The sequence below is a fragment of the Bacillus sp. AY18-3 genome (genome assembly GCF_008042305.1).
In the GTDB taxonomy this organism is placed as follows: domain Bacteria; phylum Bacillota; class Bacilli; order Bacillales; family Bacillaceae_G; genus Bacillus_A; species Bacillus_A wiedmannii.
Genome location: NZ_QKQR01000013.1, coordinates 230,134 through 287,804 on the forward strand (window position 1 = coordinate 230,134; position 57,671 = coordinate 287,804).

Below are 57,671 nucleotides of genomic sequence, written 5' to 3' on the forward strand. Positions count from 1 at the left end.
ATTAAAAGATTTCATCTAAAGCAGAGCCTATTCCAGATTTAATTCGGTCTTTTATAGAGTCTTTTTCACCATCATTATTCCAGTCCCCTTTATCGAACTTAATTCCATCCGTTATTATGCTAGATACTACAGAAGCGGTAAAACCTACACCAGCCCCAATCACAGTTCCAATAGGTCCTCCAATTGCTGTACCGACTGCAGCACCCGCCCAAGTACTAGCAGCAGTAGAACCTACTCCAACCGCTACATCACCAACAATGTCTCCTACAATTTTACTACTGCTTGCATTACTTTCCAAATTTTCTTTCATATCTTTAAAGACATCTAAACCGGTACTTATATATCCTAATGCGTTATTTTTTAACGATATAAAAATTTTTTTATCCTTGGTCACGATACCAGCTAAACATTCTCATTAGCAATAGATTGAAAAAATATAAAGTAAAAAAGACAAACATAATTGTTTGCCTTTTTCTATACTTCTATCTATTATATCAACCTTTTGAAAAATTCGTTTGCACCTCTTGAATTGGCCAATATCGTAAATCAACTTTACCGACAACTGTATCAGCTTTTACAAATCCAAAGTGTCTACTATCCCAGCTCCCGAGGCGGTTATCACCCACTACAAAAATATAGCCAGGTGGCACCGACTTTTCTTTCGTTAACTCTTCTAGTTTAAAATCACCTGTTAGTTGTCGTCCATTTATCTCTTTCTTATACGTTTCTAAATAAGGTTCATCCACGAATTGTCCGTTTATATACAGTTTATCATGCTTATATTCAATTTGATCTCCAGGTAAACCGATAATTCGTTTTACGTAGTCCTCTTTTTTATTCGCATGAAACACAACAACATCAAACCTGTTCAAGTCCCCCACTTGATAACTCACCTTATTTACAACGAGCATATTACCATCTTGCAATGTTGGCATCATTGACTTCCCCTCTACAACGTACGTCGAAAAGAAAAACGTTCGAAAAAATACAGCTAATAATACACCAATTAAAATTGTTCGTATCCACTCTATGCCTTCTTTTTTCAAAGTTTTCTTCATCCGCTTCTCCCCTTATCCTTTAATAATGAAGCTTTCCTTTACAAAGAAGACTATTCTTAATGTAGTTCTAACTTTACTTCGATTTTCTTACCGACATACCATAAAATAAAAATACCAATTGCTACAATGACTGATTTCACCGGATTATGAATAAATGACATTAAATCATGACCGATATACGTTAAAATAAAAATCATCACAAGCTTTCCGAACGCAAGCGCAAGCCCGAACTGTTTTACACTAATGCGAGATAAACCAGCGACAACGTTTATAAGCGCAGACGGTGTAAACGGAAAACAAAATATGACGAAAATCGGCGCAAATCCTTTCCTTTCAATCCATCCCATTGCCTTCCTTACTTTCTCATGTTTATTTACAAAAGAAAAGAAACGACTTCGTCCAAAATGGCGGATAATGAAAAAGACAAGTAAGGCACCCATTACTGATCCAAGCCAAGAATAAAGAAAACCGAGCCAAAATCCAAATGCAACAGCATTTGCCAGTACAAATACGATGAGTGGCAATGCCGGAATCAACGCTTCTATCATCGGTAAACCAATACCAAGAAGTGGTCCGAACGCTTTATAGCTTTCAACAATATGATCCATATTTTCTGGTGAAAAATACTCTTTGATTGTCTGAAAATCCATTCTACACTTTACCCCTTTACTCTAAGTACTACCTCTACTGTATCATTGCTTATATGAAAGAGGAAATGGTAGATACGACATATGGAGATGTAATTATTAAGTTTCCATATCTTTCATTAGAATTCCTTCATTATTACGCTATGATAATCTATCAATATTCGACAGGACGTTTCGCGGTTTTAGAAGTGACACTTTTGTTTTGTTGACAAATTCCTCAGTAGGTGAAATTATATCAGGGATTTCTCAAATATATCGACTTACCGATAAAAACTGACAAATAAAAAAGATGGGGATTTTTCCCCATCCTCTTAAACTTCCTCTTCTTTCACAAAATATACTTTCTCGTATGCTGGTTTTAATCGAGATTCTTGAGTTTTATCAATCTCTTTAAAACAAGGATTCCCTTGTTTTTTTCTACGATCTTCATATTCAGTACGCAATTTCGCTGTACGATTTAGTTGATTTTCAAAACTGCTTTTTGATATTTCTAATTTCACAGCAAATCCATTTATAAATCTAACAATAACATTTCCATCTTTTAACTCTTTATTACTTTCAATATAAAAATGAGACAACCAAGCGCACTCTTTTCTAGAGTAAGAATAAGTAGGGAAAAAATAAAATTGATCCGCTGGACTAATCGCAATCGGTGCTTTATGTGTAATATGAGTTAACTCTTTCGTTCCTTCTTTTCTGCCTAAGAAACTAGAGCCATGCTTGCGGCAACTTCTTTCTATAATATCTAGGGGCTTTTGAAATACGAAAAAAGAATCTTCCATCTCAACAACTCGTGTAACGATTTTCTTTTCACTTAGAATAACAGGAAGTAAGGCCATTGTATTTTTATTTACCACATAGTTTTCGACATAGCGTTCTACTTTACTTTCCATATTCTACTGTCTCCTTTTTTCTATTTATATTAGCAGCTGCATATATAATTTTAGCACCTATGAAAAGGAAATGCTTTACAGATTACGCTTTTTTACAATACTTTATCATTTATCAAACATCTTTTAAATTTAAAATTAACAATATAGTGATTTTATAATAAAAAGCCTATATAAAATGTATTTATACTACCTATAAATATTTACAACCGCTTCCTCATTTCGCATCATTACGACAATTAACTTTGCTATAATTAAAAGGAAAATCCAATAAATGGAGGTCCACTATGGAAGAAAAAGAAATGCAACCAACGATTCAAATGAAAAATAGCAGCATTGTAATCGTGAAAAACTCATCCAGCATTATATTCGGCTTATTTTTCATTCTACTATTCTTTGCAAAACCTTTTTGTAAATCGAAATGCTCTGAATGTAAGAAACGCGAAAAGAAAAAGATTGGAAAAGAAGAGTAAAAGGCCTTCCATTTTGGAAAGCCTTTTACTCTTCTTCGTCCTCAAAAAAACGACTATTTTTTCTTATTCATCTAAAGCGAGCGAATGAGATTTCTTCAATCGTATTGTGTAGATCTTCTTTATTCCCGCTACGAACATCGAGTATGACTTCATTTGTATACTTTTCCCCAAAATATAATCATTATGCTCGTATATTACAACAAAAAAAGGATGGCAGCAGCCATCCTTTTCCATAATGAACTATAAAATTATAGTTTGATTACGTTTTTAGCTTGAGGTCCACGGTTACCATCTTCGATTTCGAAGCTAACTTTTTGACCTTCTTCTAGAGATTTGAAACCTTCAGTTTCGATTGCAGAGAAATGTACGAATACATCGTTTTCGCCTGGAACTTCGATGAAACCGAATCCTTTTTCGTTGTTAAACCATTTTACTTGTCCTGTTACTGCCATAATTATTTCCTCCTAAAGAAAACACAATTTATTTTAGTCTTCCTGTATAAAAAAAGAATCCACACATTATCAAACACGAAACATAAACTAGTTCTCACATACTTTTTCTCGTTCGTTTTTCGGCACTTGATAATATATGGATTGCTTAATTTAACTATTCAACTGACTTCATCATAGCATACTTAAAATAAAATGTACAATCTTTTTTGAAAATAACTGACAAATTAAATTGATTATACATTCGTAAATAATTGATTTTAGTATGTGCTAATTTCACTATGAAGTGAGCACAAACATCATTTGAATACGATTACATCCCTTGTTCTGAAGTGTTACAATATAATCGTACAGTCGTTATATTGGAGGGGGATTATATGTCAAACTACGCCAACGAAGAAAAACTTACAGGGGGAAATGTATCAAATGTATATCGTTCTGAAAATACTGTTCGGCGAGAATTAAAGCCAGGTAGTACAAAAATTCATACATTATTACAACACTTAGAAAACAAAGGATTTCATCACGCTCCAAAGTTTTTAGGTGTAGATGAAAAAGATAGAGAGATTTTATCCTTTATTGAAGGAGAAGCTGGGAATTATCCGTTAAAAGAATATATGCGGTCTAATGCTGTTTTGAAAGAAATAGCAAAGATACTCCGCCTTTATCATGATGCGGTAAGTGACTTTCCCTTATCAGATGAATGGCAACCGATGGATCTTACTCCAAATAACATTGAGGTTATTTGCCATAACGATTTTGCTATATATAACATTATTTTTCATGACAAGAAACCAGTAGGTATTATTGATTTCGATGTTGCTGCTCCTGGTCCGAGAATTTGGGATATCGCTTATACGCTTTATACTTGTGTACCTTTAAGTAGAGTGTATTATACAGAATCGGGTGAGGCAGTTCATTATGAATCGGCACAACATGCTAGCCGTATGAAAGAAAGAGTGAAATTGTTTGTCCAGTCCTACGGTAAACATATGGACGAAGATTACTTAGGAATAGTGTTACTACGATTAGAAGCATTATGTACATATATGAAAAGAAAAGCACAAGAAGGCGATTTGAATTTCCAAAAAATGATTGATGAAGGACATTTAGAGCATTATGAGAAAGATATGAAGTTTATTCGCGATCATAGAGCTGAGTGGATTTGATAATATCGTCTTTTTTGTCGGTAAATCGATATATGTGAAAAATCGTTCCGAAAATAATAAGGAGCACCCTTCAAAAAGGTGCCCCTTCCTTTTATTTCGTAAACTGTGCTTCTTCTGTAGATCCTTTTAGCGCTGTCGTTGATGAAGTACCGCCTGTAATAACTTGAGCTACTTCATCAAAGTAACCTGTTCCTACTTCGCGTTGGTGACGAGTTGCAGAGTAGCCGTGTTTTTCTGCTGCGAATTCTGCTTGTTGTAGTTCAGAGTATGCTGCCATGCCGCGCTCTTTATAGCCACGTGCTAATTCAAACATGCCGTAGTTTAATGAGTGGAATCCCGCTAGTGTTACGAACTGGAACTTATAACCGTAAGATGCGATTTCTTTTTGAAAGCTTGCAATTGTTTTTTCATCTAATTTTTGTTTCCAGTTAAATGAAGGTGAACAGTTATATGCAAGCAATTTCCCTGGATGCTCTTTATGAATTGCATCCGCAAATCGTTTTGCATCTTCTAAATTTGGTTCAGATGTTTCGCACCAAACGAGATCTGCATAAGGAGCGTATGCTAAACCACGTGCAATCGCTTGATCAAGACCTGCTTTTGTACGGTAAAATCCTTCTGGTGTTCTTTCTCCTGTAATAAACGCTTGATCAACAGGATCAATATCACTCGTAATTAAATCTGCTGCATCCGCATCTGTTCTTGCAACAATAATTGTCGGCACTCCCATTACGTCTGCTGCAAGGCGTGCCGAGATTAAATTACGCACCGCTGTTTGCGTTGGTAGTAATACTTTTCCGCCTAAATGGCCACATTTTTTCTCTGAAGATAATTGATCTTCAAAGTGCACACCTGATGCACCTGCTTCAATCATACCTTTCATCAGTTCAAATACGTTTAATTGTCCGCCAAATCCAGCTTCTGCATCTGCTACAATCGGTACGAAATAATCTGTATCACCGCTTCCTTCCATATGCTGAATTTGATCCGCACGTTGAAGTGTTTGATTAATTCGTTTCACTACAGCAGGTACGCTGTTCGCTGGATATAAACTTTGGTCTGGATACATATGTCCAGAAAGGTTCGCATCCGCAGCGACTTGCCATCCACTTAAATAAATTGCTTTTAGCCCAGCTTTCACTTGTTGCATCGCTTGGTTTCCTGTTAATGCGCCAAGTGCGTTAATATAATCTTCCGTATGAAGCGACGCCCAAAGCTTTTCAGCACCGCGGCGCGCTAATGTATGTTCAATATCAATTGACCCGCGCAAGCGAATTACATCTTCTGCCGAATATGGACGTGTGATTCCTTTCCAACGCGTATCTAGTTCCCAACTCTCTTGTAATTTCTCGATTCTTTCATTTTTCATTTGTTCCATCCCCTTTTCACTTTTTATAAAATTTCATAACCTGGCAATGTTAAAAATGGTACAAATTCATCATTCCGAACGAGATTTGTAAATAACGTTGTCGCCTCTTGGAATCTCCCTTTCTTAAAGGCTTCTTTACCAATCTCTCTTTCTATTTTTGCTAGTTCTTCTTCTTTTAGCTCTTCCATCAATTCAAGCGTAATATTACGACCGTCATTTAGCTTTCCACCTTCATGGCGAATCCATTGCCATACTTGTGCCCTAGAAATTTCCGCTGTTGCCGCATCTTCCATTAAGTTATAAATTGGTGCCGCTCCCCGTCCACTTAACCAAGATGCGATATATTGAATACCTACGCTAATATTTAGGCGAAGTCCCTCTTCTGTAATCGTTCCCACTGGTACTTCTAATAAATCCTTTTCTGTAACATGTATTTCTTCGCGTTTTCTAAAAATTTGATTCGGTGTTTTCATAATGTGATTAAATACTTCCATCGCGACTGGTACAAGTCCCGGGTGGGCAACCCAAGTCCCGTCATGCCCGTCTAAAGCCTCGCGCTCTTTATCTGCACGCACTTTTTCAAAAGCTGCTTCATTCGCTTCTGGATTGTTTTTAATTGGAATTTGTGCCGCCATTCCTCCAATAGCTGGTGCATTACGACGGTGACACGTTTGAATGACTTTCAAAGAATACGCGCGCATAAATGGCGCCGTCATCGTGACTTGCGCTCTATCTGGAAGTAAAAATTTATTATGTTTACGAAAGCTCTTTAGAAAGCTGAAAATATAATCCCATCTTCCGCAATTTAACCCAGCAGAATGATCTTTAAGCTCATACAAAATTTCATCCATTTCAAACGAAGCGTGAATCGTTTCCAGTAACACCGTCGCTTTGATCGTTCCGTTTGGAATACCAATATATTTTTGAGCAAATACGAAAACATCATTCCATAACCTTGCTTCTAAATGGCTTTCCATTTTCGGTAAGTAAAAGTATGGACCGCTTCCTTTTGCTAAAAGAGCCTTTGCATTATGGAAAAAATAAAGTCCGAAATCTACTAAGCTACCAGACATATTCTTCCCATCAACTTGCATATGTTTTTCTTCTAAATGCCATCCTCTTGGACGCACAATTAATACTGCTGTTTTACTATTTAAACGATATTCTTTTCCGTTTTCATTTTTATGTGAAATCGTTCCCTGCACTGCATCTCGTAAATTTATTTGACCTTCAATTGCATTTTCCCAAGTTGGTGAATTCGAATCTTCGAAATCTGCCATAAAAAGATGCGCTCCTGAATTTAAAGCGTTAATAACCATCTTTCTATCCACTGGTCCAGTAATCTCTACGCGGCGATCCTCTAAATCTTTTGGCAATTGAGCAATTGTCCAATCCGCTTCACGTATGCGCTTTGTTTCTTCTAAAAACTTCGGAAACTCTCCTGCATCAATTCTCTTTTGTTTCTCCGCACGCTTTTGTAAAAGTTCTATGCGGCGCTTATTAAAATTTTCATGTAGTTCCTTTAAAAAACTAAGCGCCTCAGGTGTCAATATTTCGTTGTACGCTGGTAACATTTCTCCGGGCAATGTAACCCGTGAAGTTTGCGTCGACATATTAGCATCCCCTTCTTAAACTGTTTTATAACAGATTTGATTTTATGTTTTATATTATATAACAAATCTTCAGAAAAGGAAGTTTTTTTCGAAAATTTAATTTCTTTTTTTTACAAAACTGTATTCTTCCACCGGCATTACATATAAAAAAGAAGCCAGTGTTATACAACACCGGCTCCTTCTTTATTATTTATTTAAACATTGAATTAAATAAGAACTGAGCATATTGTTCACGTGTTACTTTCATGTTCGGAGCGAAGTTACCCTTTCCATCTCCTACTGAAATACCATTTGAACCTACTGCATTAATCGCATTTTCTGCCCAATGTCCCTTTGGTACATCTTTAAATTTTGCTGTTCCTTGTACTTGTAATCCAAATGCCCTTGTAAGAACTTGCGCCATTTCTGCACGTGTTAACGTAGCTTTTGGTCTGAAGTTCCCATTCTCGTCACCTGTAAAGATACCTAATTCTGTTACTGCTAAAACTTCAAAAGGAAACATCGTTGAGTTATCATCAACAATATCATTATATGGGCTTTCTAATACCTCATCTTCACCAAATTCTTCATCAAGATCTAGTGCGCGATAAATTAAAGCGGCTACTTGTTCACGATTTACGTTATGTCCAAAACCGAACACACCATTTCCGTAACCAAGCATAATTTCATGTTCTGCTAAAGTTTGAATTGCTTTATAAGACCAATGTCCTGCTGGTACATCTGTAAAGATTGCCTGACTTGCTTGTTGTGGCTTTGCAGCTAATTCAGCTTTTGCTGTAGTCCCCTCAGCACTAAATGCTACTCCACCCATAATTGTTAAAGCTGTTGCTACTTTTAAAATTTTTTTCTTCAAAGTATTCTCTCCCTAAAAACATATTTTTTTCTAATATAAAGAATTAACGAAAGCGTAACAATACAATTCCCATGTGATTTTTGTCTAATTTATGAACTATATTTCATATACTTTTATTTACACTCTATTAATAATAAAGTTACTAAATCTCATATTTAAACAAGAAAAAGTTACTTTATTCAATCTCTTCTTATCCACTAAATTCCAACAGCTAAATTATGAATAGAAAATTTATATACTTATAAATAATATAAAACAATAAAAAAGCGTGGAATTCCCACGCTTTTTTATTACTTTATATTATATCGATATAATATAAATGTCCTTATATTTTAACTTTCATTCATAATCCTCATCTTTTACAGGAAAATAAAAAACAGCTTTATTTAAAAACGTTGCATATTGCTCACGTGTTACAACTTTATTCGGTTCAAATTCCCCATTTCCTGTTCCTACTATGACATGATTAGACTGCAGTGCACTGATCGCATTTTTTGCCCAGTGATTATTTGGTACATCTTTAAATGTATGGTTCTTCTTCACCTCAAATGTAAATGCTTTCGTAAGAATTTGCGCCATTTCTGCACGTGTTACAGGTGCGGCTGGTCTAAAGTTTCCTTTTTCATCACCTTCAAAAATACCATGCTTTGTTAATACTAAAATTTCATCTAAAAACATTGTTGCCCTCTCAGAAATATCTTTGTATGGATTTTTTAAAGGTCCTTCTTTTTTCAAATTCAATGTACGATAAAGTACTGCTGCTACTTGTTCTCGTGTTACATTATCTCCTACACCAAACTTACCATTTCCATAGCCTAACATTACTTTATTGTATACTACGTCCATTATATCGTCATATGCCCAGTGGTTTACTGGAACATCATCAAAAACAATCATTTCTGGATATTCTTCTGCTTTTACGTTTGTAACATTTGTACTTACAAACAAGCCGCCCATAATAGTTACCGTTGCCATTATACGTAACATGTTCTTCTTCATTGCCCTCTCCCCTTTATCTCCATTTAAAAAACGGAAAATAATAGACTGAAATCCTTTCCAATATTACATATGTTGCCTTCGCACCCGTTATGCAATATATTACATTTAAAAAATCTATTATTGTGAAAATCACTACTAAAGGAGAGCCAATTCGCTCTCGATTTCAACTTTTATACCGAATTGTACGCAAATCAATTTTCTTCCCTGTATTCATGTAAAGGTGTTTCTATAATATAAATATTCTACTTTTTTTAAAAGAAATCCTTCACATTTTAAGAGTTCATTTTCTAGACAAAAAATGCAATTATATCGACTTAACTACAACATACGACAATATTAACCTATCTATTAATAAAAGCCCATAATGAGCGGAGGATGTCTCCTCTACAAATTATGAGCTTTCTCTTTATCTATTCCATTTTCCCTGGCGAATTATCAATTGATCGTTGTAAAAACTTCGCAAATTGCCCACGTGTAACGAGCATTTCAGGTTCGAACTTGCCATCTCCCGTTCCTACCGCTACATTATTAGACTGTAATGCGCTAATTGCATCTCTTGCCCAATGGTTTTCTCGTATATCTGTAAATGTATGCGGACGCTTTGTTTTCAACTCATATGCTTTCGTTAAAATTTGTGCTAATTCTGCACGAGTCAGTGTATCTTTCGGACGGAAATTTCCATTTTCGTCTCCTTTAAAAATACCAATATTCGTTAAATGTAAAATTTCGTAAGGAAACATTGTTGATTTCCCACTAATATCTCCATATGGATTTTCATTAAACACACTTCTTTTTAAATGAAGTGCACGATGTAATACTGCCGCCGCCTGTTCACGTGTTATATTATCTTCTACACCAAACTTACCATTTCCATATCCATACATAATTCGATGATATACTAAATTCGTAATTTCATCATATGCCCAATGACCTGTTGTTACATCATCAAACTCTATCATAATATTAGGACCAGATTTTTGGGGAACATCAGTATTTGCAGACACACCATTTGCACTTACAAATATTCCTCCCATTAAAGTTAACGATGTCGCTATCTTTACTAGCTTTTTCATCTCTCTCATCTACCTTTTCCTTTATTTTCCTACCTTTTATATTGTACAAAAAATCAGGGAATTTTCAATAGAATACACCTAATTATTTACAATTAAGAATATAAACTTTCTTTTACCGCTATTTTTTCGTCCTTTGTTTTTCGAAAAGTAAATGCCATTCCTACAAATATAAGAACAATCCCTACTACTTGCATACTAGTTGGTCTAAATCCGGTAAAGACTGTATCTAATAGGATTGCAACAGCAGGATCTAAAAACACTAATACAGAAATTAATCTCGTCGATAAACCTCTTAAACTGTCAAAAAATAAGTAATATACAAATCCCGTATGTATAAGACCTGTCGCTGTGATCATCATCCAGTTCATCTCTGTTAACCCTTGAAACTTGCCAAAGTCTACGAATGGTAGCAATAAAAATATACCTAAAAATGTTTGTAAAAATGTCATCGCATATGCGCTCGTATGCTGAATTCCTTTTCCTAATAAAGTGGTAAAAGCATAAAATAATGCTGCAAGAAGTGCCCATACCATTCCAGATGACATCAGTTTTTGAAGCGATAGACTTCCATCTACTCCAGCTACTAAAACTGTACCGATAAAACAAATGACAATGGACATAACCGCAAACACTGTAAGTCTCTCTTTAAATACAATACTACCAATCATTAATACGATAATGGGTGCAAGATGATAAACTGAAATCGCAATTGTAATCGACATAACTTCAAACGCTTTAAATAAAAATACCCAGTTAAAAACGAGAAATACACCGCATGCTAATATTTGCATTACTTCTTTTTTATTCCATTTCTCACTTTTATACTGTCCTGTTACGAGCCAACATAATGCTAAAAATATAGTCGCACAAATGCAACGAACGAATACTAATTCAAAAGACGGTAAACCTGTTTGAGTAGAAAAAAATCCAATTGATCCGAAAATAGACATCGAAAGGATCATTTTTATAGCCGGCATTGATTTTTTATTGAACACCCTTTCTCTCCTCCTATAAACTATCTTTTACAAATGAAAAATCTCCAAAACATTACGTATTATTATATATTACAATCGGAAAATTGTAAAAAATTAGAATATATTAAGTGATAACTGCACAAAATTCCCATAAAAAAATCATCCTTTGTTATATAGGATGATTTTTTTTATTTATTGAATGGAATTTTTCTATATTAAAACTTAAATATACTACTACTTTTGAAGAGTAAATTGGGCAACTATTTGTTTTAATCCTCCTGCTGCATTATGCATATGTTCAATTGAAACCGAGATCTCTTGAACAGATTTTTCTTGCTGTTGAATAGACTCTTTTACCCTATCAGTGCGGTCAGATGATCTTTGGGATATTTGAGCCATGTCTTCTGCAGAAGCCGAAATCTCTTCACTACTCGCTGCAATTTCATCTGTAGACATAGATACCGTTTGAATTTGCTCAGATACTTGCTGTACTTTTTCTGTAATTTTTCCAAATACTTTTTCTGTATGCATTACTACTTGTGTACCTGCCTGTACCTCATTATCTACTTTCCCCATCATATGTACCGTATGGTTCGTTGTTCCCATAACTTGAGTAATAAGCTTCTCAATTTGTTTTGCAGAATCACTAGATTGTTCTGCTAATTTTCTTACTTCATCTGCCACAATTGCAAATCCTCTACCACTTTCCCCAGCACGGGCAGCCTCAATTGCGGCGTTTAATGCTAATAAGTTAATTTGAGAGGTAATACCTTGCATAACATCAATGATTTTAACAATTTCTTCTGATTGTTCTTTCATAGTCTCTACTTGTTTCACACCGTTATGTACTGAATTTTGGATTGTATCCATCTGTTGAATCATTTGTTTCATTAATTTGTTACCACTCTCTGCATCTAATGCTGATTGAGCAGACAATTCATTTACAGAGGATGATGTATTCACTATACTCTGCATTCCTTGTGTCAACTCTTCCATCGCACCCGCAGTTTGCTCCATTGCCTGCATTTGGCCCTCTGCGCCATTTGCAACTTCTTCAATATCTATAGTGATTTTCTTCGCTGCACCACTAGATACTTCCGATGCAGATACTACTCCGTCTGCATGTTGGAATAAAAGCTGAATATTATTCTCTACTTCTTGCATATTTGTTCTTAGCCCTGCAATCATTTCGTTAAAATCACTTACTAATACACCTAATTCATCCTTAGCATTATACTCACCATGTACAGTTAAATCTCCTTCTTTTGCTCTTTCCATCATACGACTAACCGTTTGTAAAGGTGCAACTATAAGCTTGCTAATAATATAACTTACTATACATATAATGACTGTAGTAACTACTACAAGAATGATAAAAGTAATAACGGAACGATCTATCATTTTTTGAGAATCTTTAAATACTTGGTCAGCTAAATTTGAAACATACGCTTCTAGATCTACAGCATAACTAGCTAACTCTACTCCCTTCGGTTTTAATTCCTTATGAAATTCGTTTACCATTTGAGATTCATTTGTTACCTTCACTTTATCAAACAACTTCTTATATGTCTCCATATAACTTGGCAAAGATTCCTTCATCTTCTGAAACAGCTCATCCTCTTGCTTACTTAAATTGAAGCCATCATCATATTCTTTTAATAAAGAATCATATTTTTCAAGATCCTTTTCAATATTGCCAATAATCCCCTCTTTATTTGTCCCCTCATTTGGTGACGCTGTAATTAATTCTAGTAAGTTATACTCTAGTGAATTTTGTGTACGAAGCATTCCTTCTAATAAAACTACAGAATGTTGATAATCATCTACTACAACCTCTGTATCATGCTTAATCTTATTAATAGAATTAATTGCTACGTAGCTCATAATTACCATGCTCAATACTGCTAATGAAATAAGCGATAATAATTTATATTTCACTTTTAAATTTTTTAAAAAATACATTTTTTCACCTTTATTCCTTTATATATAGATTTTTAGAATTTTATAGCTTATTATTCACAAAATCGCAATAAAAAGCAATGATAAATATTCCCAATATAAAACTTATATCTCTAAAAAAGAAGTAGCATAATCGCTACTTCTTTTTGCTTTGTTTCTCATATTGTTCAAACGTATGAATTCTTTCGAAAATTGGTGGATGTGTGTATAAGAAAAACTTCACTAACGCAGGCGGATTCACTTGGCTTAAACTCGTCTTTGATAAATATTGAAACGTTTTTACACCAGATTTCCCGTCTTTCGTCATATCTAAAGCGTATTGATCTGCTGCTCGTTCTTCTATACGAGAAACATAGTTTGTTGCTGGCTGTGATGCAAAAGAGAGTACAGAAGAAATTAAGAAAAATAAAGGTAAAATTGAAAAACATGCTACTTTTGAAATTTGCAGTGTATCTCCCCATTTTCGAATACACATATTGATAATACGACTAATGAGATACATCCCTATAAACGATAGCAACACATAACTCGCAACGCCCCAATATATATGTTTCATAACATAATGCCCTATTTCATGGGCCATTATAAATAAAATCTCTTTATCTTTTAATTGCTTAAGTGTTGTATCCCACATTACAATACGAGCGTTAGGGCCAATTCCTGTTACATATGCATTTAATGCATTCGTTTTTTCCGACATATTTACTTCATATACATGTTTAGCTGGAATATCAGCTTTTTCTGCTATCGCTAAAATTTTCGTTTCTAATTCTTTATTTTTCAGCGTCGAGAAGTCATTATAAAGCGGATCAATAACGACCGGCTGTATAAATGTTAAAAAGATTGTAAATGGAACAGAGAGTGCCCATCCCGCTAGCCACCATCTCTTCGGGAATTTACGGATAAGCCATAACAGAACAGTAACTACGATTAACATAGTCGCATAACTTTCCCAAAAACCGATAACATGATCTTTTATCCAGCTTTGTGTACTTTGCGTTGAAATGCCGTAATCAACGGACACTTTTCGGCTAATCCATTGCATCGGCAGGGCAAGAACTGTTGTGAGTAGTGATAAATAAAAGAAATAAATCGCAACTTGCAGGACACTTATTTTCGTCGTTTCCTTCGACCATTTCTCAAACTTTCTTGAAACACCGAGCACAAGTACAAATAATAAAATAATCCATTCAAGAGGCGTCGCTAAAAAATACAGTAAATTTTTCACGCGCGAATAATCTTGGCTTAGCGTAAGCTCTCTCGCATTCATAAACGTTTCTGGATCTGCACTCGTTCCTTTATACATGTCCGGAATCAGTTCATGATTCCATCCAAATAAATACCAATATATAAGCAACGCAAACCCAACGTACAAAAAAAGCGACCACCCAATAACCTTCCTCACGCTATTCCCTCCTCTATGCTGCCTGTCTATTATTATTGTAAGTTCGTACATGCTAAATTAGAACAAGCTTATTATGCGAATTGCTCGCGAGCCTTTTATTTACATAAAAAAACTCTTCTACAAATAGAAGAGTTTTACCTACCTTTAGACACTTTCTTCGGTTCATACTCTGGGATAAGAAATATACTTACAACCCAACATATGAAACCAGCCCCTTTTATATAGCGTATATATTCATAGTCTTGAAAAAATAACGTCGTTACAATAAGCGTAAAAAAACCTACTAAAATTAGTACGTATCCTATTTGCTTCTTAGATAACATAACGCGCCCCCTTAAGGAAGTATATCCATTAATAAACTAAAATCTTGTAAAGAAAAAGAACTATATTTCATAATACCTTGCACAGCTAATAGTAAAATAAGACCGGTCACACACATATAATTAATGCTTTCTTCACTCTTTTTTTCAGCAACTATTCCACCGCTTATACATAATATTCCTAGCAAATGGAGTGCTAAATACATAAAGAAATAAGCTTCCTCCCAGCGAAGAATAACATTGACTGTCGTGATCAGCACTATACTAAGCAAAATCAAATAAAAAAACTTATTTGATGATATTGTTTCATTCATATAATTTTATACATCCCTTTCAAATTTAGAATTAATGATGTTTCAAAGCTATAAAGTAAATGATAGTTTTCATACTATAAAACAAAAGGAAAGCCCCCATTACTTTCTCGAATACTTTATAAACCCACATATACTTCTCTTCATTTTTTTTGAAGATGCGCTTCATCATTTCTTCTACAATTAAACCAAATATTAGTAAAACCCCTAACACAATAAGAAGAGAAATAATATTTTCTTTTAAATGAGTAATAGAAAATAAGTAATACTCTAGAAACACGATCGTATCTACTACAGGTTGCACCTAATGACAAACGCTTTTATCACACATATCTGTAAGAAACGTCGATTCTATCATGTCTTTCAATATTTTTTCAACCGTTTTCTTTATCTTACTTATCCCCCACTACGTTTGAAAAACTCTTTTCCTGCTCTACATATATAGCTGGCATTTCTTTATTCCAATATTTGCGGTTAACAAATAAAAAGATGAGTACTAAGTTTAATCCCATTATAAAAATAAGAAGCCCTGGAAAGAACGTCGTATAATTTGAGAAATCTGCAAGACTTATTATCTCTTCTTTATTTATTAAAAAAGAAGCACCGATTACAAATGCATTGTTTAACATGTGAATAGCAATTGGCATGAGTAAGCTATTTGTACGAATATATACGATTGATAGTACAACGCTAAATACTACTGCACCTAGGAAATCAACATGTAGCAACGCAAACAACATCGCTACTACAATGATCGCTATACTCGTTCCCCATTTTGCTGCAAAGCGTTGCAGTAAAAATCCCCGAAAAACAAATTCACCAATAATTGGTGCGATGAACACGACCATAATAATTTGATATACATATCCCCCTGTGCTATCAATAACCGGTTCACGTAATGCGTTCATAATAAATTCCGGTGTAATCCATGCAAAACTATACATGTACAAAATAAGATATCCATAACTAAACACGGCTAACATAAGTGCAATGTATAAAACTTGCACCAGGTTAAATGTTTCATTTTTATTAATAAATAATGAAAAGGAAACACGGTGTTTTCTATACTCAAAAAAAATCCATGTAATCGGAAAGATATAGAATATAAGAATATTTATAAAAGTAGAATTTTGCATATGAAATGTATTTTCTATCAATTCATTACTGACTCTTGCAACTAAAGTTAATAGTGCAAATACAATTAAAAAATACCTAACTCGCATCGTTTGAAACGGATTCACACTCATCTCCTCCCCTATGTTACTTTTATCATATCATTTGATTCTTAATTTTTTGAGAAAGAAAACCTTAAAATTTCCTTAAAAATTCCATAAGTTACCGAAAGATGATATGATATTCGAGGAAATTAGGAGGGATTTTTATGTATGAAGCAAATATTTTGCTCGTTGATGATGAAACAGCAATTTTACAATTACTAACTACCATTCTTGAAAAAGAAGGTTTTTCTCATATTACAACTGCAACATCGGCTGAAGTAGCTTTATCTCTCACGCAGCAAAATGAATACGATTTAATTATTTTAGATGTCATGCTTCCTGGACAATCTGGTTTTGATATTTGTCCAATCATTCGCCAGAAAACAGATTGCCCGATCTTCTTCCTCACAGCTAAAACATCTGATTTAGATAAAATATCTGGATTTTCACACGGTGCAGATGATTATATTACGAAGCCATTTAATCCACTTGAAGTAGTAGCTCGTATGAAAGCACAACTCCGAAGACATATGAAACAAGCAGTACCACACGAACAAAAAGCACAATCCAGTTCCTTTGGTAGATTTGAAATTGATCGATATTCCGCAGAGCTTACAGTAAATGGACATGTTGTCGAATGTTCCGCCCAGCTATTTCAGCTATTACTCTTCTTTTGCGAGAATCCGAATTACGTATTTTCGAAAGAAGAAATATACGAGAAAGTTTGGGGAGCACCTGCCTATAATGGCGATGATAATACCGTTATGGTCCACATTCGAAAACTACGTGAAAAAATTGAACAAGACCCAAGTAAACCAGAATATATAAAAACCGTTCGCGGACTTGGCTATAAGTTCCTTACAAAGTAGGGTGACGATATGAACTTTAATAAACGACTTATTATTCAGTTTATCATGCAACACGTATTTGTTTTAGTTACATTACTGATTGCTGTAGTAGCGGCTTTCACGTATTTAATTTTTCTTGTTACGAGTACTTCATACGAACCGAATATTCCAGATGCTGATAATTTTATGATTTCAAGATATATCTCTTCAGAAGATGGCGATATTTCGTTAAAAGCTGAAGTAAAAGACTTAATTAAAGAAAAAAATGATTGGATTCAAGTTGTAGAGGAAAATGGAAAAGTTCTCTATCACTTTAATACGCCGAGTGACGTACCGACATCTTATACGAAAACATTTTTATTCTCGTATATACAGAATCATATAGAAAGCCCTTATACATTTACATATTGGGAAATTGAACTAGAAGAAAAGAACGTACTTGTTATATACGGCGGTATGTTAAAAAGCAATGTATTACTGAAAACAATCCAGAAAGAGCACCCGTCTGTATCTACGGATTCGTTCACATTAACAGAAGAAGAAAAACAGTTACTTTCTAAAGAAAAAGCAGCACTTCAAATCTTTAATAGTGATGGCGAAGAAGTATTCTCCTATCCAGATGGAAAGAAAAAAACGTTTTCTGTCATACAAGCTGCTCTTAGCGAAAAGGAACCGTGGAATCATAAAGAAAACACGTCTAGCTTTTACGACACAAATAGCAATCATCTTCTTGTTGTAACTGCCAAAAATGAGTACTACTATCCAGATGATGAAATAGACGATGTATTTACTAAAAAGTTTCTAATCGGATGCGGATTAATCCTTCTTATCGTATTTGTTTATTTAGTCATTCTTTCTATTTGGTACGGTAATAAATTTGGAAAACCGTTACTCCATGCGATGCGCTGGCTTAAAAACATCGCTGGTGGAAAGTACGAAGAACCTGTTAGTAAAAAAGGGAAACCTGTCAGGTTCCGGCAATCTGGTAAAGAAAAATGGTCATTCCGCTTATTTAGTGATGTGACAAATTCACTAGAGCACCTTTCTATTACACTCAAAAAAAATGATGCGATGAGGCAAGTACTGCAGCAAACACGTGAAGAATGGATTACCGGTCTAACGCACGATTTAAAAACGCCACTTAGCTCTATTTATGGCTACGCATTATTACTAGAATCAAAGCAGTACAACTGGACTGATCGTGACATTCAACAATTCGGCAGCGTTATGAAAGAGAAATCGCAATATATGACGACATTAATTGATGACTTAAGCTTAACGTATCAATTAAAAAATAACAGTCTTCCTGCGCAGCACGTAAACATTGAAATGAATCAATTCGTTCAAAAAGTATTATTACAATTTATTAATAACCCAACACTTCAAAATCAAAATATTGAATTCGTACCAAGCTCAAACAAAATTCAATATTTCATTGAAGAAAAATGGTTCCAGCGTATTATCGAAAACTTACTCGTAAACGCTGTAAAACATAATAATGAAACGACAAACGTCATCGTAAAACTTTCGCAAAACGCTACTTCATTTACACTATCTATTTCAGATAATGGAAAAGGAATGGATGATAAAACGAAAGAGCTTCTATTTGAGCGATATTACAGAGGAACAAATACAGAAGAAAGCAACATCGGAACTGGACTTGGCCTCGCTATTACAAAACAGCTCGTTCATGCTCATAACGGAACAATTTCTATTGACAGCGAACTCGGAAAAGGAACGACAATTATACTTGTGTTTCCGTTTCATTCGTAGGAAAGGCGCTATGTGGCGTCTTTTCTTTTTTCTTTTCTAGGAGAATTCATCGGTAAATGAAATTATGTTACTCGCCTTTTATTCTTGCTTATTGCGATAGTTCAGCGGTACACGAAATTATATCAGCGATTTTTTGAATATATCGGCGTAACTCAAAATATATCAGCGATTTTTTGAATATATCAGCGCAACTCGAATTATATCAGCGATTTTCAAGATATATCGATTTGTCGACAAAAACCAACAATACCAGTCTACTTCTCCTACTATACAAAGTAAAAATAAAACTATTAACAAATACATTTCTAAACTGTTATACTATAAATAGAAGTATAAACTAACTAAGTTTTGCATAAAATGAAGTAGACGAGGTGCTTCCAACACCCCGTCACTGCAACTAATTACCGCAAGGTGGAAGGTTGCAACTAAAGCTTATTTGCGCTTAGAAGACTTCCCACGCTTCGCAGGCAGACGGGTGGTCTTCTTTTTGCGCCTTTTTGTCGTTAATTTCTTAAATCCCATAACTATACCTTCTCTAGCTATAGTTTTTGTGATTTCCAACAAAATTTGCAAAAGAAATTCCATACGATTACACCTCCTTTCTCCACAAAATGAAGAAAGGGCATAACCTTCCACCCGCAATATTTAATTGCTACTTTATTTTATCATTTTTAAATGTATTACAGATGAGGCAATACAAATTTAACAATCCACTCGTAAAAATAACCTTTCACAACTCACTATGAAAGGTCATCTCCATATTTTAGTTATTTCCCTACCAACACAAACACATTCTAATTTTTGAACCTCTTTCCTTTTCCCTATTTATAAAAAAGCGAACCATCTCCCAATGATTCGCTCTTATCCTATTATTTCTTCTTCACTGGTATCCAAAGTTCAATTTGAGCGAACTCACTTTTATCCGCATGGGAACGCTCATCGTATAGTTCAAATTCATTAACGCCACAATGTTCGTATCCTGAATGCGGGAACCATTCTGAGAATACTGCATTCCACGTTTGGTGAATAGACGATACCATTTCTTCATGAGGAACTTTCGGCGTTGTAAATACAGCATATGTCGCTGCTGGGAAAGTACGCTTCGCAACTTCATTTGGCACATTTTCAAACCCTGTAACTTCCATTCCGATAATATAAGTGAAGTCGCCTGTTTCTAAATTAAAATCAGTACATAATCCAAGCTCTACCCATTGGCTCGTATCTTTACGATTCGGAATCGTTGTTCCAAGATCTTTCTGTAAATATTCTTGCCAAAATGCTGGGATGTCTTGATGGTTTTTCCCTTCTTTACTTGTCGTCTTCAGTTCATAGCCCGCCATTAAAAATTCTGGTTTATTTACAATACGATATTCCATTTGTATGCCTCCTAAATACGGATTTAATTTTCTTTGTTTTACATTCACGCTGCAATACATTGGTGTTTCAATTTCTTGTTTTCGATATTCACTCGGTGTCATTTGAAATATTTTTTTAAAGGCTCTCGTGAACGTTTCGTGAGATTGAAAGCCATGCTCAAATGCGATATCAATAACTTTTTCATCCGTATGAGAAAGTTGATAAGCTGCCCGGGCTAACCTCCTCTTTCGAACATACTCCATTACTGTATCACCTACTAACGCCTGAAATACACGATGAAAATGCGACTCAGAAAAACCTGCAATGCGTGCTAAATTACGCAGCGTCTGTTTTTCCATTACATCTTCCTCAATATAATCAATTGACCTTTGAATTTGTGTTTCATAGCTTTCCATCTCTGTTCACCCGCCTTATATGTATTATGATAAAAGAGAATCCTATCCAATTCTTGACGTTTTTTACTATATTTTTAAAAACAAATGTAACTTTTTTATATGTATTTCGTTGTTATGTATGAAGGGAGGGAAATGTAGTGAAACGCAAACAATCATTAGAAGACATTTACTCCAAGCATATGCAAGATTCACTTTATTTCGCTATCTTCTCTCCCTAACCGGAGATTCCCACTATGCGGAAGATCTCATGCAAGAAACCTTTTACCGAATGCTCGTCCATATTGACTATTATAAAGGAGAAGAAATTAGGCCGTGGTTATTTACAATTGCCTACAACGCCTTTATTGATTGGTATCGAAAAGAAAAAAGATATAAAACAACGACAGTTGAAGAATTCCATTTACCGAACATACCAAGTACAGAGCACTCTTATTTCGTAAAACATGAAATTGCTAGTTGGTTAGACAGTTTATCTTCTCTTCCCCTTGAAAGACGAAATGTGCTACTACTACTACGAGATTACTACGGATTCTCGTATAAGGAAATAGCAGAAATGACCGGTCTCTCACTAGCGAAAGTAAAAATCGAATTATACAGGGGACGAAAAGAAACGAAAAGCATAAAGGAGTGATCAGGATGGGTTGTACAGAGTTTAAAAAACTATGGGGGAAGTACGAAAACGGAACGCTCACGCATGATGAACAAGTGCAATTAGAAAGTCATATTGAAACATGTGAAAAGTGTGAAGCTTACTTAGATGAGTTACTTTCGAAGAGTGAACCGATAAAGAAAAGACTACCACCACAAAATTTTAAAATCCCGTTTTGGAAAATAAAATGGAAACAGCGTTGGCAAACCGTTAGTTTTGTCCTCGCTGTTTGTATAGCAATCTATTTTGTTGGTCATTTTGCATCTTCCTTTTACTTCTATTCGAATAATATGAAAAACTTTTCTGAAGTAAATGAGATTCCAGCACTCGCACTAGAAGCGACAATGCCAAATAGTCGTTCCACTGGAGGAAGTACGAAGGTTAAACCCTTTTTCCGTACAGAAAATGAAATGAATTTAGTTAAAACTGTCGGCAAAGAAGAATTTCCAATTGGTACAGTAACAATGAGTAGTTTCTTATCATCTGTAACTGCCACAAATCAATCTTGGGCAAACAGAGCCTATTCAAAAAAAGTTTCCTTTGTTCATCCCAAAATCAAGGAAGAAGCTTCTTTGAAAGAATCATCTAAAAAAGTTTGGGATACACTTGGAAAGATACATGAGGGGACTGTTGCAGAAGTAGCGATATCCTTCGATAAAGTTTACACTTTACAAGAAGTAGAATCCATTCTATATAGCGCATTTGAAGCACAAGAAATGCCGCCAATTCCTGTATGGTACGCTTTAGACACAGGACAAGAAAGAATAAATGAAGAAAATTTTCTCTTGCATAGCGGAGAAATTATCGGATTTCGAGAACATATAAATCTTCCTGAAGATGAAACAAAAAAACTACACACAAAAGAAGATGAAGTAATCGAAATGATGCGTATTCTTTCGATAAATAAAGAAACTGTAAGTAAAACGACTTGGATTCCTGAAAAAGTGCTGAATTTAGATAAGCGCTATCAGTATGTAAAAGATAACGGCGTCAAAGTATACGGCATGGTCATTACTGGCCCGTCGAAAGAGTTATTAAAATTACAAAACTCGCCGCACGTTCGTTATGCGACTCTTGGAGATATTGAGATTTGGAATTGGTTTGATTATTAATGAGAAAAAGGAGCGCATCTAGGAGTGATGCTCTCCTTTTTAATCCGAAATCACTTTCACATACATCCCTCTCACCGCTTTTTCATAAGCAATTTCGCTCATCTGTCTTATTTTTTCCGACACAGCAGACGATGGAACAACTTCACCTTCACGAAATAATGGAGGATCAATGAGACGGACTTTATTTTTCTGATACAAATCATAATCGTTTCTATCTTCTTTTACGTTTACATTCGGATGAACTTTGCTTAATAAAGCATGTACTTCTGGATCATTACATTGCTGCAATTTCGAAATAAGCTCATCATCTTCAAGAAGAAAGTCATCTGCATGAATAATCCTTTTATGAAGAGCTAACTTTAACGTTTTCGCTAACATGTCGTTTCCGTAAATATTCATTGGCTTCATAAAGAAATCAATTACTTCTTTGTAATACGTTTCTGTAAACCATTCTGCCATTTCGACACTTTGAAGAACCATTTTCCCATCTACAGCAATGACATCCTCTAAAAAACTGTGAACTTCTTCTAAAGAAACATACCCATATGTATACATATCTCGTAACGTATAATCCACTCTGTCTGCACATAATTCTGGTGCTGACCTTTCGAGTAACGTCCATTTCGAATCATCTAATAAAATATCTTCATAGTTATAACCATACTTCGAAAGAATCGCTGGAATTTCTGAGTTTTTCACGACGGAACTAAATATCTCTTCATGATAACTTTCACCCTCATTATGAAAAACGTAATCAATCACGTGTGAAAAAGCAGTATGTGATACGTCATGCAGTAAACCTGCAATTTGTTCTTCTACTGAACCACCAAGTTTCTTAATTAACAACATAACGCCAACTGAATGATCAAAGCGCGTTACATTTCATTTCTCATTTATTAAGTAGCTTGCACCATTTTGATGAATACCTTTTAGTCTTTGTACAGACTTACTTACAATTAATTCTTCTAACACTTGATCCACTTCAAATTCTCCGTATAGTACATCTGATATAATCACTTGTGATCCCCCTTCATTTCAGCTGCTTCTTATAATCGTAACTCTTTTATGAAATCGACGCCAACTTAAATTATAAATCTAAATATATTTATATAAAATTATAAATGTTTTATATTATACATGTCTGTTATTTCTTTTAACTCATTTATTTTTATTGAGCGCTCCTTATGTGGAGCCTTTTTTATTGAAAAAATAGAGAGCAATTCGCTCTCTATTTTATACACCTATTCAAACGTAACTTCCACCTGTACAATCTCTGATCTACTTCCAAGTCTAAGCGGTGGTCCCCAGAATCCGAAACCAGAAGAAACAATCGCGTGGAATGCACCTTTTTGTGCGTATCCCCAGTCTAGTTCGTACATTCTTCTCGTTACAATATGATTCGGCGCCATTTGTCCGCGGTGCGTGTGGCCGGATAGTAGTAAATCGACGCCAGCCTCCGCTGCTTGTTTCAACTCGAATGGTTGGTGATCCATTGCAATTACTGGCATAGATTTATTTACCGTACTCATTAAATTTTCAAAGCTTTGGCGATCTCGCTCTGTTTTATCTCTTCTTCCAACGAGATAAAAATGATCTTCAATTGTAATTACTTCATCTAACAGAATACGAATATCAATCTTATCCATCTCTTGTAAAAATTCAGGAACCGCTCGTCCGTAATATTCGTGGTTTCCTAACACACCATATACGCCTAGTGGAGCTTTCATTTGTTTCATAATTGGTCCCATATTTTTTTGAATGAACACACCTGGATGATCATCGATAATATCACCTGGCAGTAAAATAATATCAGGCTCCATCTCATTTACATGACGGACAAGTCTTTTTAAATGCGAAACACCGGATAATTTACCGAAATGCATATCAGAAGCCATCGCAATGCGTAAGCTTTTACGTCCCTCTACTTTTTTCGGTATGTGCACCTCGTACTTTCTAACTACTGGGCTATATGCGTTGAATACCCCATATGCAAAAATAAAGATAAACGCAAGTAACACGGCCGTTCCTGTCCAAATAATTGCCGCTTCTTTCTCCACTGAAAACTGTAAAAGAAAGACCGTAATATTTGCTAACGGCAACAGCATAAGCGCATATTGTATGACCGCAAACCAAATCGAACCTATCGTTCGTAGAAATGGCAGAAACTTAAACACTTGCACGAGAATGTACGCATATGAAATAAATCCGACTACGAAAGCGTAATATCCCCAAGATTCCCAGCCAAATACCGCATGAAGCCACACCCAACCGTTCCAGCCGATGTAAAACATGAGTAGTGTGTATACAATTAACATAGTAAATATATTGAAATAACGAAGATTTTTCACAGTCAGCCTCCTTCTTGATTTCTTCTATTATATCTTGTTATGCACGTTTAACGTAAATATTAAGCGCAGCAATCTTCACAATAAAAACCTCTAACTGCTAGATGCAAATCTAACAATTAGAGGTGCAATTCAAAACAAAATTACTTTTACAGATTTTCTTTATAGAAACTTGTAATCCTCTTGCATAAAAACGGACATTTCTCTTCGTAACTGATATATATAAAACCACCCTTACTTTATTATAAATTTACACTTGTGAGAGTTAATACTCACGTGTATATTTACAATAAAACGAGCAACCACTTGTTTCAATGACCATATTTACGCATTCGGGTGATAATACACACATAACGAAATATATGTATCAATAACGGAGGAACATCATATGGAGAAAATCGATAGAAGAATTATAAAATCACAAAACGCCATTCAATCCGCATTTATTGAAATGTTAATTGAAGATGGCTTTGACGAAATTACAGTAAAAAACATTACAGAAAAAGCGAACATCGGAAGAAAAACTTTTTACTTACACTATCTAGATAAGTACAATTTATTAGATAAAATTGTCGACGACCATTTAAATCAATTAAGAGAAATATGCGATATAAAACAAACAAAAGGCTATATAGAAGGAACTGTCATATGGTTTGAATACTTCAAAGAACACAAACCATTTTTCGCATCGTTATTTAGAAGCAACAGCACATTATCATTTCAGAAAAAGTTCCTAACGTTCATCATGGGTGAACTAGAAAAAAAATTAAACACAAATACGTCAGTAAATAAAAACATTGATACACACATCGTTTTAAAATTTTTAGGAACAGCTGTAATGGGCATTTTGGAATCTTACGTGTTGGATGAAATTGATAATGATGTTGAGTACGTTGCGACGCAAGTTGGTGAGTTGATGAAGAGGAATATATAACAATGCAAAAAGGAAAATTTGAAGTTCAAATTTCCCTTTTTTATTTATGCTAAATCTAGTATACGTTTTAATTTATTTCTTCAACTTATCCGTCTTCGCAATAAATTGCGCTGCTTCCGCACGACTTACCGCTTTATCTGGCGCCCAGCCCTTATCTGTTCCAATTGAAATGTTTTCTTGGATTAAAATATTGGCATACTTCGCACCCCAATGATTGTTTAAGTCAGCAAATTCTTTCGGTAGTTTTATATTTTCATTTCTTTCTAATTTATATGCATTTACTAGCATAGAAGCCATTGATGCACGGTTAATTAACCCGCTCGGATTAAAGTTACCCCTCTCATCACCTTTTACAATACCTGCTTTTTCCACAGCAGCAATGTATGGAGTTGCCCAGTGATTTTGTGCATCAGGGAATGATGGCTTTGCATCTTTCTTAATTTCTAACCGTAAAACAGTTGCTAATATTTTTGCAGCTGAACTACGATCGATATTTTCAGCCGGAGCAAATGTACCGTCTGGCTTACCGTGCACTGCTTCTTTATCTACTAAATATTGAACTGACTCTTGTGCCCAAGTCGGGACATCTGAGAATTTAGGTTTCTGTTCAATTGCACTTGCATCGATTTCAAACTGCAGTTGATATTTATGATCATATTTAATTGCTGGAATTAATATATGCATTTGCATATTATATTTTTTCGAGAACTCACCCATTTCAAATTGAACAACTTTCGTACCGTTATTCGCTTTATCTTCGGAGATTACTTTTACATCATGGAATGTCCCTATTTTATTTGGATCTTCTACTCTAAGATACTGAAAATAGCTACTATCTTGAACTGTTAATGTAACAATTTTTTTATCACCTTGAATCGTTACTTTTGGATTTTTTAAATATGTAGACGCAACTGATGTATCATTCGTTTGATCTTTATAAGTCTTTAAAATAACGTCATACGTGCCTTCCGCTAGTTTGCTATTTGCTTTCATTTCTACTGCCGCTTCTGCTTTCGCAATCGGTGCCATAATACCACTGAATGGAACTGCTAAAGTTGCTGCTATAACGAACGCATTAACATATTTTTTCTTAATCATTATCAATACGACATCTCCTTTTATATGAATATACCCAACATAACTATCATATTGATAATGATTATCAATATCGAATAAAATTAATAATACTATTTCCTACATAAGTACGCCTTCCGCTCGTTTTTAAAAAGTAAATAATGCGCCGTGTGAACTTTTCTTTCCAAATAATCAATAGAATACGAGCTTGATGGATCCACTAAATCACCTATCGCACCTGAAAGATGATCGATTACTTGCTGCAAAATTTCTAAGTTTTTCTTTTCACTTTCAGCGTTCATTTCATCCATAATGTCACAAATAAGGTATTGAACTCTCCGTAAACGTAATTCCTTTTGCTCCACATATATCTCCTCCTTATTAGTCATATTACGGTTTAAATATATGGGGCTATAGCTTAACCAATTCTAAAAAATACAAAGGCAACCACCTTCATAAAGATGGTTGCCCCCCATTTTTAAACTTGCATCGCTTTCTCTTTTAACGCTCTTCTTAACAATTTACCTGTCGTATTCTTTGGTAATTCTGTTAAAAACTCGATACTCTTTGGTACTTTATATTTTGCTAAATGTAATGTGCAATAATGCATAAGTTCCTCTTCTGTTACGTTAGCTTGTTTCAAAACGACGTATGCTCGTACTGCTTCTCCTAAGTTTTCATCAGGAACGCCAATTACGACAACTTCTGCTACAGATTCGTGTGTATACAATACTTCCTCTACTTCACGAGGGTATACGTTATAACCGCCAACTAAGACGATATCTTTTTTACGATCAACGATATAGAAGTAACCTTCTTCATCCATTTTCGCTAAGTCACCTGTATACAGCCAACCATCTTTCAATGTCGCTGCTGTATCTTCTGGCGCGTTATAGTATCCTTTCATAACGTTAGGCCCGCGAACAATTAATTCACCGACTGCGCCAACAGGTACTTCTTCCCCAAGTTCGTTCACAATTTTATTTTCTACATGCCAAATATTTGTACCGATCGACCCAGGTTTACGCGGACGATCTAGTGGGTTAAAACAAGTAACCGGTGATGCTTCTGATAAACCGTACCCTTCTGAAACGATTACGTCAAAACGTTTTTCAAAGTTTTGCAGAAGAGCAACAGGCATTGATGCACCACCTGAAATACAAAGGCGAAGCGTCTTCACATCTTCTGCGCTTGCTTCTTCAAATAAATATAAATAATTGTACATTGTCGGTACACCAGCAAAAATTGTTGGTCCGTACGTGCGACAAATACGGAATACTTCTTTCGGACTAAATTTCGGTAACATTAAAATAGTTGCTCCGTTCACAATCGGTGCATTTACCGCCACTGTTAAGCAAAATACATGGAACATTGGCAAAGCCGCAACGACGCGATCATCAGCAGTATATTGTAAATACGACGCCACATCGCTCGCATTACTATATAAGTTTTTATGTGTTAACATCGCACCTTTCGGTTTTCCAGTTGTACCTGAAGTGTATAGAATAACCGCTACATCTTCTTCATCTAATTCTGGGCCTTCAAAAGTTAAATCTCCAGCCCCTATCATTCTCGTAAACGTTTTCATTTTTTCGGTTTCTGTATAGTTAAAATCTGATGAGGTTTCGCATATGATGATGTTTTCAAGTGAAGGAAGTCTTGTTGTAAGAGATTGTATAACAGGTAGAAGGACGTCGAGTACGATGATTGTTTTTACATCTCCATTTTGTAAAATATAATGCATTTCGTCTGCTGTATAAATTGGATTAACTGGAATAACAGTTGCTCCAGCTTTCATTGTTCCGTATAAACCGACCAAAAAATGTGGTGAATTTCCAACAACTAATGCGACATTGTCCCCTTTTCCAATGCCCATTTCTGCTAAATTGCTAGAAAACCTTGTGACCATTTTGTTTAATTGGTCATATGAGACCGACTGATCCATAAATATATAAGCCGGTTTATCCCCCTTCTTTTTCGCCGTTTCAGCCAAAGATTGAACGAGATTCACACAAACCCCACCTTTATAAAATTTAGAATATTTAAAAATTCTAAATTAATTATATTAAAAGAAAATTAAAGTAGCAAGTGATATTCCATTAACTGCATATACAAGGATCACCTCCTGTTGATTCACTTTAGAAAAATAAGGGAATTCTATTCGCCTACACATTATGAAACTAAGGCTAAAATCATTTCAGGATAATATGCACTCATCTTTTCACTAAGTTTTTCTAGTTCCTTTTTATTCAAGCTCGTATGCTCCCCATACAAGTTGATTGCATCCGCTCCGTGTTCATGAAAAAACAATGTTACATATAATGTCGGTAACCCGGTATTGGCCTCATCTATTGACAAGACAAGATCTGGCGTTTTATTCATCGTACTAAAAGCTTCATTTCTTTTCCATTTTTTATTTTGAAACATAGTTTGTATATCAGCTATCTTTCGTTTATTATCCGTATGCGTAAAGTATATAACATTATCCTTCCCTGGCTTTCCAATCGATAAAAGTGTGCGACTTGAGGAAGTTTCATCGTTACAAGCTGTCATTCCGATGACGAAGCTGAGCAGTAATGCAACGTACATTAGCCTTCTCATTTCAATCCGCCTCCTTTTGAATATATATATTCCTTTATGAGAGGCAAATGTCCTGTGATTTTATGATGAGTGAAATTATATCGGCGATTTTTAAAATATATCGACTTACCGATAAAACGTGACAATCTACGCAAAAATAAGGGAGGCTGCCCGTTACGGCAGCCTCCCTTATTTTTAGAAGAATAAATGTAAGAAATCTTCTGTTGTAATATTACCGAAGTAGCGTTTGATATCTACATCTTCTAAAGCTACAGTGAATGCATCTTTATCAAACTGTACGCCTGTTAGACGCTCTTCAATGTCATGCACATCTAGTGATCCGAAGAAGTCACCGTAAATTTTACATTCTGTTACTGTTCCTTTTTTCACTTCAAGACGAACGTCAACTTGTCCAACTGGGAAGCGGTGTGAATGTTGTAAGTTGAACTTCGGAGATTTTCCGTAGTTCCAATCCCAATTTTGGTAACGTTCTTCAGAAAGCTTATGGATTTCTTTCCAATCATTTTCTGTTAATTCATACGTCGGAATTTCTGTTTCCCCTTCGAAAATTGTTTCTAGAAGAAGTTGTCTAAACTCTTCTGTCGTCATTTTTTCATTTAAGAATTCTGTAATGTTCGCAACGCGGCTACGGATTGATTTGATTCCTTTTGATTGAATCTTATCCATTTTTACTTTTAACGCTGATACGACGTGATCGATTTCAGAGTCAAATAGTAACGTACCGTGACTGAACATACGACCTTTCGTTGAGAACTGCGCGTTACCTGAAATTTTTCTGCCTTCAGCTAAAATGTCGTTACGACCACTTAGTTCTGCATTTACACCTAATTTACCAAGCGCTTTCGTTACAGGTTCTGTGAATTTTTTGAAGTTGCTGAAACTGTCGCCATCATCTTTCGTAATAAAGCTGAAGTTTAAGTTTCCTAAATCGTGATATACTGCACCTCCGCCTGATAGACGACGAACGACATGAATTCCTTGTTCTTTTACGTAATCTGCATTAATTTCTTCTACTGTGTTTTGGTTTTTACCAATGATAATGGAAGGTTCGTTAATGTAGAACAGTAAATATGTTTCGTTAATATCTAAATTCTTCACACAATATTCTTCAATTGCTAAGTTTATTCTAGGATCTGTAATCCCTTTATTATCAATAAATAACATCGTATCACCTCATGAGTTCCAAATGTAACCACTATGCGCTAGCGTAATATGGCCACTGAAAATTTGTTTTGCTTCTGTTACTAAATCAGATGTGTTTCCTGTATGCGGTAAGTGCGTTAATAAAAGTTCTTTTACATTCGCATCTTTCGCAATACTTGCCACTTCTGTACTATTCATATGCCCTGCTTTTGCAGCCTCTTGATGTGCATACATATTACACTCACAAATGAAAAGATTAGCATCTTTTGTGAATGGAATGAATTCAGGAATATAACTTGAATCAGCGCTATATACTACAGCGTCACTACCAGCTGTAATACGCATCGCAAAGCATGTAACAGGATGAACAGTTTTTAAGAATGAAATCGAGAACGGTCCAATTTGAAGTGTTTCTTCTGGATTGTACGCGATTCCTTTCGTATGTGGTTCATGCGTTAAAAAATGGAATCCATTCTCGTCAAACGTATGACCGTATATTGGTAATTCCGGTAGTTGTCCCTTTGTCGCGCTCATAATTAATCTCGCATATTGCAATACCCCAATGTCTGCAACATGATCGTGATGATAGTGTGACAGTACAACTGCATCTATATCAGATGGTGTTATATATTTTTGAAGCTGTGCTAGTACACCACTACCACAGTCTACAAGTAAACGAAAACCATCGTGTTCAAACAAATACCCCGACGTTGCTTCTCCCGCTTCTGGAAAGCCGCCCCAAAAGCCGACAACAGTCATTTTCATATGTATCCATCCTTTCTAAAACCGAGTAGGAATGCATGTTTCACTTACATTCTACATTGTTAACTATAATCCATTTCCTAAACTTTTTCATTATTTTTCACTTTTGTTATAAAACAGTTATTGACTTTTGTTTTTTGTACTAATACAATGATAGTAAGAAATGGAAATGGAGGGATTGACATGATCGATCAACCAATGGAGTTTTTCAGAAATTTACCGACGAAAACTTGTGCACATTGCGGGAAAGAAATTGATGAGCAGCACGAAGCATACCATAACAAATGTGACGATTGCGTTCACGAAGAATAGTAGTTTGTGAACATAAAAAAACCTAGCAGACATAGTCTACTAGGCTAATAACATCGTATCCTTCATCGTTGAACCTTTCACCAAGAGCTCCAGTTCAAACTCATACAATTCTTTTTTTCGATAATTTTTCGTATGGATTTTATCCATCATCAGGTCGACAACTTTTCGGGCCATCTCATCGATTGGCTGTTCAATTGTCGTAATACCTGGCTCTGTAATCTGTGATAAAATTTGATTATCAAAACCGATAACAGCGAGATCATCTGGAATGCTCCAGTCATGGCGTTTCGCCTCTGAAATAATTCCAGCTGCAACCTCGTCGCCTCCTGCCAAAATCGCGGTAGGATTTTTTTTGTCCTTTAATACTTCATGGAATATTCTCTTTCCATCGTCCCAAGAGAAAGCGTTTTCAAGAAAATCGATCGCTTCTACTTGGCGGCTCTTCTCAGTTATTGCACGTAAAAAGCCCATTTTTCGCTGCTGGCTAACCACTTTGGTTTCGTTACCACGGCAAAAAATAAGATTACGATATCCTTGTTCTAACACATGCTTAGCAGCTATGTATGCTCCTTGCGCATGATCAAACTTCACTGTTGGAACATTTGCTTCCTCAATATATTCATTACATAACACGATTGGACCGTGCTGTAAGTATGGCTCTACATCTTCCCACGGATTTTCTAGTGAACATAGAATAATCCCATCTACTTGTTTCGTAGATAATAATTGTAAATACTCCATCTCTTTTTCCGGTAAATATCTTGTTTGACAAATAATCAGTTTATATTTATGTTCAGAAGCAGCAATCTCGATTGCTTCAATAAATCTACTGAAGAAAGGATTTGTAATCCTTGGAACTAGCACCGCAATTGTTTCCGTCTTTTGTTTACGAAGCCTTCTCGCCGCAGAATTAGGAACGAAACCTAAATGCTTCATTGCTAATTGAACCCTTTTTTTCTTCTCATCTGAAACATATGGATGATTATTAATCACCCTAGAAACCGTTGTCCTTGATAACCCCGCTAATTTCGCCACGTCCTCTATAGTCGACACGAAATCCTCCCCCTTTTCATGAAAACGTTTTCTTAAACTGATTATATAGTATATTATTGGAAACTGCAATATGGGTTGTTATGATTTTACTATATTAATATTATACATAGGGAAAAGTCTGTTAATGGGAGGGGAAAACATACTGCTTTTAGAAGTTTATAGTAAGCATATTTATAAAAATTTGAAGGTGATATTTCATGAATCGGACAGATCGTTTATTAGCTATATTAATTGAATTACAAAGAAAACAAACTGTTACAGCAAAAAGCTTAGCTGAGAAATTTGAGACAAGTATAAGAACGATTTATCGAGATATGGATGCACTTAACGAATCGGGTGTTCCAATCTATTCAATGCCTGGCCACGGTTATTCCTTAATGGATGGCTATTTCTTGCCCCCCATTCAACTTACGCCTGAAGAGGCTGTTACTCTTTTACTAGGCGGTGATTATATCGAGAAAACTTTCACTTCTTCTTTTTCTGCACATGCACAATCAGCAAAAGAGAAACTTGAAATTGTCCTCCCTGCTGATCAAAAAAAGAAAGCTTGGGAATTACGAGAAACTTTCCGTTTCCTTTCTCCAATATTTTCACACAAACTACCTGAACAAGAAAAACTTGAAAACCAGCTTATCCTGTTGCAAGAATCTATTCAAAAAGAACAAGTTATCTCTTTTTCTTATCGTAAAGCGAGGGAAACTACAAAAATGCAGCGGACCGTTTATCCTTACGGTTTAGTCAATATTTCGGGAATTTGGTACATCGTTGCACATTGCTTACTTCGAAAACAAATACGTAATTTTCGTTTAGATCGTATGGAGGAATTACAGCAAGATCAAGAATTCTTTACAAAACCGAAAGACTTTTCTTTACAAAACTACAAACCTGAAAGCAATCGCACTGTTATGATTCATTTATTGTTTCCATCTCATATTGCACATAAGATTATTGAATCCCGCTACTTTTTTATAGATTCATACGAACATAACGACAATGGCTTTCATGTCTTGTTGAAATCAAGAAACATAGACGAAGTGTTTCAATGGGTATTGAGCTGGGGAAGCCAAGTACAAGTACTTGAGCCAAAAATTCTTTCTGAGAAAATCCGTGATGAAGCAAAAAAAATGTTAAAACTCTAATTTCACTACTGACATAATGTTGTCAGTAGCCCTCCTTTATAGTAGGTATTAACAAATACATTTTCATAAAAAGGAGTTAGTGGTATGAAGAAATTTGAGGAATTAGCAGAGTATTACATAGAAGAATTAGAAAGGTACTCTATAAAACAATTTAGGACGAAGCCGTCTAGCGAAGAATGGTCTCTTGGTCAAATGTATAATCATTTAATTGCCTCTACATATATGCAGTTAGATGCAATCGCGAAATGTAAAACTGAAACACCATCAGCAACTAACAAGAAAACGGATATGGGTGAGAAAGTATATAAACTTGGTGCTTTCCCGGATATACAAATCAAAGTACCAAATCATCCTGGATATACACCTGAAAATCCCTCTAATAAAGAAGAAATACAAAAGCGTATTCTGGAATTAATTACAGTTGTTAACGAAATTGAGCCAATACTTTCTTCTATTCCAAGTGATTGTAAAGTCGAACATCCTGGGCTCGGTTACTTACATGCAGCAGAATGGTTCCAACTTATTTCTATGCATTTTGCACATCATTTACGTCAGAAAAATCGACTGGAACTTAAGGTTTGCTAAGTGTAAACATTCCACTAAAAAGAGACTGCCAATATTGGCAGTCTCTTCACTAAAATGTTGACTGACTATACCGTTATTTATAAAGTTCCGTATCTAGGCATGTTACTTGCTAGTAATGGAAGACTCTTTTTTAGTCAATATAAAACCCCATCAATACATCATCCCCATATGATCCATCTTCATATTTAATTTGCTTTCTTTGTCTTCCTTCTTCTACAAATCCCATACGTTTGTATACCTTAATCGCCCTATCATTAATAGAAACTACGCCTAAGCAAATTTTCTCTAAACCTTTCTGCTCTTTAGCCCAACGAATAAGAAATTCAATTAACTTCGTACCAATGCCTTGATTACAGTACGCCTCCTTAATTCCCATTCCCATTGTGCCTGCATGTCGTAAGCGTTCTAGTTCATATCGATTGAAAATCAAAAAGCCGACCACCTTATTATCTACTTCATAAACTATGTAAAGATTGCCTTTCTCATTACTTCTCCGTATCTTTTCTCTTTCTGCATTACTATCATTTGGTAATTTCTTTGGAGATACTATGAAAAACTTTGTAGTAGTTTCCGATAATATAATTTCTTTTCTAATATTCATAATTGCTTCCGCATCAGTCTCTTTTGCTAATCGTATCACTAGAATCACCTCGTACCCTTTTCTAAAAACTACAAAGAAGAATAGATAACGTGAGGATTCCCTCTAATTCATTATTTTAACTCCTCCCACTTTGCCCACACTTCTCTCCCATTTATACGATACATATTATCCTCGCGATCCATAAACCCGTGTACAATAAACTCGCGTCTAATCGTACAAAAATCATCATGATATTGTTTTATGAATGTATTCATTTCTTTTTCCGTATACTGTTTCTCTGCATCTAACTTATTAACTAAATGCTCTAACAATACTAGTTTTTTCTTCTTTTGACCTGGAATCGATTTTAGACGGTCCTCTTTATCGAAAAAGTTACGAATGGTTGTATCTCTAAATTTCATTTCACTTTCGGTCAATTTGTTATCCTCCATCGGTTTTTATTGTTGGTCCTTACTATTTTTTCTTCATTCTTTCACTTATACCATCTATAAAGTAATACCCACTAATTAGCACATAGTAAAATAAAAGTATTCCTAGTTCATCTTTCATACTTGTAAATTTCTCTTTATGAAACACGATAGGCGAAAGGGTGAAAACGAGAAAGAAGATTAGTGGATATAAGATAAAATAATAAGTGAGATTTCCTTTCATCATATCAGCTACTATGTAATATACTTCTGTTCAAATAGTTGCAATTCCTGTCCTTTTATTTAGCCCTACACATGAAATATGGTAAAATTAAGGAGAAGGAGGGTTGCAAATGACATTTCACTCTAAAATGGATACATTCTTCTTATCTATCATCAGTTTTGCTATTTTCACCACTGGTGCTGTAACAATACTTCCTCTCATATCTGATGATGAAGCTACTACAACAAATGCATACATTCTACTATCTATTTTCTTTCTATCTTCTGGCTTCCTATTATGGTGCTCCTTTTCTATTACATATACATTCTATGAGGATTACTTATTCGTGAAAGGTGGCCCATTTCGAAGTAAGATTCCCTACGGCCATATAACGAATATCTCGAAAACAGATAACATTTTAATTGGATACCGTATTCTCTCTTCAAAAGATTGTTATGAAATCTTTTATACGTCAGGAACTTTAGGAAGTGTAAAAATCTCACCGAAAGATCCTGAAAGGTTCATATCCGAACTACAGAAAAGATGCCCTGCATTACAATAAAAAAGCACCGAATAGGTGCTTTTTTCTACGCTTCAACCGATTGATTTTCAGCAATATTTTTAAATTGTCGTTTGTGCATCCAAGTTAATGAAGCAATTGTTCCAAGTGATAACACAACGATAAAGATCACGAGTATTCCAATGTTTTGCCACATGAAGTTAAAGTCTCCGCTTGATACGACTGCTTTCAATCCTGATACAGAATATGTCATCGGTAACCATGCATTAAATGGTTGTAAAAACTTCGGAATCAATTCTAGTGGGAATGTTCCAGCACTCGTTGTAAGCTGAATAATTAATGTGATGATGGCAATGAAACGGCCTGCATCACCAAATGCTGTTACTAAACATTGAATTAATGCGATAAACGCTAAGCTTGTAACGATGCTAAAGAGTATAAAGTATGGAATACTTTGTACTTCTACACCTAATCCGAATAGTAATATGATATCTGCTACTATCGCTTGAATAATACCGACTGATAGTAAAACGCCGAACTTACTAATAAACCAACTAAATCCTGATTTTGGAACGCCGACTGTATCGCGTAATGGGTATACGATAGATAGTAGTAATGCCCCAACAAATAAACCAAGTGATAAGAAATACGGTGTAAATCCAGTTCCGTAGTTTGGAACTTCCGCCATTTTCTCTGTCTTCACTTTTACAGGGCTTGCAAACATATCATACGTTTTATCCGTTCCTTTTACTTCACCAGTTTTCTCTGCCCCTTCGCCAAGTTTCTCAGCAAGTTCACCTGAACCATCGTTTACTTTTACGAGGCCATCTGTCACTTTTCCTGATCCGTCCGCTAGTTTATTTACTCCATCGATTAGCTGTGTTGAGCCAGTTGATAATGCACCTAATCCTGTTGTTACTTGACCGGAGCCATTTGCTAATTGCGTTATTCCGCCTGACATTTGGCCCGCTCCTACAGATAATGTATCTAAACCACCTGTTACTTGGCTTGAGCCATCCGCTAATTGATTTACTCCACCTGCCATTTGGTTTGCTCCTGCAGATAATTGACCTAGGCCGCCTGTTACTTGGCTTGAGCCATCTGCTAATTGAGTTACACCACCTGCCATTTGATTTGCTACTACAGATAATGTGCCTAAACCACCTGTTACCTGGCTTGAGCCACCTGCTAATTGAGTTACTACTACAGATAATGTGCCTAAACCACCTGTTACTTGATTTGAGCCATCTGCTAATTGGGTTACTACTACAGATAATGTGCCTAAACCACCTGTTACTTGACTTGAGCCATCTGCTAGTTGATTTACACCACCTGCCATTTGGTTTACTCCTACAGATAATGCACCTAATCCTTCTGTTACCTTTTCAGATCCATCTACTAATTGTTTTTCTCCATCAATTAATTGACCTGATCCGTCTTTCACTCTATCAGCACCTGCTTTTGCATTACCTAAACCTTCACCAAATCCATGAAACTTACTAACAAATTCATTTTGTGCGTTCGTTAGTTTATCAATACCGATCGTTAAAGTTTTCAATCCTTCTGGATTCGGTAGTTTATTTTGCATTCCACTTGTCGTTTCATTGATTTCACCTTTTAATTGTTTTACTTCTTCATTTAATTTGTTTGTTCCACCTGCTACTCCGGCAGCCTTCTGCTGAACTATCGCCGTACTTTTTGCCGCATTTGTTATATATGGTTGTAACTGTTCTTGATATTCTTTTGGTAAACTCTCAATTTGCTTTTGCAAATTAGCTACATCTTGTGCTGCATTTTTTGCATCCCCTGCTGTTGATTGGGTAATTTCATTTAACTGATTTACGTTTTCTTCAGCTCCATTTATTTTTTGATTTACTTTATTTAATATAGAAGGATCTTTAGACTGTACTCCCTCTAAACCTACAATAGAATTTTTTACTTTATTATTTAAATCTTGCAAACCCTTTTGAATCTCTTGAGAACCTTTCTCTAATTGACTTTGCCCTCCCACAAGTTGTTCCATACCATTTGATAGTTCAGTTGTTCCTGTTTTTAATTCACCTGTTTTACTTACCAACGTGTTCAATCCGTTAGTTACTTTCTCAGATCCACTTCGCAATTCGCCAATTCCTTTTTGTATTTCACCCGTTTTGTCATTTAACGTATTTAAACCATCTGTTACTTTTTCGGAGCCACCTACTAATTTCCCTATACCTGTGCTATTTAATGCATGTAAACCATCTGTTACTTTTCCAGAGCCATCCGCTAATTTCCCGATACCTGTTTTGCTATTCAACGTATTTAAACCTACTGTCACTTTTCCAGACCCATCTACTAATTTCCCGATACCTGTCTGCATCTCACCTGTTTTGCTATTTAACGTATTTAAACCTACTGTCACTTTTCCGGAGCCATCTACTAATTTCCCGATACCTGTTTGCAGCTCACCTGTTTTACTATTTAACGTATTTAAACCGTTCGTTACTTTTCCTGACCCATCTACTAATTTTCCGATACCTATTTGCATCTCACCTGTTTTGCCATTTAACGTATTTAAACCTGCTGTCACTTTCCCAGATCCATCAAATAGTTTCCCAACTCCATCCTTCATCTCCCCAGATTTCCCTTGAAGTGTATGAAGGCCATCCGTCACTTTACTTGAACCAACATGCAGCTCACTTGATCCGTCGTGCAGTTTACTTGCACCTTCCGCCCCATCTGCTAATCCTTTTGAGACGTCTTGAATAGAATCAAACATTTTCTCTGCATATGTTTTCGTTAACGTACTTGATACTTCACCTTTAATTTTTTCAATTGCTGTTCCGCCAATTTGTGAAGATAAGAAGTTTAAGCTTTCGTTTGGAATGTATTCTAAGTTTAATGGTTTTGGATCATCTTTTAATAACGTTGTAGCGTTACTTGAGAAGTCATTTGGAATGCGTACTAGCATGTAATACTTTCTACCTTCCATTCCTTTTTTCGCTTCTTTTTCACTTACAAATTCCCATTTGAAACTTGTATTATCTTTTAAGTTATCAACGAGCCCTTTTCCAACCTCAATTGGTTTCCCATCAAATACTGCACCTTTATCTAAATTGACTACCGCCACTGGCAAATCATCTAACTGTTTATACGGATCCCAAAAGGCCCATAAAAACATACCTGCATATAAAATTGGCACGAATAAAACCGCGATAATTGGAATTAATATTTTTTTACTTTTTATAATTTCAGTAAACTCTTTACGAAGTAACTGATTCCATTTCATCATTTCTCCCCCTTTTCTAAATGACTAAATTGTCCATTTGGTCATTTTCTCCCAAATAAAAAGGCTATACCTATTCATACATATGCCTTATCCCCGAATGTATACTATGCAACTGTTCCTTACTATGAAGTAAATATTTCTATTATCCCTCCTAAAATAAATATATGACCATTTTGTTCAAGTGGTCAATTTTTTATAATAATAAAAGGATTATCTTAGTTTGACAATCCTTTTAATAAATAAAGTTCGAATAATTCTGCAATTTTTTCTTTTTCTAGCGGTTCATGATTTTTTTCCCAATCAAAAATAAGCGATACGTATAAGCGAAGCATAATAAATGCTGTAATTTCTGGATCACATTTGCTAATCTCACCTTTTTCAATCGCAATCTTTAAATACGATTGAATGACAGAAACGATTTCCACATCTACTTGTTGCATCACTTCTTGTACTTCTTTCGTTCCCATATCACGCTCTTCTTGAATTAACTTAATCATGAGCTGATGTTCTTTTCTGAATTCTAATATGCTATATAATGCTCTATGTACATTTTCAAAAAATGAAACATCTGAACGAATTGCATTTTCTGCAACTTGCTTCATTTCTGTAATTAAATTAGAAATAATCTCACCAAATAGCTCTTCTTTATTTTTGAAAAAAGTATAAATCGTTCCTTTTCCTACATTCGCTAACTTCGCTACTTGATCCATCGTTGTTGCTTTATAACCGAACGCTGAAAAAGACTTTGTTGCAGCTTCAATAATAGAACGTTTTCGATCTATCGCCACATCATCACCTCCAAAAATGACCAATTGGATAATATAGTCAATCAGTACATCTTTGATATTACCACACGCTTACATTCTAGACAAGTTCTCTTTTTTATTATTTCCAGTATAAAAAAATTCCAGTCAGTGTATATCATACTGTCCATAGTTTATCAGAAGAAAAGAGAAAAGGAAAAGGTGTTCTTAAGATATACAATTAAACCTTACTTAACAACAACAAATTTCCCTTTTTTCAAATAATCAAATAAAAAAACAAGAAAATCTTTACATTTAATAGTAATATAGAAAATAGACAAGTTTATCAAAATAGTGGAGGCTTTTTCAGTCATGATGCGTGCGCTTCGTTTAAATATAAAGCAAGCTTTTTGTAGTCGTATTTCTTTAATTATTATGTTTAGTGGATTCGTTCTTATTTGTATTTATCACTATTACTATGTAATTCGTTATTTAGGAGACGCAGCGAGTGGACCTATTTCAACAGATATAAAATGGATCGGATTTCGCGACAATGAAATGGATGTTTATTTATTATTAATGCCAGTTATTGCGAGTTTCCCCTTTAGTACAAGTTACAATTCGGATAAGTCAGATGGTTTTAAACCGTTTGTGAGTAAGAGGATTTCTTTATTTCCTTATTCAGTAATGAAATATATCGTTACGTTTTTTTGCGGAGGATTTCTTTATACATTTCCATTCATCTTATCGTTATTATTTTGCAAATTAACCATTCCAGACGGAACACCTACGATTGGTTCAGGCATCATAAATGCTGATGGAATGTTCGCAAACCTATATTTCGATGCGCCTCTCACTTACATTACTGTATATATCGGAATTAATTTTTTATTTGCAGGTTTAATGGCCCTTTTAGGACTTGCTGCATCTGTATGGTCACAAAAGGACTATATGGCAATTCTCTTTCCATTTGCAGTTGCCTCCATTCCTTACGTCCTGCTAAATACAATATTTCCTTCAATAGGCGGAGCACCTATTCATTTATATGATCCGAAACAACCATTGCAAGGCATGTCACCGTACATTTTAACGATGCAATGTGCTTTCTTCCTTCTCGTTAGCTTATTTATGTATATACAAGGAGTAAAGCGGGATAGAAAAAAATATAGAAGAAGACTCCAAAAAAGAGATCGGTGTAGAAAAGCGCTTCAAGCAATTTCAGACTAAGTGATTGTACGAATAAGAGCGTAATTCCCTAAGTTAGCTTAGAGAATTACGCTCTTATTCTCATTTACATTTATCAATCGTATAATCATCTCCCCTTTACGGTGTACCTGCCAATCCCCATAAAATAACGACCGCCGCAAAATAAATCGCTTTAATACCTACAACTGAACATAATAAAATAATTGCATATGTACTTAATTCTCTTCTTGCACCTATTAAAGTAAAAATGACTGCCAAACTAAACGTTACATAGGACGATGCTGTATGTATTAAGTTATATGTAATATCCAAATTTTGAGTAAGTCCTGTTACCTCCGCTACAAATTGGAGCATGACGATTGTACAAAACAAAATTGCAAGCTGATTCATTAATTTTCCATTTAACCACGCTTGCATCTTTAACCTCCTCATTATAAAAAGCTGAATTTTTAATTAATTTTAACATGATTTTTACAGAAAAAGAACGCTCAGTATATCTCTAAGCGTTCTTTCATGACTATTTAAGAAGCTTTCTTCAAATCAATTTGAGCAAGTACTGGATCGTGGTCACTTACACGTCCATGTTCTTTCATAATGTTTGAGTTTAAGTGTACTGGGTCTACAATTGTGTGTGGTGCGATGTTGTTTGTTACTAAAATATGATCTAACACTTGTGCATTTCCTTCATGAATGTACGTGTAGCGGTTCTCTTTCGGCACTGTGTTTAACATATTTTTTAAGTTTGTTCCTTCTAATGTTTTTAGTGGTTTAGCGAACTCAAAATCGTTCATATCTCCTAACACAACAACTGGTGCATTCGTGTTCTTTTTCTGAATTCCTTGTACGAATTGATTTACTTCTTGCGCTAACTGAATTCGTTTTTCTTCACTCTTTAATACGAGCGGCTGCACTTTTCCAAATGGCGTTGCATCTCCTATTTTTGAGTTTAAGTGATTTGCAACGACAACAACGTTTTGTCCTTGGAACGTAAATTCTGCTGCAAGCGGTTTACGTGTACTTTCAAATAATGGATTTTCGTCTCCAATGCGAACGACATTTTTATCAAGTAACTTCGGTACTGCTGCTAATTTCACGCGTGATGGGTTGTAGAAGAAACCGACGCGAATATTCGCTCCTGGTGCTCCTCCGTCTAGATTATTATTCGGAGCAATTTCTACATACTCATACTTTGGTCCACGAATTTCTAGAACTGCATCAATGATACGTTTTGCGCTTAAAGAAGCATCTGTTGTACCGTCATTAATCGTTCCGTTATTATCTTGCATTTCCTCTACACCGATAATATCTGGCATTTTTAAGTTGTATTTAATAGAATATGCTAACGCTTTTACTTTTTCATCTGTTGTTTCTTTTTTATTCGCCGAGAAGTTTTCAATGTTATATGTAGCAACGGTTAACTTATCAAGACGAGGCTGAATATTCGCGCCTACTTGCTTAAATCCACCTTCCACTACAGATGGTAATTCCGTTATTGGCGCAATGCGGAACGAACCGTAATCATATCCGACTACCCCTGTTATATCTCCAGTGAAAGTATCTCCTACTTTTGCTACATAATCACGAGGGACTTTTACAGAAAGACGCTCTGGATTTAATTGATTTTCATCTAATACAGGTGTGCCATATTTCGTTACGACTTTATTTCCGCCATTTTCTACTGTTACATATAAATTCCCGTTTTTCTGAGGTGCAATAATTTTTGGCGTTGGCATCGTAACGCGCATACCTTCTATACTTTCATAAAAGTCGATTGCATCTTCATTTGGATCAAATAAACCAAATGCATCATTATCGATAATTTGATCAGGAATTTTCACACCGTTTTCTCCAAGTACAATCGGCGCTGGTAAAGCTTGATCTTTTGCGATTACAGCAACGCGGCTCGCTTTAATTTCCGTCGTCGTTAAGTCTGTTTCAAATCGCTCTGCATATCCAGGCCCAACATATTCTTCTACTTCTCCATCAACTTGAATAAGATCTCCTACCGCTACATTCGCATCTTTTTTGTATACGTACATACCTTCTGACGTAGCTGGATCATTATCCGGCTGGTTATCTTCTATATAAAAACCATTTTTATCAAGTGCTGTTACAACGCCTTCCACATTGTATACTTTCTTTCCTTTGTAAGGAGAAATATGTGATTTCCGATACGATAAACTTAACTAAATCTATACAATTCAATCAAATTTACACAAGTTAGTGCTTCATCGTGTTCTCGCACCCCCGAAGGGACGAGGGGTATAACACTCCACACGAGGCAGTATCGTTACCTCCTATTATCAAGCATTTATTTTACCCATCTTGATAAATTTATCGCAGCATTTACATCCCTATCGTGATGGCTATTGCACCCAACACAACGCCACTCACGTATTTTTAAACTCCACTGTCCTTCTGGTTGAACTGAATGGTCGTATTTCACTCCGCAACATGAACAAATCTTGCTTGAGGCGAACCATTTATCAGCTTTTACATACGCAATGCCATACTTCTCACACTTGTATGATAAACATTGAAAGAAGAAGTTTAATTTTTGAAATGAAAATGCTTTCGATAGTTTTTTGTTTTTTAACAGGTTTGAGATAGATAAGTCTTCCACAACATTCCTCATTGGTTTGGTTTTCACCAATTTAGCTGTTGCTTGATGGATATGGTTATTTCGGATATTCATAATTTTCCTAGATAACCGCAGGTGCTCAGTTTTAGCTTTTCATATCCGGCAGACTGAATTTTTACACCTTTTTTAAATCTCCTAGACATATCTCTTTGCGCTGACTTTTTCCTTTTCAAAAGTTTTTTAACCTTGGCATCTTTGTTTATATTTCGTTCTTTCGTACCATTAGAAGCCACAAACAGTTCTTTTAAACCAACATCTACACCAATCGACTCATCGGTTAATTCTTGTGCTTCAAAGGATCCTTCGAACCCTACACTAATCCACCAGTGACGACCATCAAATGTAACTCTTGGATTGGATGGTTTTTTGTTTCTTGGTAGTTGTTGGCTTGTTTTCACTACTCCAATGGACTGAATATGAACTACTTTCTTTCCTATAGTCAGTCTTTCATAATTGGCATAAAATCCTTGGATTAAATCTTTTTTGGATTTATAAGAAGTGTGATAACCATTTTTGTACTTTTTGAACGAATTTTTTCTCGCCGTATCAAAATCTTTTGAAGCCTGTTTGGGAACTTGTGCATTGATGTCTTTTAACCACTCATAATTCTTTTGCTTCTTGATCTTTGTAAATCGTTTCTGTAAATCTAACTGTGAAACAGATTTTCCAAATAGCTTATAGTATCTATCACTCATTCTTTTACAATAGTTATAAGCAAATCTTGCAGCACCAGCATGGTTTCTAAGCACTTGTTCTTGTTCAGGCGTTGGAATCAGTCTAACTTTCTTCGCCAATATCATCAGAAGCCTACTCCTTTACTGTGCGATTATTCGGGCACTCACCTTTCAGATACTGAAAGATTTGTTCTTCTGAATAGTAGCGTGTTCCACCAGCATTCTCGTAAGACTACTTGGATACAAACCTGTTAATTCCGATACTTGACTAACTCGTAAAAATTTCATTAATATTCTCACTTCATTGAATTTACCACAACACATACGTTTGATAGATTCATTAAAGTTTGATAGATTTAATTAAATTTATCTCGTTCAACTAAGGGCGCAATTCCTTAGCCAGTTCTCTTATGAACTTCTCATGTTTTCACATGAGCGCAGACTATATGTTTATCTCTTTAGAGATAGAGGATTTTTCCATCACCATAGGCTTGTGATGTACTCTCGTCAGTTATACGAGATAGTCGTTGAACGTTCATCTTATCCATTTTGACTTAGATGATTCGAGGCGGAAGACCCATTATTCTAGTGTTTAGGATTTAACCTTGCACCATCTGATTGATTTTTTCTGCTTTCGCAACATTCACGCTCACCATTTCTAGCCACGTTGTAGTTCAATCAGCTTTAGGGATTGCCCGCAGTTAACCCTCACTACTAGCCAATCACTTGACTAGCAGGGCTTACTGATATAATTAATTAACTTTGGTTATAATTGGTTAAATAAATCGTAACAGTTAATTACCCTTGAATATCATGAATACGAACTGGTTCATTATTTACGATAATAAATGAAAATGTTGAAATCGCTGAAGAAGTAAGCCCTTCTTTCTCTGCAATTGCTTTAATCACACTATTTTCATTCACTACAATTTGTCCGTTATAACGAACACTCTTATTTGTAGGGTTAGAGCCATCTAACGTATAGTAGATTGTTGCTCCTTCTGTATTCGTTGTTAATGTTACCGCTGTGCCCTTCGCAACTTCTCCGCTACCAGGCGAAGCTACTACATCGCTAACACGGTTTTGTCCTTCCCCTTGAAACTTATGAGCCGTTACTGATTTTAAACCTGGGCTACTAAAATATAATTCAAGCGTCCCTGTTAAACTAACTTTCTTCCCGATATTTTCAGGATGATCTTTCACGTTTACTGCCGCTCTCACATCACCTTTCGGCAACTGAACAGGCATGATTTTGTCTGGATTCGTTTCATTTGGCGAATCGGCAATTGCTACGTTTGTATCATCAAACTTAGCCGGATCTTTCGTGTATTTAGAAGGACTTTGCGTATATCCAACGATATACCCTTCCACTATCCCCTTCGTTTTCCCTTGCTGTTTAAATACTTGAATTGCTTTTTCTACTGACATAGAAGTATTTTCTTCTGCTTGTACTAAAGTTCCAGTAAATGAAAGCAATAGTATGAATGATAAAAAGACACTTAACAATTTCTTCACAGCCATTTTCCTCTCCCTATTTCATATTTTCTCAGCATTTCTATCATATCAAATGATTCGTTATATAGAATGGTATTTCGACAAGTTTTACAAAAAATTAATCTAATTTACTCGTTTTCAAACTACAATACAAAATAATAATTTTACACCTTCTATGAATGCACTCTATAATGTTAGAGAGAGAAAACAGAAAATATCGAAAGTTCATTGGCATGTAAAATGGATTCATTTGAATAGGAGTGATTGGATGGAAGTGCAAACAGAAACATACCGCGCAGCTATGAATGGAACATTAGAACGTCATTTTTCAGATATGATTGCCGTTATACCTACTAGAATTACAATTGAGCAGTTAAAACAACGGCTAGAGACTATCTCTACTAAAGTGGATGAATTAAAAATTATTTACAGTGATGAGACAAGCCTTATTGTTGAGTTACATATGGATGAAACAATCATACCGTATGAACTGCATATTGATGAAACGAGCGATCCAGAAGAATATAAAATGTACAATAGACAAGATTCTACAATCGTAGATCGTCATTTTGAAGATGCTGCTTATGGAACTGAAATTTTCACTCGTACGCTATTTGTAGGCGATGTATTGGACTGCTTTTTCCAGCAGTTACAGTTTTTATGGCACCTCGCTCCAGATTTGTTATTTGTAATCGATTCAAGTGCCGCAATGAAAGTGATATCTAGAAGCTATATTGAATATCACGTTGAAAATGAATTATTACCTGACATTCCTGACTTGTATGTTATTCATTCTGTTTATGAAGACGATAAAGAAGGTGAGCCTACGCAATATTGGTTTCATACACATGGCCTTTTAAGAGCAGGCGTAACAGAAATAGAATTAATTATTCCAAATCGCATTTCGTCCTATTACGGCATTGGTGATCTCTTTCAAACATTTGCTAATAATGCCGTTGAGAATGGACAAGTCCCTATGAATGAGCCTATCGTGATCGCGCATAGTCAGCAAGGTTCTATCCATACAGTAGCTGTTCCTTGGGAAAAGGGATTATCTTATATTGGGCATAAAACGAGTATGGATCAATTGTCTTCAATCGAGGATGAAGAAGTGAAAATACAACCAATAGATGCACAAAACGTATTCTTAGGCGGGATGGATGACCGAGATGAATACCATCAATCTCCGTCCGTTCTTTTATTCAAATTTAATACTTTAGAAGAATATATTGAAAGTTTTTTCAAAGAACACGAGGAAGCTACAGGGCTCATGTTCTATAAAACAAATAGTGAAACCGATCGTATGGCTTACAATGCGAAGAATACTTTCGGGTATTTCAGCAATATTTTTCACATTGAACAATCAAATGAAGATTTTCGTTTCCTCGCTAAGTTTGGTGTTTCCTACGAAGAAGGAAAAAGTGAACATATGTGGTTTGAAATGCAAAACATTACGGAAGATTTCATTCAAGGAATACTCATTAATGAACCATATTTTATAAAAGATATGAGTGAGGGAAATAGTTATCATTTAGAGTTTGAAAACTTAACAGAATGGGTTATTTATGCGGGAGATGCTGTTATAAAGCCAAATAATTTATATATATTTATTGGCGAATAAGTATTTTATATAACAAACGAAACGCCTTCAATATGATTGAAGGCGTTTCTTATATTTTATTGTACGAGTAATTCCGTCTCCATTACTTTCTCCAAATGAGATAGTACACGCTTTGCGGCTTTCTCACCTTGATCAATACAGTCCGGAAGACCAGAACCAGCGTAAGAACTACCTGCCAAGTATATACCTGGCAACTCTTTCTCCATAAATGCTGTGAGTTTCTTCATTCGCTCGTTATGGCCTACTGTATATTGAGGCATTGCTTCTTTCCAGCGGCTTACGACTGTAAACTCTGGATCTTCTGTAATATCCATCGTCTTTCCTAAGTCTTCTAGTACGAGCTGAACGAGTTCCTCTTCTGTTTGTTCTACAACTGCTTCATCACCAGCACGACCGACGTAACAACGAAGAAGCGTTTTTCCTTCTGGCGCTGTATGTGGCCATTTTTTATGTGTCCACGTACATGCTGTAATTGTGTAGTCGCTATTTCGAGATACGACAAACCCTGTGCCGTCAATATCGCGCTGAATGGCTGATTGCGGGAAAGCCATTGCCACATTTGCAACTGATGTAGACGGAATGTTGCGGAAGAAACGAAACTGCTTGTACTGTGCAAACATAGATGGCAATACTTTATGTGAGCTTGCCACTACGACCGCGTCCGCTTCTATTTCTTTTCCGTTACTAAGAGTAATCGTGTAAGCATCACCAAGTTTTGTAACTTTTTCAATGCGAGTTCCCTTTATTATCGTACCTTCATGTATCTTTGCTTCGAGAGATTCTACTATAGATTCTAAACCTGTTTTCACTGTTTGGAAGATTCCCTTTTTCGGTTCAGATTTCTCTTTTTTCGGAGCAAGCGTACGCATACCGAGTGAAATACTGCGATGTTTCTGCTCAATTTGATACATTTGCGGGAATGTTGACATTAAGCTCATTTCATCAATATCCCCTGCATAAATACCCGATAGTAATGGTTCTATTAAATTTTCAACCACTTCGTTGCCGAGGCGATGTCTGAAAAAATGCCCGAGTGATTGGTCAGATACTGGCTTTGATCTCGGCATTAATAGATCAAAACCAGCTCTTAGTTTACCAATTGGGGAGAACAGCCTGGAAAATAGAAACGGCGTAATTTGCGTTGGAATTCCCATCATCGATCCGCTCGGCATTTTATGTAACCGATTGTTTACGAGGATAAATGATTGACCGGCCTTATTATTTACAAGTTCATCACCAAGACCTAATTCTCGCGCCAGTCTAGAGGCACTTTCTTTTCGTGCTAAGAAAGAATCCGGTCCGCGTTCAATTGTAAATCCATCTTTTCGAACGGTTTGAATTTTCCCGCCAAGTTTACCAGATGCTTCTATAAGTAATGTATCGATCGGCAAGTTCTTGTCATGAATATCTTTTTGCAAGTTATACATTGTTGTTAATCCTGTGATGCCACCGCCGATGATTACAACTTTTTTCCTCAAGCATGCTCCCCCTTTCTTTTTACAATACAGATTCTTTTTTCTTTAATACAACATCTGTTAAGCAATCAATAAATGCGTCCGATGCATTTGGCATTTCTGGACGATAATATTTCGCGCCAATTTCATCTGTCACAACTTTACACTCAAAGTCGTTGTCATATAAAACTTCTAAATGTTCCGCAACAAATCCAACTGGTGCGTATACGAATGAAGTATAACCGTACTTTTCATTTAATTCTCTCGTTAAATCTTGTACATCTGGACCAATCCAAGGATCTGGTGTGTTTCCTGCACTTTGCCAACCTACTGCATAGTTGGCTACTTCAGCACCTCTTGCAATATAGTCAGCTGTTTCATTTAATTGGTCTGGATATGGATCGCCAAGCGCGATAATTTTTTCTGGTAAGCTATGTGCAGATACGATTAATACTGCTTTTTCACGCTCTGCTTCTGACATACCGTTATATATACCTTTCACTGCATCAACCCAGTACTGGATGAATTTCAGTTCTTTATACCAGCTATCAATGCCGTGAATCGTTAAGTTTCCAAGTTTCTCAGCTTCTTCTTGTGCTCGCCCTACATAAGATTTCACGCTAAATGTAGAATAGTGCGGCGCAAGAACAAGTGCGATTGCATCTTGTATACCGTCGTTATGCATATCTTTCACTGCATCTTCAATGAACGGTTCGATATGTTTTAAGCCAAGATACATATGATACTCTACTTCATCTTGTACTTCATTTAAACGCTTCTCTAACTTTTTAGCTTGCTCTAATGTAATAGTAGCTAAAGGAGAAATACCACCAATTGCACGGTAACGCTCTGTTAAATCTTCTAGCATTTCAGGACTTGGCTTTCTTCCTCTACGAATATGTGTATAGTAACGTTCAATATCTTCTTCTTTATATGGCGTTCCGTATGCCATTACAAGCAAACCAATTTTCTTTTTCATACAGCAATGCTCCTTTACTTCGCTAACTGCCCTTTAGAGTATTCATGAATAAATGTAGTTAAACGTTTTAATGTATCTGGATTTACTTCTGGGAATACACCGTGTCCTAAGTTAAAGATATAACCTGGCTGCTTCATCCCTTGATCTAAAATACCTTTTACATGTTCTTCAATAACAGACCATGGCGCAAGTAAGAATGACGGGTCCATATTACCTTGTACCGCCTTATGAACGCCGCGTGCACGTGCCTCTTCGATCGGTAAGCGCCAATCTAAGCCTACTACATCAAGTGGTAAGTCGTGCCATTCATTTACTAAGTGTGCAGCTCCTACGCCGTGCATAATCATTGGAACACCCATCGGGCGAACTTCTGCAAAAATACGCTCCATTGCTGGTTTAATAAATACGCGGTAATCTGCTACATTTACTGTTCCAACCCAAGAATCGAAAATTTGAACCGCTTTTGCTCCTGCGTTAATTTGCGCTTTTAAATATGTAATAACCATATCTGCTAGCTTATCCATTAATGCGAACCAAGCTTTCGGCTCTGCATACATGAACGCTTTCGTATTATGGTAATTGCGAGATGGACCGCCTTCAATCATATAGCTCGCTAATGTAAATGGAGCTCCTGAAAAACCGATTAACGGTACGTCTAACATTTCTGTCGTTAATAAACGAATCGTATCTAATATGTACGGTACGTCATCTTCTGGATTGATTTCCCCTAGTTTTTCTACGTCTTGTAAAGAACGGATTGGATTATCAATAACTGGGCCAATACCTGATTTAATTTCTACATCCACACCAATTGCAGGTAGTGGTGACATAATATCTTTATACAGAATTGCTGCGTCTACGTTATATTGATCAACTGGTAACTTTGTAACGTAAGCACATAACTCTGGATTGTGTGTAATTTCAAATAAAGAATACTTTTCTTTTATCTTTCTATATTCCGGCTGCGAACGACCTGCTTGACGCATATACCATGCTGGTACATAATCAGTACGTTCCCCCCTACATGCTTTTAAAAATGTCTCATTTATAGTTCTTACCAAGACCCTTGCTCCCTTCCTTGCCCATGCTTTTGCTCTAAATACGTTCTATTCCGATATTTATCTTTTTTTACTATACAGCTTGTAAAAACAAAATGCATAACATTATGTACGTTGTTCATGAAATTGACACAAACATTCGTAAAACCGCTTACTATTTTCACAACATTCTTATTATAGCACAGAGAAAAACTATGGTTTAGCTACTTTTGACTTTTCTCCTTCACGTTTCGTTTGTGTGTTATATGGTACAACGTAAAAACTCGGTTTTGAAAAGATGTTAACGAACTTTTCCTCATATTCTCCGGCACCATTTACAGTGCCTACATGCGTATGAACTCCGTTTTCCACTCTATAAATACGATACATAATTCTTTCATCTGGAAGTGGTGTCCAGCTTAATTTTGCTTTAAATAAACCGAAAGGGCTAAACGCTAATTTCATTTTCACATCTTCAATCTTGCGCAAACGAATCGGAGCACCGATTGTTTCCACACCTTCTGGTTTCATAAACAGCTCTTTCTGTTCTACATTTGCCTTCGTTAAAATTTTCTTAAACAATTTCGTTGCTGACGCACTTTCTCCTTGCAACTGATGCTCTTTATCCGTACGGTCATAACCAATCCAAACAGCACCTACTAAATTTGGTGTATAGCCGACGAACCACATATCTCTAGCTCCATTATCGTCATTTGACAAGGAAGTTGTACCTGTTTTCCCAGCTAACGCCCCGCTATATACACCGGCTTTCGCTGTCCCTTCCTTTACAACTCCTTCTAACATTTTCGTCATATACCACGCCGTTTGTTTCGAGAATATTTTCGTTTCTACTTTTGGCGATTCTCCAATAACTGCACCGTGTCTATTTAACACTTTATCAATAACGTGCGGCTCAATAATAGCACCATTTGCTAAAAACGCACGATACATTTTTACAAGATCAAATGGTGAAACACCATTTTTCAATCCGCCAAGCGCTGTACTTAACCCTGCGTCTGCAATATGAACATTTCCTTTCTCTAAATATTGCTTTCCTTCTTCTACCCCTAACTCATTTAATAAAGAAACTGCCGGCACATTTGCTGACTCTAAAATCGCATCGTACATCGTCATTTCTTTCGAATATGAATGGTTATAATTTCGAGGTTCATAGCCTTCAAATGAATTTCTTTCATTCGTCAATAAAGAATATGGATTATACTTTTTCGTTTCAAGTGCTGGCGCATAGACGATAAGTGGTTTTAGCACAGAACCCGGCTGTCTTTTTGCGAAAATACGATTAAAGCCTCTCGGGACGTACTTTCTTCCACCAATCGCCGCCTTAATTCCGCCCGTACGATTATCCATTAATAAAAATGCACCTTGCGTCCCCTCTTCTTTCCCAGGGAAATTCCGTGCATCTTGGAACTGGTTATACGCTACCTTTTGAATCTTTTCATCCATCGGTACGACAAACGTATATCCTCCGCGCAGTACTTCTTGATGAGACAATCGGTATAAACGAGCTGCTTCATCTATAACCATATCAATATACGGCATATATGCGAGTTCATTCTCATCTAAGTTTTTGTAAAGAGCAATGGTCTTTCCTTGATAACGTACGCTATCTTCGGCAGTCAAATAGCCTTGTTTATGCATAAGTGACAATACGAGATCACGGCGCTCCTTACTCTTCTCTGGAGAGAAATAAGGTGAATATCCATTTGGTGACTTCGGAAGACCTGCAAGCATCGCTCCTTCTTCTACTGTTAAATCTTCTACATTTTTATTAAAATACAACTTTGCTGCTGCTTGAATACCGTAAGCCCCATGCCCAAAATAAATATGATTCATATACATTTCAAGAATTTGTTGCTTCGTATATTTTTGCTCTAATTGAAGGGAAATTGCGACTTCCTTCAATTTACGCGTAACTGTTTTTTCACGAGTTAAAAAAACGTTTTTAGCGAGTTGCTGCGTAATCGTACTACCGCCTTCGACCTTCTCTCCAGCTAATGTATCTTTATAAAGAGCACGGAATATAGACGGATAATCAATTCCTTGATGCTCATAAAAACGAGAATCTTCCACCGCAATAAACGCCTGCTGGACATGCTTTGGAATTTGCTCGACTGGTACGAGATCTCTATTTTCTACATATAATTTCGTAATCTCTTTCCCTTTCTGGTCAACGATACGTGATGAAGAGTGGAAAACGAGCTGCTTTTCATCCATCATATAGCCACCAGCTAACACAATAAGTTTATAAAGTACAAGCGCTAATACTAGCGTTGCGAATCCACCTAATAAAGTCCACTTTACTTTCTTCATACATCGGCCTTCTTTCCAAATGATGGTACATTTATTATTTGAAAAAGAAGTATCTTTATGTATATAATCTTCGAAGTTTTTTAAGAGAGTTGATATAATAGAAACAAACCATTAAGGGGGCATTAAAATGAAGGCTATTATTTCATACGAAACACCTCTAGAACAAGCACATTTCACTGCAAAAAATAATGAAAAAGATATGTTTTATAAAGAAAATACAGAAGAATCAGTAGAATCAGCGCTTCAATATGACGTACTAGACGCTGTTGGAGAATTTAAAGGACAACCTGGCTATATCGTTTGTAACAACATTTCTGTAACAGACGAAGGTCGCCCAGTATTTGAAAACCGATTTAAAAACCGAGCAGGCCTTATTGAAAACGAACCCGGTTTCCAAGCAATTCGTGTTCTACGCCCATTAAGTAACGATACATATGTCATCTTAACGATGTGGGAAACGGAGCAAAACTTTAAAGACTGGACAGAATCACGTTCATTCGAAAACGCTCATAAAAAACGCCCTGCACAAGCGGAAGGACAAGCTCAGGCTCAGGCGCATCCACATGCAGAGCAGCAGAAAAGTATCTTCTCTCGTCCGTCATTTGTGACTACTTTTGATGTGTTAGTTTAAGGATTTTTGTACTGTGGTTTCTCCAAGGCTGCGGTACATGAAATTATATCAGCGATTTTTCGAATATATCGGCGCAACTCGAAATATATCAGCGATTTTTCAGATATATCAGCGCAACTCAAATTATATCAGCGATTTTTGAAATATATCGACTTATCGACAAATCACGACACAAAAAAGGAAACACCGTTACGCACCGGTGTTCCCTTTTTCTTTATACCAATTATATATGCGAAGTGCGTCTTCTTTTTGCATATGCTTCACTTTATATTTATGTCCCGCTACTGATACGACCGCTGTACATAGCTCATCTTTCTTTTGAAAATACGATTGATTGTATCCTACTGCTTGAACGTGCCTTCTTCGCATGATCCCCGTATATTTCGCAAGACCACGGTATACCATGACTAACTGATTGTCTCGTATCATATATCCGCCACTTGTATACCGAGCGTATGCAAGTAACGTAAATGCGATAAATAGTGGTATTAGCGTGAATAACGCCATATTTTGTTTGAAATATATACTCGTACCGATGATCGGCAGTGCGAGCACAGCACTTGTAATCCAGCCCATTATTACGTAACGACGTAATGCAGCCTTCGGTAAATGAACGATTTCCTCTTCCATTTCATACGGTAACTGCAAATATGTAAGTAACTGCTGGACATCTTTCTTTTTCATAAAAGGATGTAACATAACTTCATTTCCAGCTGCTTCTATACTTTGAATGACTTCCACTTCGACAGAGCAATAACCGAACGGCTGACGAAGAATGCCTTCTTTCACCGTAATTGCTTGAATGCGGTGTAATTTTAAAACAAACTCTTTCTTATCAAATAACCCTTGCACGATGCGAACTTCATTTCCGTTTCGCTCTATTTTAAAGTTCGCATATTTTAACGCATAGCCAGCTGTCGAAACGACCCACGAAACCGCCATTAAAATCGCGGCCATAACGATTAATTCATATACACCGTTATCCATCACATACGCTTCCACTTTATTTATGAGCCATTCTGGAAGAAATTGATTAAACTCTGTGTAAATAAGAAGTAATCCTGAAAACACTAATCCGAATCTACCAGACGTAATGGAAGCTGCTAAAATCTCTTTCATCGTTAACTGATAAATCGTCTTACTTTCTTCTGCCATGGGTACTTCTTCACTCGCAGCGCTTCTTTTTTTATTTAATAAAGCAATCAGTTCCTTCGCTTCATCTTCTTTAATACCAGCTAACATCATTTCCGGCTCACTACCGCCGCCTGCTACTTCTATATTTAATTTCGTCAGTCCGAGCACTTGATAAATGATGTTAGAAGACGTACTAATATTTTGCACACGTTCTTTATTTAAGTAACTTTCTTTCTTCACAAAAACGCCGTGTTTAATATGTAAAATATTATTTTCAACCCAATACACTTTGAAATACCATTTTATAGCTGAGAAAATTGCCATAATAAATAATATGGCCAAAAGAACAAGATGAAAGAAATACCAAGGTTTCACTTGACCATCTGATCGAAATAAAACAAGTAAAATAAAAGGCAATAAACCCGCAATTCGAATACCTAATAAAATTGTGATCGGATGTTGCCTCTTATACATCCTCATCACTCACTTTCGCAAGTTCTCCAATTTGTCTTTTCAGCCGCTCTGCTTCTTCCTTCGTTAAGCCTGGAATACTATGAGAAGTTGCGGCTGTTGAAATATGTAATTCTGCTAAATTATACTTTCTCATAATTGGGCCTTGTTCAATCGTTACGTGCTGCACACGCATCATCGGAATAAGTACGCGTTTTACAACGAACATTCCCTTTTGAATCTCAATCTCTTCTTCATTTAATCTGTAACTATAATAACGTTGACGTAAATTTGGAAACACAAAATAATCAAGCGGGATAAATGTAATAGCTCCTGTTACTAGCAAGCCAAACAACCAGCCCCACCAGTTAAAATTGATCATAAAAAAGAAATACGCAATTACGACTGCTAGTATAACTGCCGCCCCAATTAAAGCGTGGATTCGCCACACTTTCAGCATATTAGAATGAATCTCCCTTTCTAACGGCTGCATCTCATCACTCCAATTATATGAATGTATTAATTATATATTAGTTGGCATATACATATTTGTTAAATTACCCCACGTTAACGGGCAGTAAAACTCCCAAAAAATTTCAGCTGGAGCAAAGAAGTTAGGTGGGCGATCAACTGCCCGTAAACGTCCGATTGGTTCAACTAATAATCAGTGGGAATGAATCTCCCACTGATTAAAGTTTCACTTTATAGTTTTCTACATCGTATCCATTACTTCTTTAAAATTCCCTTCATTAATCGAATACACTTGAAACTGAATGTAATCTATTTCATTCGTATTCGGACGGGCATATGGCAAAATGTTAAATTTAGAAGCAGATCTTCCTAACATATCTACAATCATTAGAGAAACGTCAATATATTCGAAGTCTACACGGAATACTACTGCTTCTCCCGTAAATTCATAATCTTTAATCGCATCATAAGACTTATTCGCACTAATTAACATTACTTTTAGTAGTTGGTTCAAATTTTCCGGTTTAAAATTAATCATATACGCAGCTCCTTTTTTTCAATAAAACACTATGAAAACAGTGTAATCTTATACTTTCATAGCTTTACACATCAATTATATAAAAAATAAAGCTAGTTTTTTATATATTTTTTGATATAATTACATACGGGAAACGGGAAGAATTTTGTCTTCCCTTGTGTTTTTATTTGCATCTAGTACTTTTGCTAGATGCTTTTTTTTATGCTAAAAAAGGTACCCTCATATACTTTGAGGATACCTTTTTCATCGATTTAGTGCATTTCAATAATCGTACCATCTTCGAATACTTTGAATACGCCAGTAAATCCTGATCCAGCTGCGCCTTCTATTTTATATGTCGTACGCACTCTAATTTTATAATATTTCT

At 35.8% G+C, this 57,671-nt stretch carries 52 protein-coding genes and 9 pseudogenes (1 of these 61 running past the window's edge); 15 read left to right on the forward strand and 46 right to left on the reverse strand.

Annotated elements, in window-relative coordinates:
• Position 1: 1 nt before the first annotated feature.
• From DM800_RS12750 to DM800_RS12770, 4 genes and pseudogenes are all read right to left on the reverse strand, one after another.
• Positions 2–370, reverse strand: a pseudogene (locus tag DM800_RS12750) (WXG100 family type VII secretion target); the annotation flags it as partial.
• A gap of 124 nt (positions 371–494) precedes the next feature.
• The gene (gene lepB, locus DM800_RS12755) at positions 495–1,058 is read right to left on the reverse strand and encodes a signal peptidase I (protein ID WP_048567025.1); all 564 of its coding nucleotides are present in this window, start codon (positions 1,056–1,058) and stop codon (positions 495–497) included.
• Between the two features lie 56 nt (positions 1,059–1,114).
• Positions 1,115–1,708: a TVP38/TMEM64 family protein gene (locus tag DM800_RS12760; RefSeq protein WP_000347516.1), complete on the reverse strand. Its 594-nt coding sequence runs from the start codon at positions 1,706–1,708 to the stop codon at positions 1,115–1,117.
• Positions 1,709–2,016: 308 nt separating this feature from the next.
• Entirely contained in the window at positions 2,017–2,598 is a 582-nt protein-coding gene (locus tag DM800_RS12770) for a competence protein ComK (protein ID WP_088062435.1), read from the reverse strand.
• 284 nt (positions 2,599–2,882) lie between these two features.
• Between DM800_RS12770 and DM800_RS12775 the strand changes: the two genes are divergently transcribed.
• Positions 2,883–3,068: a hypothetical protein gene (locus tag DM800_RS12775; RefSeq protein WP_097907352.1), complete on the forward strand. Its 186-nt coding sequence runs from the start codon at positions 2,883–2,885 to the stop codon at positions 3,066–3,068.
• A gap of 248 nt (positions 3,069–3,316) precedes the next feature.
• On the opposite strand, the gene cspA is transcribed toward DM800_RS12775, so the two are convergent.
• The gene (cspA, locus tag DM800_RS12780; RefSeq protein ID WP_000301521.1) at positions 3,317–3,520 is read right to left on the reverse strand and encodes an RNA chaperone/antiterminator CspA; all 204 of its coding nucleotides are present in this window, start codon (positions 3,518–3,520) and stop codon (positions 3,317–3,319) included.
• A gap of 374 nt (positions 3,521–3,894) precedes the next feature.
• Here cspA and DM800_RS12785 point away from each other — a divergent pair, with 374 nt between their 5' ends.
• Positions 3,895–4,686, forward strand: coding sequence for a phosphotransferase (locus tag DM800_RS12785; RefSeq protein WP_098200877.1), 792 nt, complete (start codon positions 3,895–3,897; stop codon positions 4,684–4,686).
• A gap of 91 nt (positions 4,687–4,777) precedes the next feature.
• Here DM800_RS12785 and aceA read toward each other — a convergent pair whose 3' ends face one another.
• The 13 genes and pseudogenes from aceA to DM800_RS12845 all read right to left on the reverse strand — a co-directional run bounded on the left by aceA (position 4,778) and on the right by DM800_RS12845 (position 16,809).
• Complete coding sequence (aceA, locus tag DM800_RS12790; protein WP_087984707.1) at positions 4,778–6,055, reverse strand: isocitrate lyase; 1,278 nt, start codon at positions 6,053–6,055, stop codon at positions 4,778–4,780.
• Between the two features lie 23 nt (positions 6,056–6,078).
• A complete protein-coding gene (gene aceB / locus DM800_RS12795) occupies positions 6,079–7,668 on the reverse strand; it encodes a malate synthase A (RefSeq protein WP_087984706.1) in 1,590 nt (529 codons plus the stop codon).
• 190 nt (positions 7,669–7,858) lie between these two features.
• Positions 7,859–8,521 (reverse strand): S-layer homology domain-containing protein, encoded by a 663-nt coding sequence (locus DM800_RS12800; RefSeq protein ID WP_088608388.1) that lies wholly within the window; start codon positions 8,519–8,521, stop codon positions 7,859–7,861.
• A 339-nt stretch (positions 8,522–8,860) separates the two neighbouring features.
• On the reverse strand, positions 8,861–9,520 hold the full coding sequence (locus DM800_RS12805) for an S-layer homology domain-containing protein (RefSeq protein ID WP_087984704.1): 660 nt from the start codon (positions 9,518–9,520) through the stop codon (positions 8,861–8,863).
• A 410-nt stretch (positions 9,521–9,930) separates the two neighbouring features.
• Positions 9,931–10,602: an S-layer homology domain-containing protein gene (locus DM800_RS12810; protein WP_147786931.1), complete on the reverse strand. Its 672-nt coding sequence runs from the start codon at positions 10,600–10,602 to the stop codon at positions 9,931–9,933.
• Positions 10,603–10,685: 83 nt separating this feature from the next.
• Positions 10,686–11,588, reverse strand: a complete 903-nt coding sequence (locus DM800_RS12815; protein ID WP_147786932.1) for a DMT family transporter — start codon at positions 11,586–11,588, stop codon at positions 10,686–10,688.
• Positions 11,589–11,801: 213 nt separating this feature from the next.
• Positions 11,802–12,755, reverse strand: coding sequence for a methyl-accepting chemotaxis protein (locus DM800_RS30045; RefSeq protein WP_412678003.1), 954 nt, complete (start codon positions 12,753–12,755; stop codon positions 11,802–11,804).
• Positions 12,750–13,529 (reverse strand): annotated as a pseudogene (locus DM800_RS30050) (MCP four helix bundle domain-containing protein); the annotation flags it as partial. The pseudogene DM800_RS30050 and the gene DM800_RS30045, both read right to left, overlap by 6 nt.
• A gap of 133 nt (positions 13,530–13,662) precedes the next feature.
• The gene (locus DM800_RS12825) at positions 13,663–14,931 is read right to left on the reverse strand and encodes a M48 family metallopeptidase (RefSeq protein WP_137011507.1); all 1,269 of its coding nucleotides are present in this window, start codon (positions 14,929–14,931) and stop codon (positions 13,663–13,665) included.
• Positions 14,932–15,065: 134 nt separating this feature from the next.
• The gene (locus DM800_RS12830; protein WP_098088028.1) at positions 15,066–15,254 is read right to left on the reverse strand and encodes a hypothetical protein; all 189 of its coding nucleotides are present in this window, start codon (positions 15,252–15,254) and stop codon (positions 15,066–15,068) included.
• Between the two features lie 11 nt (positions 15,255–15,265).
• Entirely contained in the window at positions 15,266–15,565 is a 300-nt protein-coding gene (locus DM800_RS12835) for a hypothetical protein (RefSeq protein ID WP_088062420.1), read from the reverse strand.
• 31 nt (positions 15,566–15,596) lie between these two features.
• Positions 15,597–15,953, reverse strand: a pseudogene (locus DM800_RS12840) (hypothetical protein).
• Position 15,954: 1 nt separating this feature from the next.
• The gene (locus tag DM800_RS12845) at positions 15,955–16,809 is read right to left on the reverse strand and encodes a CPBP family intramembrane glutamic endopeptidase (RefSeq protein WP_147786934.1); all 855 of its coding nucleotides are present in this window, start codon (positions 16,807–16,809) and stop codon (positions 15,955–15,957) included.
• Positions 16,810–16,943: 134 nt separating this feature from the next.
• Here DM800_RS12845 and DM800_RS12850 point away from each other — a divergent pair, with 134 nt between their 5' ends.
• Together DM800_RS12850 and DM800_RS12855 are read left to right on the forward strand one after the other, a co-directional pair.
• Positions 16,944–17,648 (forward strand): response regulator transcription factor, encoded by a 705-nt coding sequence (locus DM800_RS12850; RefSeq protein ID WP_147786935.1) that lies wholly within the window; start codon positions 16,944–16,946, stop codon positions 17,646–17,648.
• A gap of 9 nt (positions 17,649–17,657) precedes the next feature.
• The gene (locus tag DM800_RS12855) at positions 17,658–19,400 is read left to right on the forward strand and encodes a sensor histidine kinase (protein ID WP_088062415.1); all 1,743 of its coding nucleotides are present in this window, start codon (positions 17,658–17,660) and stop codon (positions 19,398–19,400) included.
• Between the two features lie 432 nt (positions 19,401–19,832).
• Here the strand turns inward: DM800_RS12855 and DM800_RS29175 are convergent, their stop codons facing one another.
• Together DM800_RS29175 and DM800_RS12860 are read right to left on the reverse strand one after the other, a co-directional pair.
• Positions 19,833–19,985: a hypothetical protein gene (locus DM800_RS29175; RefSeq protein ID WP_046956985.1), complete on the reverse strand. Its 153-nt coding sequence runs from the start codon at positions 19,983–19,985 to the stop codon at positions 19,833–19,835.
• A gap of 284 nt (positions 19,986–20,269) precedes the next feature.
• Positions 20,270–21,172 carry an AraC family transcriptional regulator gene (locus tag DM800_RS12860; RefSeq protein ID WP_088082742.1) on the reverse strand — a complete coding sequence of 301 codons (903 nt, stop codon included), beginning with the start codon at positions 21,170–21,172 and terminating at the stop codon, positions 20,270–20,272.
• 137 nt (positions 21,173–21,309) lie between these two features.
• On the opposite strand from DM800_RS12860, the pseudogene DM800_RS12865 reads away from it, so the two are divergent.
• Positions 21,310–21,803 (forward strand): annotated as a pseudogene (locus tag DM800_RS12865) (RNA polymerase sigma factor).
• Between the two features lie 5 nt (positions 21,804–21,808).
• Positions 21,809–22,933 carry an anti-sigma factor gene (locus tag DM800_RS12870; protein ID WP_088062413.1) on the forward strand — a complete coding sequence of 375 codons (1,125 nt, stop codon included), beginning with the start codon at positions 21,809–21,811 and terminating at the stop codon, positions 22,931–22,933.
• Positions 22,934–22,972: 39 nt separating this feature from the next.
• On the opposite strand, the pseudogene DM800_RS12875 reads toward DM800_RS12870, so the two are convergent.
• Positions 22,973–23,950: pseudogene (locus tag DM800_RS12875) on the reverse strand (HD domain-containing protein).
• Between the two features lie 224 nt (positions 23,951–24,174).
• The gene (locus DM800_RS12880) at positions 24,175–25,281 is read right to left on the reverse strand and encodes a metallophosphoesterase (RefSeq protein ID WP_097908048.1); all 1,107 of its coding nucleotides are present in this window, start codon (positions 25,279–25,281) and stop codon (positions 24,175–24,177) included.
• A gap of 385 nt (positions 25,282–25,666) precedes the next feature.
• Here DM800_RS12880 and DM800_RS12885 point away from each other — a divergent pair, with 385 nt between their 5' ends.
• Entirely contained in the window at positions 25,667–26,212 is a 546-nt protein-coding gene (locus DM800_RS12885) for a TetR/AcrR family transcriptional regulator (RefSeq protein WP_147786936.1), read from the forward strand.
• A gap of 72 nt (positions 26,213–26,284) precedes the next feature.
• On the opposite strand, the gene DM800_RS12890 is transcribed toward DM800_RS12885, so the two are convergent.
• The 6 genes from DM800_RS12890 to DM800_RS12915 all read right to left on the reverse strand — a co-directional run bounded on the left by DM800_RS12890 (position 26,285) and on the right by DM800_RS12915 (position 31,795).
• Positions 26,285–27,310 (reverse strand): S-layer homology domain-containing protein, encoded by a 1,026-nt coding sequence (locus DM800_RS12890; protein WP_147787028.1) that lies wholly within the window; start codon positions 27,308–27,310, stop codon positions 26,285–26,287.
• 89 nt (positions 27,311–27,399) lie between these two features.
• Positions 27,400–27,651 carry a hypothetical protein gene (locus tag DM800_RS12895; RefSeq protein ID WP_000435468.1) on the reverse strand — a complete coding sequence of 84 codons (252 nt, stop codon included), beginning with the start codon at positions 27,649–27,651 and terminating at the stop codon, positions 27,400–27,402.
• A gap of 113 nt (positions 27,652–27,764) precedes the next feature.
• Entirely contained in the window at positions 27,765–29,297 is a 1,533-nt protein-coding gene (locus DM800_RS12900; protein ID WP_097908045.1) for a fatty acid--CoA ligase family protein, read from the reverse strand.
• 161 nt (positions 29,298–29,458) lie between these two features.
• Positions 29,459–29,887 (reverse strand): hypothetical protein, encoded by a 429-nt coding sequence (locus DM800_RS12905; protein ID WP_098815463.1) that lies wholly within the window; start codon positions 29,885–29,887, stop codon positions 29,459–29,461.
• 174 nt (positions 29,888–30,061) lie between these two features.
• The gene (locus tag DM800_RS12910) at positions 30,062–31,051 is read right to left on the reverse strand and encodes a lipoate--protein ligase (protein ID WP_097908043.1); all 990 of its coding nucleotides are present in this window, start codon (positions 31,049–31,051) and stop codon (positions 30,062–30,064) included.
• Between the two features lie 9 nt (positions 31,052–31,060).
• A complete protein-coding gene (locus DM800_RS12915) occupies positions 31,061–31,795 on the reverse strand; it encodes an MBL fold metallo-hydrolase (protein WP_147786937.1) in 735 nt (244 codons plus the stop codon).
• 180 nt (positions 31,796–31,975) lie between these two features.
• Here DM800_RS12915 and yhfH point away from each other — a divergent pair, with 180 nt between their 5' ends.
• A complete protein-coding gene (gene yhfH / locus DM800_RS12920; RefSeq protein ID WP_000567010.1) occupies positions 31,976–32,104 on the forward strand; it encodes a protein YhfH in 129 nt (42 codons plus the stop codon).
• A gap of 39 nt (positions 32,105–32,143) precedes the next feature.
• On the opposite strand, the gene DM800_RS12925 is transcribed toward yhfH, so the two are convergent.
• On the reverse strand, positions 32,144–33,157 hold the full coding sequence (locus tag DM800_RS12925; RefSeq protein ID WP_144613409.1) for a LacI family DNA-binding transcriptional regulator: 1,014 nt from the start codon (positions 33,155–33,157) through the stop codon (positions 32,144–32,146).
• Positions 33,158–33,354: 197 nt separating this feature from the next.
• On the opposite strand from DM800_RS12925, the gene DM800_RS12930 reads away from it, so the two are divergent.
• From DM800_RS12930 to DM800_RS29900, 3 genes and pseudogenes are all read left to right on the forward strand, one after another.
• Positions 33,355–34,296: a helix-turn-helix transcriptional regulator gene (locus DM800_RS12930; protein WP_147786938.1), complete on the forward strand. Its 942-nt coding sequence runs from the start codon at positions 33,355–33,357 to the stop codon at positions 34,294–34,296.
• Positions 34,297–34,380: 84 nt separating this feature from the next.
• Positions 34,381–34,881 carry a DinB family protein gene (locus DM800_RS12935; protein WP_147786939.1) on the forward strand — a complete coding sequence of 167 codons (501 nt, stop codon included), beginning with the start codon at positions 34,381–34,383 and terminating at the stop codon, positions 34,879–34,881.
• 57 nt (positions 34,882–34,938) lie between these two features.
• A pseudogene (locus DM800_RS29900) lies at positions 34,939–35,037 on the forward strand (PH domain-containing protein); the annotation flags it as partial.
• On the opposite strand, the gene DM800_RS12940 reads toward DM800_RS29900, so the two are convergent.
• The 3 genes from DM800_RS12940 to DM800_RS29605 form a co-directional block, all read right to left on the reverse strand.
• Positions 35,012–35,521: a GNAT family N-acetyltransferase gene (locus tag DM800_RS12940; RefSeq protein ID WP_147786940.1), complete on the reverse strand. Its 510-nt coding sequence runs from the start codon at positions 35,519–35,521 to the stop codon at positions 35,012–35,014. The pseudogene DM800_RS29900 and the gene DM800_RS12940 sit on opposite strands and share 26 nt — an antisense overlap.
• 71 nt (positions 35,522–35,592) lie before the next feature.
• Entirely contained in the window at positions 35,593–35,898 is a 306-nt protein-coding gene (locus DM800_RS12945; protein WP_141541938.1) for a DUF2087 domain-containing protein, read from the reverse strand.
• Between the two features lie 37 nt (positions 35,899–35,935).
• Complete coding sequence (locus tag DM800_RS29605; RefSeq protein WP_147786941.1) at positions 35,936–36,136, reverse strand: hypothetical protein; 201 nt, start codon at positions 36,134–36,136, stop codon at positions 35,936–35,938.
• A 106-nt stretch (positions 36,137–36,242) separates the two neighbouring features.
• Between DM800_RS29605 and DM800_RS12955 the strand changes: the two genes are divergently transcribed.
• Entirely contained in the window at positions 36,243–36,674 is a 432-nt protein-coding gene (locus DM800_RS12955; RefSeq protein ID WP_147786942.1) for a PH domain-containing protein, read from the forward strand.
• 25 nt (positions 36,675–36,699) lie between these two features.
• Here the strand turns inward: DM800_RS12955 and DM800_RS12960 are convergent, their stop codons facing one another.
• Together DM800_RS12960 and DM800_RS12965 are read right to left on the reverse strand one after the other, a co-directional pair.
• Positions 36,700–39,900, reverse strand: a complete 3,201-nt coding sequence (locus DM800_RS12960) for a YhgE/Pip domain-containing protein (protein ID WP_147786943.1) — start codon at positions 39,898–39,900, stop codon at positions 36,700–36,702.
• Between the two features lie 215 nt (positions 39,901–40,115).
• Entirely contained in the window at positions 40,116–40,688 is a 573-nt protein-coding gene (locus DM800_RS12965; protein WP_000963378.1) for a TetR/AcrR family transcriptional regulator, read from the reverse strand.
• Positions 40,689–41,015: 327 nt separating this feature from the next.
• Between DM800_RS12965 and DM800_RS12970 the strand changes: the two genes are divergently transcribed.
• Positions 41,016–41,870: a hypothetical protein gene (locus DM800_RS12970; RefSeq protein ID WP_147786944.1), complete on the forward strand. Its 855-nt coding sequence runs from the start codon at positions 41,016–41,018 to the stop codon at positions 41,868–41,870.
• A gap of 96 nt (positions 41,871–41,966) precedes the next feature.
• On the opposite strand, the gene DM800_RS12975 is transcribed toward DM800_RS12970, so the two are convergent.
• From DM800_RS12975 to DM800_RS12990, 4 genes and pseudogenes are all read right to left on the reverse strand, one after another.
• Positions 41,967–42,266: a hypothetical protein gene (locus tag DM800_RS12975; RefSeq protein ID WP_001149501.1), complete on the reverse strand. Its 300-nt coding sequence runs from the start codon at positions 42,264–42,266 to the stop codon at positions 41,967–41,969.
• 104 nt (positions 42,267–42,370) lie between these two features.
• Positions 42,371–44,017, reverse strand: a pseudogene (locus tag DM800_RS12980) (endonuclease/exonuclease/phosphatase family protein); the annotation flags it as partial.
• A 143-nt stretch (positions 44,018–44,160) separates the two neighbouring features.
• Positions 44,161–45,290: pseudogene (locus tag DM800_RS12985) on the reverse strand (RNA-guided endonuclease InsQ/TnpB family protein).
• A gap of 675 nt (positions 45,291–45,965) precedes the next feature.
• Positions 45,966–46,685 (reverse strand): annotated as a pseudogene (locus tag DM800_RS12990) (DUF6359 domain-containing protein); the annotation flags it as partial.
• 241 nt (positions 46,686–46,926) lie between these two features.
• Between DM800_RS12990 and DM800_RS12995 the strand changes: the two are divergent.
• Positions 46,927–48,279: a DUF4026 domain-containing protein gene (locus DM800_RS12995; RefSeq protein ID WP_147786945.1), complete on the forward strand. Its 1,353-nt coding sequence runs from the start codon at positions 46,927–46,929 to the stop codon at positions 48,277–48,279.
• Between the two features lie 56 nt (positions 48,280–48,335).
• Here DM800_RS12995 and hemY read toward each other — a convergent pair whose 3' ends face one another.
• The 4 genes from hemY to DM800_RS13015 all read right to left on the reverse strand — a co-directional run bounded on the left by hemY (position 48,336) and on the right by DM800_RS13015 (position 54,080).
• Positions 48,336–49,757, reverse strand: a complete 1,422-nt coding sequence (gene hemY, locus DM800_RS13000) for a protoporphyrinogen oxidase (protein WP_147786946.1) — start codon at positions 49,755–49,757, stop codon at positions 48,336–48,338.
• Positions 49,758–49,776: 19 nt separating this feature from the next.
• Entirely contained in the window at positions 49,777–50,712 is a 936-nt protein-coding gene (hemH, locus tag DM800_RS13005; RefSeq protein WP_147786947.1) for a ferrochelatase, read from the reverse strand.
• A gap of 14 nt (positions 50,713–50,726) precedes the next feature.
• Positions 50,727–51,773 (reverse strand): uroporphyrinogen decarboxylase, encoded by a 1,047-nt coding sequence (hemE, locus tag DM800_RS13010; RefSeq protein ID WP_000252609.1) that lies wholly within the window; start codon positions 51,771–51,773, stop codon positions 50,727–50,729.
• Between the two features lie 189 nt (positions 51,774–51,962).
• Positions 51,963–54,080, reverse strand: coding sequence for a transglycosylase domain-containing protein (locus DM800_RS13015; RefSeq protein WP_147786948.1), 2,118 nt, complete (start codon positions 54,078–54,080; stop codon positions 51,963–51,965).
• A gap of 127 nt (positions 54,081–54,207) precedes the next feature.
• Between DM800_RS13015 and hmoB the strand changes: the two genes are divergently transcribed.
• Complete coding sequence (gene hmoB, locus DM800_RS13020) at positions 54,208–54,711, forward strand: heme-degrading monooxygenase HmoB (RefSeq protein WP_000644084.1); 504 nt, start codon at positions 54,208–54,210, stop codon at positions 54,709–54,711.
• Between the two features lie 189 nt (positions 54,712–54,900).
• On the opposite strand, the gene DM800_RS13025 is transcribed toward hmoB, so the two are convergent.
• The 4 genes from DM800_RS13025 to DM800_RS13040 all read right to left on the reverse strand — a co-directional run.
• Positions 54,901–56,319 carry a PH domain-containing protein gene (locus tag DM800_RS13025; protein WP_097890506.1) on the reverse strand — a complete coding sequence of 473 codons (1,419 nt, stop codon included), beginning with the start codon at positions 56,317–56,319 and terminating at the stop codon, positions 54,901–54,903.
• A complete protein-coding gene (locus tag DM800_RS13030) occupies positions 56,312–56,788 on the reverse strand; it encodes a PH domain-containing protein (protein ID WP_097890507.1) in 477 nt (158 codons plus the stop codon). The genes DM800_RS13025 and DM800_RS13030 overlap by 8 nt, the downstream gene beginning before the upstream one ends.
• 219 nt (positions 56,789–57,007) lie before the next feature.
• Positions 57,008–57,304, reverse strand: a complete 297-nt coding sequence (locus DM800_RS13035) for a protoporphyrinogen oxidase (RefSeq protein WP_088082716.1) — start codon at positions 57,302–57,304, stop codon at positions 57,008–57,010.
• A 251-nt stretch (positions 57,305–57,555) separates the two neighbouring features.
• Positions 57,556–57,671 carry the end of a hypothetical protein gene (locus DM800_RS13040; RefSeq protein WP_147786949.1) on the reverse strand. 733 nt of this gene lie beyond the right edge of the window, so the window shows 116 of its 849 coding nt (coding positions 734–849); its start codon lies off the right edge, out of view; its stop codon occupies positions 57,556–57,558.

Excerpts from the sequence above, each read along its gene's own strand:
- DM800_RS12770 (WP_088062435.1), bottom strand. The coding sequence starts at position 2,598 with ATGGAAAGTAAAGTAGAACGCTATGTCGAAAACTATGTGGTAAATAAA.
- DM800_RS12860 (WP_088082742.1), bottom strand. The coding sequence starts at position 21,172 with ATGGAAAGCTATGAAACACAAATTCAAAGGTCAATTGATTATATTGAG.
- aceB (WP_087984706.1), bottom strand. The coding sequence starts at position 7,668 with ATGTCGACGCAAACTTCACGGGTTACATTGCCCGGAGAAATGTTACCA.
- DM800_RS12835 (WP_088062420.1), bottom strand. The coding sequence starts at position 15,565 with ATGAATGAAACAATATCATCAAATAAGTTTTTTTATTTGATTTTGCTT.
- aceA (WP_087984707.1), bottom strand. The coding sequence starts at position 6,055 with ATGAAAAATGAAAGAATCGAGAAATTACAAGAGAGTTGGGAACTAGAT.
- hemH (WP_147786947.1), bottom strand. The coding sequence starts at position 50,712 with ATGAAAAAGAAAATTGGTTTGCTTGTAATGGCATACGGAACGCCATAT.
- DM800_RS12995 (WP_147786945.1), top strand. The coding sequence starts at position 46,927 with ATGGAAGTGCAAACAGAAACATACCGCGCAGCTATGAATGGAACATTA.
- DM800_RS13015 (WP_147786948.1), bottom strand. The coding sequence starts at position 54,080 with ATGAAGAAAGTAAAGTGGACTTTATTAGGTGGATTCGCAACGCTAGTA.
- DM800_RS12905 (WP_098815463.1), bottom strand. The coding sequence starts at position 29,887 with ATGAGAAGGCTAATGTACGTTGCATTACTGCTCAGCTTCGTCATCGGA.
- DM800_RS12930 (WP_147786938.1), top strand. The coding sequence starts at position 33,355 with ATGAATCGGACAGATCGTTTATTAGCTATATTAATTGAATTACAAAGA.
- DM800_RS12975 (WP_001149501.1), bottom strand. The coding sequence starts at position 42,266 with ATGCAAGCGTGGTTAAATGGAAAATTAATGAATCAGCTTGCAATTTTG.
- DM800_RS13035 (WP_088082716.1), bottom strand. The coding sequence starts at position 57,304 with ATGATTAATTTTAAACCGGAAAATTTGAACCAACTACTAAAAGTAATG.
- lepB (WP_048567025.1), bottom strand. The coding sequence starts at position 1,058 with ATGAAGAAAACTTTGAAAAAAGAAGGCATAGAGTGGATACGAACAATT.
- DM800_RS12810 (WP_147786931.1), bottom strand. The coding sequence starts at position 10,602 with ATGAGAGAGATGAAAAAGCTAGTAAAGATAGCGACATCGTTAACTTTA.
- DM800_RS12955 (WP_147786942.1), top strand. The coding sequence starts at position 36,243 with ATGACATTTCACTCTAAAATGGATACATTCTTCTTATCTATCATCAGT.
- DM800_RS13030 (WP_097890507.1), bottom strand. The coding sequence starts at position 56,788 with ATGCAGCCGTTAGAAAGGGAGATTCATTCTAATATGCTGAAAGTGTGG.
- DM800_RS12870 (WP_088062413.1), top strand. The coding sequence starts at position 21,809 with ATGGGTTGTACAGAGTTTAAAAAACTATGGGGGAAGTACGAAAACGGA.
- DM800_RS30045 (WP_412678003.1), bottom strand. The coding sequence starts at position 12,755 with ATGATTGCAGGGCTAAGAACAAATATGCAAGAAGTAGAGAATAATATT.
- DM800_RS12915 (WP_147786937.1), bottom strand. The coding sequence starts at position 31,795 with ATGAAAATGACTGTTGTCGGCTTTTGGGGCGGCTTTCCAGAAGCGGGA.
- DM800_RS29605 (WP_147786941.1), bottom strand. The coding sequence starts at position 36,136 with ATGATGAAAGGAAATCTCACTTATTATTTTATCTTATATCCACTAATC.
- DM800_RS12785 (WP_098200877.1), top strand. The coding sequence starts at position 3,895 with ATGTCAAACTACGCCAACGAAGAAAAACTTACAGGGGGAAATGTATCA.
- DM800_RS12855 (WP_088062415.1), top strand. The coding sequence starts at position 17,658 with ATGAACTTTAATAAACGACTTATTATTCAGTTTATCATGCAACACGTA.
- hmoB (WP_000644084.1), top strand. The coding sequence starts at position 54,208 with ATGAAGGCTATTATTTCATACGAAACACCTCTAGAACAAGCACATTTC.
- DM800_RS12845 (WP_147786934.1), bottom strand. The coding sequence starts at position 16,809 with ATGAGTGTGAATCCGTTTCAAACGATGCGAGTTAGGTATTTTTTAATT.
- DM800_RS12910 (WP_097908043.1), bottom strand. The coding sequence starts at position 31,051 with ATGTTATTTATTGATAATAAAGGGATTACAGATCCTAGAATAAACTTA.
- cspA (WP_000301521.1), bottom strand. The coding sequence starts at position 3,520 with ATGGCAGTAACAGGACAAGTAAAATGGTTTAACAACGAAAAAGGATTC.
- DM800_RS12850 (WP_147786935.1), top strand. The coding sequence starts at position 16,944 with ATGTATGAAGCAAATATTTTGCTCGTTGATGATGAAACAGCAATTTTA.
- DM800_RS13025 (WP_097890506.1), bottom strand. The coding sequence starts at position 56,319 with ATGTATAAGAGGCAACATCCGATCACAATTTTATTAGGTATTCGAATT.
- DM800_RS12935 (WP_147786939.1), top strand. The coding sequence starts at position 34,381 with ATGAAGAAATTTGAGGAATTAGCAGAGTATTACATAGAAGAATTAGAA.
- DM800_RS12830 (WP_098088028.1), bottom strand. The coding sequence starts at position 15,254 with ATGTTATCTAAGAAGCAAATAGGATACGTACTAATTTTAGTAGGTTTT.
- DM800_RS12805 (WP_087984704.1), bottom strand. The coding sequence starts at position 9,520 with ATGAAGAAGAACATGTTACGTATAATGGCAACGGTAACTATTATGGGC.
- DM800_RS12775 (WP_097907352.1), top strand. The coding sequence starts at position 2,883 with ATGGAAGAAAAAGAAATGCAACCAACGATTCAAATGAAAAATAGCAGC.
- DM800_RS12970 (WP_147786944.1), top strand. The coding sequence starts at position 41,016 with ATGATGCGTGCGCTTCGTTTAAATATAAAGCAAGCTTTTTGTAGTCGT.
- DM800_RS12890 (WP_147787028.1), bottom strand. The coding sequence starts at position 27,310 with ATGATTAAGAAAAAATATGTTAATGCGTTCGTTATAGCAGCAACTTTA.
- DM800_RS12960 (WP_147786943.1), bottom strand. The coding sequence starts at position 39,900 with ATGAAATGGAATCAGTTACTTCGTAAAGAGTTTACTGAAATTATAAAA.
- DM800_RS12760 (WP_000347516.1), bottom strand. The coding sequence starts at position 1,708 with ATGGATTTTCAGACAATCAAAGAGTATTTTTCACCAGAAAATATGGAT.
- DM800_RS12885 (WP_147786936.1), top strand. The coding sequence starts at position 25,667 with ATGGAGAAAATCGATAGAAGAATTATAAAATCACAAAACGCCATTCAA.
- yhfH (WP_000567010.1), top strand. The coding sequence starts at position 31,976 with ATGATCGATCAACCAATGGAGTTTTTCAGAAATTTACCGACGAAAACT.
- DM800_RS29175 (WP_046956985.1), bottom strand. The coding sequence starts at position 19,985 with ATGGAATTTCTTTTGCAAATTTTGTTGGAAATCACAAAAACTATAGCT.